A 49105-nucleotide genomic window follows, 5' to 3' on the forward strand; every position below is an offset into this window, starting at 1 on the left:
GGCCGCGAACAGCTTGGCGAACAGCCGGAACTGGGGCTCGGAAAGTTTGGAACTTTTGACGTACCGGTTCACAAGTCTTTTCATAGCATTAGCGACCTTTCAGACGCTCGTGCTAGTCGAGACCCTTGTATAAATTTGTCAGGCGAAACCTTCGCAGGTTCCGAGCCGTCCCAAAACTGATGGAAAGTAATGGGGGGTTCTCGGGGGGAAAGTCATTTCCCCCCGAGCGGGAGTGTGAGGGCAGCGCCCTCACCCTTGCGCGCTTCCCCCATCCTGCCACCATACCCGGCATGCTGCGCCGCACCTTCCTCCTCACCCTCGCCGCCACGCCGGCCCTGGCTTTCGACAAGCCCATCCGGCTGATCGTGCCTTTTGCCCCGGGCGGATCGCAGGATGTGCTGGGGCGGTTGCTCGCCCAGGCGGCCGCGCCTTCGCTTGGCCAGCAGGTGGTGGCGGAAAACCGCGCCGGGGCGGGCGGCGTGCTGGGGGCCGAGGCGGTGGCGCGCGCGGCGCCGGACGGCAGCACCCTGTTGCTGGCCACGGCGGGGCAGTTGACCATCGCCCAGGCCATCGGGCGGCGCCTGCCTTATGACCCGATCGGCAGTTTCACGCCCATTCTGCATCTGTCGGACAGCCCGGTGGCGCTGCTGGCCGCCCCCGACATGCCGGTGAACGACATCGCCGGGCTGCTGCGCCTGGCGCGGGAGGCACGGGAGCCGCTGCCCTATGCCTCCACCGGCATCGGCACCAACACGCATCTGATCATGGAGGATCTGAAGGCCCGCGCCGGGCTGAATGTGGAACACGTGCCCTATCGGGGGGCGGCGGCGGCCTTCAACGACCTGGCGGCGGGGCGCATCCGGCTGATGTTCGTCTCGGTGCCGTCCGTGCTCACCTCCAACGCGGCGCAGTTCAAGGTGCTGGGTGTCACCTCGCGCAGGCGCTTTCCGGCCTTGCCCGACACCCCCACCCTGATCGAGGGCGGCGTGCCGGATTTCGAGGCGAGCATCTGGACCGGCCTCGCGGGGCCGGCCGGCATGGCGCCCGCGGTGGTGGCGCAGATCGCGGAGGCCTTCACGGCCGCCTTGCGCTCCGAGCTGTTCCAGGCCCGGGTGGACAGCTTGGGGGTGACAGTGAATGGCGCGGATGGCGCGGCCTTCGGCGCCATGCTGCGGGATGATCTGGCGCGCTGGACCCAGGTCGCGCGGCCGCTGAACATCCAGCTCGACTGATGAGCCTGTCCGCCCCCGTCTTCCGCCTGCCGCCCGGCGGCGAGTTCCTGCTGCTGCCGCCCACGCTGCAGCCGCATGCCTATGCCAATGTGGACCGCATGTTCGCCACGCGCACCATCCGGCGCGGGGCCACGGTCACGCCCCTGCCGCGCGGACCGGCGCTGTCGCCGGGTTACGCGCATGGCGGCGTGGGCGAATACATGGACCGCGCCTGTGTCGCCGGGCTGCTGGTGCTGCGCCAGGGGCAGGTGGTGATGGAGCACTACGCGCTGGGCCTGCGGGAGGATGTGCGCTGGTCGTCGATGTCCATGGTGAAGTCGCTGACCTCCACCCTGGTCGGCGCCGCGATCAAGGATGGGCATATCGGCGGCCTGGCGGACAAGGTTTCCGATTACGTGCCGGGGGTGCGGGGCTCGGCCTATGACCGGGTCTCGGTGCGGGACCTGATTACCATGTCCTCGGGCGTGGGCTGGAGCGAGGACTACACCGACCGTTCCTCCCATGTGAACCAGTACAGCCGCTGCCTGGGCGAGAAGCGGGCAGGGGGCGTGCTGGAGATTTTGCGCGGGCTGCCCGCCGAGCACGCGCCAGGCAGCTTCTTCCACTACAACACCGGCGACACCTTCCTGCTCGGCTGCCTGCTGACGGCGGCGACCGGCGAAACCCTGGCGAGCTACATGAGCCGCAAGGTGTGGGAGCCCCTGGGGATGGAGCAGGACGGCTTCTACACGCTGGAATCCGAGGGTGGGCAAGAGATCGGCGGCAGCCGGGCCGGGGCCACGCTGCGCGATTACGGGCGGTTCGGGCAGTTCATCCTGCGCGGCGGCGACGGCATCCTGCCCGAGGGCTGGGTGGAGGAAGCCGCCACCCCCCATTTCGCGCTGGAGCCGGGCCAGAGCAGCTATGGCGCCACCGGCTATGGCTACAGCTGGTGGATCGACGCCGACGGGGCGATGGTGGCGGTGGGCTTCGCCGGGCAGTCGCTGTACATCAACCGGGCGCGGGGGGTGGTGATCGTCACCCTCTCCGCCCAGCCGCAGCCGCCCTTTGCCGCCGCCTATGGCCGGGATTTCCGGGCGGAGCGGCAGGGGTTCCAGGCGGCCTTGATGGCTGCGCTGCCGTAACGTCCTCCGGCTGGCGGTGGTAAGGGCGCGGGGCGGTTCAGGGCGTGGGGACGCCCGCTGCGTTGAGGCGCCGCACCACCGCCGCCCCGGTCGCCCGCGTGCCCAGCCTGCCGCCCACATCCACCGTGGCCTCGCCTGCCCGCACGGCGCCCTCCACCGCGGCCTCGATCGCGCGGGCCGCGGACGCGAAGGCCTCGCTGTCCAGGCGCTGGGCGTGCCAGTCCAGCAGCTGCGCGGCAGACAGGATCAGCGAGAAGGGGTTGGCCCGGTCCTGCCCCGCGATGTCCGGCGCCGAGCCATGGGCCGCCTGGGCCATGGCGTGCTCCACCCCCGCATTCACCGAACCGCCGAGCCCGATGCTGCCCGACAGCTCCGCCGTCAGGTCCGACAGGATGTCGCCGAACATGTTGGTGGTAACGATCACGTCGAACTTTCCCGGCGCGCGCACCAGATGCGCGGCCATCGCGTCCACGATGTATTCGTCCAGCGTCACGGCGGGGAATTCGGCGGCGGCCTTGCGGCATTCCTCCAGGAACATCCCGTCGCCGATCTTCAGGACATTGGCCTTGTGCACCGCATGCACGCGCCCCCGCCGGGTGGCCGCCAGCCGGAAGGCCGCGCGCGCGATCCGCGCGCAGCAGTCCCGCGTGATCCGCCGCAGGGAGACACAGACATCCGGCGTCACCAGCATCTCGCTGCCGCCCGATTCCATGTTGCGGTCGGCGTAGAAGCCCTCCGTGTTCTCGCGCACCACCACCAGGTCGAAGGGCTCCACCGCCGGGTGCGGCACGCCCGGATAGGTGCGGGCCGGCCGCACATTGGCGAACAGGTCGAGCTTCTTGCGGAAGAACATGGAGGGGTTGATGCCGCCCTTGCTCTCATCCGTGTAGTCGAAGGTGGACATGGGGCCGAGCACCAGCCCATCGGCCGCCCGCACCTTCTCCAGCAGGTCCGGCCGCACGGTGATGCCGTGGCGGCGCAGACTCTCATGCCCGGCGATGTCGTGCTCCAGCCGCAGGCCCAGGCCGAAACGCTCCGATACCGCCTCCAGCACCGCCACGGTGGCGGCGGTGATCTCAGGGCCGATGCCGTCGCCGGGCAGGATGATCAGATGCATGGCGTTGCGGTTCATGGCGGTCCCTCGCTTGTTCTGGGGAGGGATCATAGGGGCCGAGGCGCCTTCTCCAAGGGGAGGGCGGACTGGGGAAGGCTCTGCCTTCCCCAGACCCCATCCGCTGGGGAGATAAGATCTCCCCAGGCCCCTGCGAGCAGTTTGGGGGCGGCACTAATGTTATGTATTTGATATTATTATATAAATTTATCAGCGAAACCTTCGCAGATTCCTAACCGCCCCCAAACTCCCAAAAAGTAATGGGGGGTTCTCGGGGGGGAAGTCATTTCCCCCCGAGCGGGGGCCGGGGGCGGCGCCCCCGCCTCACCCCGTCGCCAGCCCCAGCCGCCTGACCCGCTGTTCCTCGAAATCCGCCGTGCGCAGGATGAAGGTGCGGTAGTCATCGCTGTTCAGGTATTCCAGCGGCATATCCAGCCGTTCCAGCGTGGCCACATGGGCCGGGTCGTTCAGCGCGGTGCGGAAGCCGTCATGCAGGGCGCGCACGATGGCCGGTTCCATCCCCAGCGGCCCCACCAGCCCATAGGGCGAGGTGACCACCATGTCCGGGTATCCCAGCTCGATCAGCGTCGGCACGTTGGGCAGTTTGGGGGAGCGCGTGCGCGGCCACACATTCAGCGCGCGCAGCTGCCCGTCCACGATCATCTGCAACATGCTGGAGCCGGTGGCGGCGGCGTCGATATGCCCGCCCAGCATGGCGGGGATGGATTCCGCCTCTCCCCGGAAGGGCACATGCAGGAACTGCACGTTTTCCTTCTCGGCCAGTTCCACCATGGTCAGGTGCGGGGTGCCGTTGGCGCCGGTGTTGCCCATGCGCAAATCGCCCGGGCGGCGGCGGGCATCGGCCACCAGGTCCGCCCATGTGCGATAGGGGCTGTCGGCCCGCACGGTGACCATGAACAGATAGCCCGTCAGGTGGATGACAGGCGTGAAATCCGTGCGCGGGTTGAAGGCCATGCGCTGCATGAAGGGCAGGCGGATGGCGGGCAGGGCGAATTGCGCCAGCGTGTAGCCGTCGGGCCGCGCGCCGCGCATGTTGGTGGCCGGCAGGGTGCCGCCGGCGCCGGGGCGGTTCTCGATGATCACGGGCTGGCCGAAGGCGCGGGAAGCGGCCTCGGCGACGCTGCGCATCTGCACGTCGGTGGCGCCGCCCGCGGGGAAGCTGATCTGGATGGTGATGGGGCGGTTCGGGAAGGACTGGGCGGCGGCAAGGCCTGGGGCCAGGCTGGGCAAGGCGAGAGAAGCCAGCGCGAGCCGGCGGCGGTTGATGAGCATGGCTGTTTCCCTATGAATCTCTTTATGGTTGAGGCTTTCCCGGCAGCCCCACAGATGCAAGCGAATTCGGGAAGAACGAGCATGGCGATCGGCTTCGATGCACCGAACCCGGTGTTGCGCATCTTCGACGAGGCGAAGGCGCGGGAGTTCTACATCGGCTACCTGGGCTTCCAGGTGGATTGGGAGCACCGTTTCGAACCCACCCTGCCGCTGTACAAGCATATCGCGCAACGGGCTGCTGCTGGATCTCAGCGGCCATCATGGCGATGGCAGCCCGGGCATCGTGATCTTCCTGCCCATGCATGGTTAACGAAGCGCGGCTACCATCCCCTGCGCCGCGGCATCGTGGCGCAGGATTGGGGGAAGGAGATGACCATCACCGACCCCTTCGGCAACCGGATCAGGTTTTGCGAGCGGGATGCGCATGCTGTTGCATGAAGGCTGACGGGGAGTGGCGCGCCAAGCCGGTGGGGCGGCATGATGTGTTTTGTGCATAAAGTCCGACCTCCAACGCGACGGATGGTCAGCCAGGCGCAAGTGCTGCGGTGCATGTGCGGGCTTATAGCCAAATGAGGGCCGGGCATGCGGTGCAAGTGGCTTCCCATGTCCGGGCGGCGCCTCCGACCGCCGGTTATATGACGAACCCGCAGACGCAACCGGCGACTGTGGCTGATTTTGTGCGTAGGAGACGTTTGGAGATACAGGCCGCCATCAGAAACAATAATTGCGAGCTTCAACGGATCAGGGATTGGGCTGTTTGTAGATATTTTCTTAACATATCAGATTTGCGCCGATCATGTTGGGCGAGCGCCTCGGAGAGGTTTGCCCAATGTGATCGTGGTGGATGTATTCCTCCACTAATCATCGGGAGGTAACATGATGTTGGGAAATAATTCTAGAGCGCCCTTCGAGGTCATGGTCACGCGGCAGTTGGATGTGGACGGCGAGCCGCTCTTCCTGATTGAGATCGGCAAACCCTATGCTGAAGCCGATGGCACATGGTTCTGTCCCTATCGCATCCAGGGGCCGACGACGTCCTTCGTCAACCGAGATGCCGGCGTCGATGGCATGCAGGCTCTTCTCAACGTGCTCTATGTGCTGAGCGCCAAAGCCGAGACATCTGTCGAAAACCAGGAAGGCCGCCTGACCTGGGGCGGGCAGAGCGAACATTTTGGCTTCCCGTCTCACGAGGCGGACCCTGAGTTAAGGGAAGCGCGTCGTCGGCAGGGCCGCTGAGCCAGGCATCGTCATCTTTCCACCCCTGCGGGCCTGGCCGAATTTCATGCCGAGTTAACGCATCGCAGCTACCTGTCCCTGCGCCCCGGCATCGTGGCGCAGGATTGGGGAAAGGAGATGACCATCACCGGCCCCGAGACGCGCTGTATGCAGCGGATGGGGGGTGTGGACGGCATGCAGGCGCTACTCAACGTCCTTTATGTGTTGAGAACGGAAACCGAGGTTGCCATCGAGAACAAGGAAGGCCGCCTGACCTGGTGCGAACAGCGCGAGCATTTCGGCTTCCCGTCTCACGACGCCGACCCCACTTTGCGGGAGGTTCGGCGGCTGCAAGGGCGCTGACCCGCTTCACAGCGTGCGGGCGATGATCTCCTTCATCACCTCGCTGGACCCGCCATAGATCCGGCCCACCCGCGCATCCGCCCAGGCGCGGCCGATCTCGTATTCCGCCATGTAGCCATAGCCGCCATGGATCTGCAGGAAGGCATCCAGCAGCCGGTTCTGCATCTCCGTGCCCAGCAGCTTGGCCGCGGCCGCTTCCTCGGCCGAAAGCTCGCCGCGCATGTGCCGGCCCAGGCAATCGTCGAGGTAGACGCGGTACATGCCGATCTCGGCCTTCGCCGAGGCCAGGGTGAAGCGGTGGGTCTGGAAATCGAACACGGCCTGGCCGAACACCTGGCGCTCCCGCGCATAGGCGATGGTCTTCTCCAGCATCGTCTCCATGCTGGTGGCGGCGCGGATGGCGATGATCAGGCGTTCCTGCGGCAGCTGGTGCATCAGCTGGTAGAAGCCGCGATTCTCCACCCCCAGCAGATTGTCCAGCGGCACGCGCACATCCTCGAAGAACAGCTCCGAGGTGTCCTGCGCGTGCATCCCGATCTTTTCCAGGTTGCGGCCCTTGGTGAAGCCCGGCGTGCCTTCCTCCACCGCGATCAGGGAGATGCCGCGCCGCCCCGCCTCCGGGTCGGTCTTGCACACCACGATGACGATGCCGCAATTCTGCCCGCTGGAGATGAAGGTCTTCTGCCCATTGATCACCCAGTGGTCGCCGTCGCGCCTGGCCGAGGTGCGGACCGCCTTCAGGTCGCTGCCCATGCCGGGCTCGGTCATGGCGATGGCGGTGATCATCTCGCCGCTGGCCATCTTCGGCAGCCACTCGCGCTTCCTCGCCTCGGAGGCATAGGTGCTGAAATAGGGCACCACGATATCGGAATGCAGCTGGAACGCGACGCCCGAGGCGTTCACCCGGGCCAGCTCCTCCAGCACCACGGCGGCGTGGCCGAAATCGCCCCCGGCGCCGCCATATTCCTCGGGCAGCATGGTGCACAGCAGGCCCTGTTCGCCCGCCTTGCGCCACACCTCGCGCGGGACCAGCCCCACCCGTTCCCATTCGCGGTGGTGGGGCGCGATCTCCCGCTCCACGAAGCGGCGCACCTGGGTGCGGAACATCTCATGCTCGGCGGTCAGGACCGTGCGCTGGCGCGGGATCGGGGTGGGGGTGTCCATGGGGCGTCATCCTTCCAGAAGCGGCGTTGTCGCTGGAGCGGCTCATCCCCGGCCTGATGGATCGCGGGCGATCCGTCAGGCCGGGGGCTGCTCCAGAAGTTCCGCGATCTCCGTCGCGGTGAAACCGGATTCCTCCAGGATCGCCCGGCTGTCCTCGCCGCGCAGCCGGGCGGGCGCGCCCGGGGAGGAGGGGGTGGCCGAGAAGCGTGGCGCGGGCGCGGGCTGGGTGATGCCCTCGCGCTCGAAGAAGGTGCCGCGCGCCTGGTTGTGCGGGTGGGTGGGCGCTTCCTCCATCGTCAGCACCGGGGCCACGCAGGCGTCGCTGCCGTCGAAGATCGCGGCCCAGGCGTCGCGCGTGCGCGTCAGGAAGACGGCGGCGAAGCGGGCGTGCAGGGCGGGCCACAATTCGGGCTTCAGCCGGTCGGCGAACTCGCCCTCCGGCAGTTCCAGCCGGCGGAGGAATTCGGCGAAGAATTGCGGCTCCAGCGGGCCCACGGCCAGGAAGCCGCCGCAGCCGCAGCGATAGACGCCGTAATAGGGCGCCCCGCCATCCAGCATGTTACCCCCGCGCGGGGCGGACCAGCGGCCCGTGCCCTTCATGCCATAGATCGGGGCCATCAGCTGGGCCGCGCCGTCGCTCATGGCGGCGTCGATCACCTGGCCCTGGCCGGTGCGCGCCGCGTGCAGCATGGCCGCCATCAGCCCCATGGCCAGCAGCATGCCGCCGCCGCCGAAATCGCCCACCAGGTTCAGCGGCGGCACCGGCTGGTCCTTGGTGCCGATCGCGTCCAGCGCGCCGGTGATGGCGATGTAGTTGATGTCATGCCCCGCCAGCGGCGCCAGCGGGCCGGTCTGGCCCCAGCCGGTCATGCGGCCATAGGCCAGGCGCGGGTTGCGGGCCAGGCACACATCGGGGCCGAGGCCCAGGCGCTCCATCACCCCCGGCCGGAAACCCTCGATCAGCGCGTCCGCCCGTTCGACCAGGCGCAGCACGGCGCGGGTGGCGGCGGGGTGCTTCAGGTCCAGCGCGATGGAGCGGCGGCCGCGGCCCATCACATCGCGCCGTGAGCCGGGCGGGCCCTCGCGGCGTTCCACGCGCCACACCTCGGCCCCCATGTCCGCGAGCAGCATGGCGCAGAAGGGGCCGGGCCCGATGCCCGCCATTTCAATGACCCGCAGGCCCTGGAGTGGACCCATACCGCTTCCCCCGCATGTTTCGTTGGGGGAAGCCTAACCCTGGGGGGCGGGTTCGTCCATGCGGAAAGCGGCTTTTGTTTCGACAGGCGAAACGTAGCGCCGGGCCGGGTCCCCCACGAAATCATGCGCGCCGACATGGGTCAGCCGCCCCGCGGTATCCAGCCACAGCTTGCCGCCGATCGCGCGCCAGCGCCGGCAGAAGGTGAAATCCTCGCTGAGATAGGTGCCGGTGGCGGGGTCGATCACGCAGTCGAACAGGGCATGGCAGGGGCTGCCATCGGGCATGGCCGGGGTGGCGGCGCCGATATGCTCGTAGCGGGTCTCGGGATAGGCCTGGATCATGCGCTCGACCATGTCCCGCCGGGCGAGCATGAAGCCGGTGCCGGCATAGGTGCCGGTGACGAAATCGCCGCAGCGCTCGGCCTCCGCCCCCGTGCAGGCCTGGCCGACATAGAGCAGGGAGGCGCTGTCCGGTGCCTCGCCGAGGGCCATGCGGGCCTGGGTGGCGGCATCCCAGCTGCGGACCTTCAGCGGGTAGATGCCGGCCACCAGCTCCTTCCCGGCGGCCAGCATGCGGGCCAGCTGGTCGGGTTCGAACAGGATGTCGGAATCGGCGAACAGGATGTGCGTGGCCCCCGGCGTGGCCAGGAAGCGCGCCAGCAGCGTGTTGCGGCTGCGGGTGATCAGGCTGTCATGGCCCAGCATTTCCAGCGTGAAGGTCACGGCCTGGCCCAGCGGGCTGCAGATCAGCTTCAGGATGGAGAGCATGTAGCCCTGGTGCACCATCGCCCCGAAACAGGGGGTGGCGATGACCACATAGGGTCGCGGTGGTTGCGTCATTCTGACGCCCTTCTGCTGTGTCGGGCGGCAGTGATGGGGCGGGGGTGGTTAACCGGCCGCTAGCGGCCCAGCAGGATGCGCGCGCCGAGCCCCAGGAACAGCCCGCCCATGGCGCCCTCCAGCCAGCGCGCGGCCCGGCCCTGGCGCAGCCGGGCGGTCAGCCGCCCCGCCCCATGCAGCAGCAGCGCGAAGAAGGGCAGCGACATCAGCGGCAGCATCGGGCCCAGGATCAGCATCTGCACCCAGGCGGGCGCGCGGCCGGGGGCCACGAATTGCGGCAGGATGGCCAGGAAGAACAGTCCCACCTTGGGGTTGAGCAGGTTGGTCAGGAAGCCCTGCCGGAAGGCGCCGGCCATGCCGCCGGGCCCGGCCGGGCGCGGCGCGATGCCCTGCTGGCCGCGCCATGCCGCCCGCAGCGCCTGCGCGCCCAGCCAGAACAGGTACAGCGCGCCCGCCCAGCGCAGCGCCTGGAACAGCAGGGGATTGGCCGCCAGCAGCGCCGCCACGCCCAGCGCGGCCATGCCGACATGGCAGGTGGCCCCGGCCATGATGCCGGCGGTGGCGGCCCAGCCGCGCCGTGCCCCGCCCGCCATCGCCTGGCCCAGCGCGAAGGCCATGTCCGGCCCGGGGGTGACGATCAGCACCAGGCAGGCGGCCACCCAGGCCAGGAGGAGATGGGGATCGACGGGCATGGCCCGCAAAGTGCCAGCCCGTGCCCGTGGCGGGCCAATGCGAAAATCTGCGGTGCCGCATCAATGCCGCTGATGCCAGGCCGGAGTGTATTTACCTGATGTTTGATGTTTGCCCCGAATGTGCCCGCATATGTGCCTGCGCATGGGGCGCGCACATCCGAGGCAACCAGGACTTTCCGCAGCATGAGCAGCGACACCGAGCAGGACAAGCGCCTCGCGGCATTCCGGATCACGGCGGAGGATCTGCGCCTGCTGCGCGGCCTGGCCCCCTTCGCGCGGGACCGCCTGCCGGCGCTGCTGGTGGAACTGCACCGCGAATTCGCCCATTGGCCCGAAATCCAGAACGCGCTGGCCCGGCCCGAAGTGCACCGGGCCCGGGTGTCCCACTGGTGCCGGGTGGTCTCGGGCGATGTCGGGCCGGGCTTTCTCGAATCGGCCGATACCCTGGCCTCGCTGTTCTATGCCCATGGGGTGCCGGGCTATGCGGTGGCGATCTGCCACGCCAGCGTGATGCACGGCATCCTGGCCGATCTGGGGCTGGAGGATGCCGGCGCGGGCCGCGGCTGGCTGGGCGGCGCGCGCCGGCGCCAGGATGCGGCCATCCGCGCCGCCCTGAACAAGGGCGCCTGGTTCGACCTGGAACTGCTGCTGGAAACCTATGCCGCCGCCGAGCGGGCCAGCCGCGCCAGCGCCCTGACCGGCATGGCCGAGGCCATCGAGCGCGAGGCGGGCGACGCGATGGAGCAGGTGAGCACCCTGACCAGCGGGATGTCCGGCACGGCGCAGGCCATGTCCGCCACCGCCGCCCGCACCGGCCATGACGCCGACCAGGCCGCCGCCGCCGCCCTCCAGACCCGCGAGACGGCCGAGAGCATGGCCCGCGCCGCCGAGGCACTGACCCTGTCCATCAACGGCATCGTGCGGCAGGTGGGCGATTCCTCGGCCTGCGCCCAAAGGGCGGTGGTGGCCGGGCAGGGCGCGCGCGGCAGCATCGAGGCGATGTCCCGCCAGGCGGAGGAGATCGGCAAGGTGGCCGACCTGATCGCCGACATCGCGGCGCGGACCAACCTGCTGGCCCTGAACGCCACCATCGAGGCCGCCCGCGCGGGCGAGGCCGGCAAGGGCTTCGCCGTCGTCGCCAGCGAGGTGAAGCAGCTGGCCACCCAGACCGCGCATTCCACCGCCGCCATCGCCCGCCAGATCGCCGCCGTGCGCCAGGCCACCGCCAATGCCGCCGAGGAGGTGGGCCAGATGGTCGGCCTGATCGGGGAGATCGACGCCACGATCGCCGCCGTGGCCGGCGCGGTGCAGGAGCAGGGCCACGCCACCGCCGCCATCGGCCGCAGCGTGCTGGACACCGCCGGCGCCGCCACCCGCATGACCGCGCTGACCGAGGATGTACGCGCCGCCGCCGGTGAGGCCGACGCGCAATCGGGCGAGGTGCACCGCACGGCGGGCGTGCTGGAAGGGGCGGTGCGGAAGCTGCGCCAGACCGTGATCCGGGTGGTGCGGACCTCCACCCAGGAGGTGGACCGGCGCCGGGACGAACGGGTGGATTGCGACCTGCCGGCGGAACTCGACATGGGCCGGGGGATGCGCGGGGTGCGGGTGCTGAACCTGTCGGTCAGCGGGGCGCTGGTGGCGGGGGTGGAATCCGTCGCGCGGGATCAGGCGGGGCAGCTGCTGCTGGCGGGCATGCGCATCCCCGTGGCCGGCGTGACGATGCGCGATGGCCATGCCGTGCTGCGGCTGATGCTGGAGGATGGGCAGGTGCAGCAGGTGCTGGGCCTGATGCGGCAGGCGAAGGCGCGTGCCCGCAAGGCCGCGTAGCAGCCCTGAACACCAGGAGAAGAAGAAAGGATGGTGACCCCTACGGGACTCGAACCCGTGTTTGAGCCGTGAGAGGGCTCCGTCCTAGACCGCTAGACGAAGGGGCCAGCGCGAGCGGGGTATTATGATGCCCGCGCCGGATGCGCAAGCGGGGGGTGCGCATCTTCTTTGTGGGCAAGCCGCTTTCCCCGCCGGCAGGCCTCGGAACAGTAGCGCACCGCCTCCCAGTCCCGCGCCCACTTCCGGCGCCAGGCGAAGGGCCGGGCGCAGGCGGCGCAGATCTTCTCCGGCAGGTTCGGCTTGCGGTGCGCCATCAGCGCGTGGGCACCGCGCCCGACCGGACCTCACCCACCCGCCGGCCGGTCGCGGGGTCCAGCAGCCACACGCGGCTGCCCTCGGGGCCTTCCAGCCACAGGGCCAGCCGCCCTTCCACCCCAGCCATGCCCATGATGCGGTTGCCCGCGGGGATTTCCGCTGTCACATCAGCGGTGGCGGTGGCCCCGCCCATCCGCTTCGCCAGCAGCACCACCAGCGTCACGGTGCCGCCCACCAGCAGCACGCCCATCACCACCACCAGAGCATAGAGCGCCCGCATTGGCCGAAACCCCCACCATCCATGATATCGAGGCCCGGCCGGAACATGCCGGGCAGCGCGTGGACCGTTTCCTCGCGGACGCCATAGGTTCTCTGTCGCGCTCCCGCGTCAAGTCGCTGATGGAAACCGGCTGGGCCAGCCGGGACGGCCTGCCCCTGACGGAGCCCGCGGAGGCCGTGCGCCCCGGCAGCCGCTACCAGCTGAAGGTGCCGCCGCCGATTCCCGCCCGGCCCGAGGCCCAGGAGATCCCGCTGGAAATCCTGTTCGAGGATCGCCATCTGATTGTGGTGAACAAACCCGCCGGGCTGGTGGTGCATCCCGCCCCGGGCAACGCGGACGGCACGCTGGTGAACGCGCTTCTTGCCCATGCCGGGGAGGAGCTGTCGGGAATCGGCGGCGAGGCGCGCCCGGGCATCGTGCACCGGCTGGACAAGGACACCTCCGGCGTCATGGTCGTGGCCAAGACGGAGCGCGCGCACCATGTGCTGTCCGAGGCCTTCGCCACCCGCGACCTGTCGCGGGAATACCTGGCGCTGTGCTGGGGCCTGCCGGCGCCGGCCGAGGGCGATATCGAGGGCGCGATCGGCCGCCACCCGACCGACCGCAAGCGCATGGCCGTGGTCACCAAGGGCGGCAAGCACGCGCTGACGCATTACCGCACCGAGCGCGCCTTCGGCACCGGGGCCGCGCTGCTGCGCCTCAAGCTGGCCACCGGGCGCACGCACCAGATTCGCGTGCACCTGGCGCACATCAACCACCCGGTGGTGGGGGACCCTGTCTATCTGCGGCGCATCCCCGCCGCGGCCTCCAGCCTGCCCAAGGCCACGCGCGATGCGCTGCTGGCCTTTCCCCGCCAGGCGCTACACGCGGCCACGCTGGGATTCCGCCATCCGGTGACCGGAGAGGCGCTGGCCTTCAGCGCGAAACTCCCGGAAGACATGCAAATGTTACTGGACGGTATCGTAGTGTAATACGACCTTTCCGGTCGGTTTTCCTTGCAACCCGGAGGCGGTTCGGGTATTGGAACATCACGGCAACCAGCCCGGGTGCCGCATGGAACCCAAGGTCAGTACCTCGCCACTCCGTGACAGTGGCAGGCGACCGGGTGGGCCCGGGAAGGAAGTGCTGAGACCGCCGGAACACCCTCCGCCGTCACGGGGAGGATGCCCGGCAAACAGAAGGAAGGTCGACTATGGCTTCCCTTGCTATTCCGATGGCCCCTGAGGGCAACCTGTCGCGCTACCTTCAGGAGATCCGCAAGTTCCCGATGCTTCAGCCGGAGGAAGAATTCCGGCTGGCCAAGAACTGGCGCGAAGGTGGCGACGAACAGGCCGCCCATCGCCTCGTGACCTCACACCTGCGCCTCGTGGCCAAGATCGCCATGGGCTACCGGGGCTATGGCCTGCCGGTGGGTGAGCTGATCAGCGAAGGCAACGTCGGCATGATGCAGGCGGTGAAGCGGTTCGATCCGGACCGTGGCTTCCGCCTAGCCACATACGCCATGTGGTGGATCCGCGCGGCCATTCAAGAATACATCCTGCACAGCTGGTCGCTGGTGAAGATGGGCACGACCGCCGCGCAGAAGAAGCTGTTCTTCAATCTGCGCCGGCTGAAGGGCCAGATGGCCGCGCTGGAGGAAGGCGATCTGCAGCCGGAGGTGGTCGAGAAGATCGCCACCACCCTGCAGGTGCCCGAGGCCGACGTGATCAGCATGAACCGCCGCCTCTCGGCGCCGGACAACAGCCTGAACGCCCCCGTCCGCGCCGATAGCGAGGGCGAGTGGCAGGACTGGCTGGTGGACGACAGCGAGAGCCAGGAGGAGGAGCTGGCCGAGCGGGAGGACATGTCCAACCGCAAGCAGCTGCTGGCCACCGCGCTGAAGACCCTGAACGAGCGCGAGCGCCACATCCTGATCGAACGCCGCCTGAAGGATGAGCCGACGACGCTGGAAGACCTCTCGCAGCAGTACAACATCAGCCGCGAGCGGGTGCGCCAGATCGAGGTCCGTGCCTTCGAGAAGCTGCAGAAGAGCATGAAGCAGGAAGTGGACGAGCAGCGCCTGGCGCTCGCCTGAGGACCGGAGGCGGGGGGGAGACCCCTCGCCTCGATGCTATTGGCGCCGTTCCATCCAGGCCCAGGCCGCGAGGCCGGGCAGGAACAGCACCACATCCCGGAACCGCCGCGCCAGGCCCAGCGCGGCGCCGGCTGCGGGCGGCAGGCCCGCCAGCATGGCCAGCCCTACGAATCCGGCCTCCTGAATCCCCAGCGCCCCGGGCACCAGGAAGGCGGCCGAGGACAGCGCCTGGATCAGCGCCTCGATCATCACCGCGTCCGACCAGGAGATGGGGGTGCCGAGCGCCCAGCCGGCCACCCAGATCTCCAGCGCGCCGGCCAGCCAGGCCATGAACTGCCAGGCCGTGCACAGTACCGCCGCACGCGGGCGGCGCCACAGCCGGCGCATGTAGGTGTCCAGCCGCCGGGTGCTCTCGGCCAGCCCCGCCAGCCGGTCCTTGGCCATGTTGTTCAGCACGGCGATGGCGCGGCTGAGCCAGTTGGCGCGCATCACCATGATGGTGCTGGCGGCCAGCACCACCCCCACCACCACGCCCAGCGCGATGGCGGGCCAGCCCAGCACCGCCCCGCCCGCCGAGAGCAGCCCGATGCCCAGCAGCGAGAACAGCAGCTGCGAAATCAGCGACAGCGCCAGATCGGCCATCATGCCGCCGGCGGCCGCCGGGGCCTTCACGCCCCAGCGCCGCAGCAGGCGGAAACACACGATCTCACCGCCCACCCGGCCCACGGGCAGCAGGTTGTTCACGCTCTCACGGATCCAGACCTGCAGCGTCATGGCGGGCAGGGAGGGGCGGCTGTTGCCGGGCATCAGCATGGCCCAGGCCTGGGCATTCACCACCATAGCTGGGATATGCGCCAGCGCCACCAGGAACAGCGACGCCCCGGCGCCGAGCAACAGGGTGGAGACCTCAGCCAGATCCTGTTGCCACACCACCCAGACGGCGAAGCCGAGCCCCGCCACCGCCGCCAGCAAGCCGATGCGGTTCATGCGGCCAGCATCGACCTGTAGCCGCCGCGCGGCGTGCCCGCCATGGCCGCGATCACGCGCGGGTCGGTCAACGCCGCCAGCTCCGCCCGGTAGCGATAGCCGGGGGCGCCGCCCGGCACATCGTCGCGGGTGGCGGGGTGGAAATACAGCTCCGTCACGCCGCCCTTGATGCGGGGCAGGGCGGAGAGCAGGCGCTCGGCCGTGAAGGCGCCGGACCAGTGCAGGCCCACCACCCGGTCGGCGGCGCGCAGGCCCAGGCGCGTGGCCCCCTTGCGCAGGCGCTCGCACCAGGCATGGGTGATGCCGTTGGACCAGTGCACGTGCCCGCCCACCGTGGCCGGTTCCTCATCCGGCAGCCGGATGCAGGGGATTTCCTCGGCCACCGCCACCTCCATCAGCACGGCGGCGATGGCGGGGTGCAGGTGGTAGTGCTTGTGGCTGTTGATGTGGTCGGGCGTCAGCCCCGTGCCGCGGAAGCGGGCCATCTGGGCCTCGACCTCCGCCCGCAGCTCCGCCCGCGCCGCCCTGGACAGCGCCAGCGTCAGCCCGAGCCGCGCCATGTCGTCCCGGAAGCGGCCATTGGGCTGGGTCAGTGACGGGATATGGCTGGCCGGCAGCACCGGGACGCCGTCGGTCAGCACCACATGCAGGCCCACGGCCAGATGCGGGTTGCGGCGGGCGAGGCGCACCGCTTCCTCATGCGCGGGGGCGCCGACCATCAGGGAGGCCGCGGTCAGCACGCCCTCAGTGTGGGCCTGCTCGATGGCCTCGTTCACCGAGGCGTCGAGGCCGAGATCGTCGGCGTTGACGATGAACCTGCGGGCCATCCCACCCCCCATACAACAACGGCCCGATGCTCAGCATCGGGCCGGGAGCGCAAAGCGCGACCGCGCCCAGAGCAGCCGTTATGCCCGGCGCCACGGTGGCGGCGCGCAAGCCAAGCGGCCGGATGGCCGCGCCGGCGCCTGAGGCGGAAAACTAAGCCGCCTTGGCGGCCACCTTGCGTTCCTTCAGGAAGCGGAAGAACTCCACGCCCTCACGCAGGCGGCGGACCAGCATCTGGCGGTCGCGCACCATCTCACCGCAGATCGAGGCGATCTTGGGCACCCGGAAGTAGAAGCGCCGGTAGAATTCCTCGACCGAGGCGAAGATTTCCTCATGCGACAGATGCGGGTAGTGCAGCGGGGCGATCTGCACGCCATGGGCGTCCACATATTCGGTGTGGGCGGTGTCCAGCCAGCCTTCGCGCGCCGCCTGGTCCCACAGATAGGTGCCGGGATAGGGCGCCGCGAGGCTCACCTGGATGGTGTGCGGGTTGGTCTCGATCGCGAACTTGATCGTTTCCTGGATGGTTTCCTTCGTCTCGCCGGGCAGGCCGACGATGAAGGTGCCATGGATGGCGATGCCCAGCGTGTGGCAGTCCTTGGTGAACTGCCGGGCCACGTCCACCCGCATGCCCTTCTTGATGTTGTGCAGGATCTGCTGGTTGCCGCTCTCATAGCCCACGAGCAGCAGGCGCAGGCCGTTCTCGCGCATCACCTTCAGGCTGGCATAGGGCACATTGGCCTTGGCGTTGCAGGACCAGGTGACGCCCAGCTTGCCCAGCTCCTTCGCGATGGCCTCGGCGCGCGGCAGGTCGTCGGTGAAGGTGTCGTCGTCGAAGAACAGCTCCTTCATCTCCGGGAAGTTCTGCAGGATGTACTTCACTTCCGCGATCACGTGCTCGACCGAGCGCGTGCGGTAGCGATGCCCGCCCACCGTCTGCGGCCACAGGCAGAAGGTGCAACGGCTCTTGCAGCCACGGCCGGTGTAGAAGCTGACATAGGGGTGCTTCAGGTAGCCGATGAAGTACTTCTTGTAGTCCAGGTCCCGCTTGTAGACCTCGGACACGAAGGGCAGGCTGTCCATGTCCTCCAGCATCTCGCGGTCGTCGTTGTGGACGATCACGCCTTCGCTGTTGCGGAAGGACAGGCCCTTGATGGTCGAAAGGTCATGCCCCTCGGCCACATCCTTGATGGTGAAGTCGAAATCGTTGCGGGCCACCCAGTCGATCACCGGCGCGTCGCGCAGGGATTCGTCCGGCTGCACGGCCACCTTGGCGCCGATCAGGCCGATCATCAGCTTCGGGTTGGCCTGCTTCAGCGCCTCCGCCACCTTCACGTCCGACGCGAAGGAGGGGGTGGAGGTGTGCATCACGCACAGGTCGTAATCCTTGGCCATGGGCAGGATGTCCGCCATGGTCTGGCCATGCGGGGGCGCGTCGACCAGCTTGCTGCCCGGCACCAGGGCGGCGGGTTGCGCCAGCCAGGTGGGGAACCAGAAGCTCTTGATCTCCCGCCGCGCCTGATAGCGCGCGCCGGCGCCGCCATCGAACCCGTCAAAGGTGGGGGCCTGGAGGAAGAGGGTGCGCATCATCCGCGTACTGTGCCTTCATGAAACCGGGGTGGGGTGTGGGCGAAGCCGGCAAGAAGCTCAAGTGGCTTCTTCGCAATCCTCTTCAACCCAGGCCCGTTCAACCAGGGTTCATACGCCCATCCGCGCCAATACGGAAGCGCCGCCCGCCCCATGCCACCCGGCCCGGCCACAATCCGGCGATCCAGACCAGAAAGGACAGCGCATCGCGCAACGGCACCCAGGCCGGGCGGGGCGCCAGGCCTAGCGCGCGGTCGATCCGCGCCGTGGCCGCCAGCCGTGCCGCCAGCACAACCCCGAAGGCCCCGGCGATCCAGGGGTTGGAAGGCGCCAGGATCAGCCCCAGCGTGGCCCAGGGCAGCGGGTGGGTCAGCCCCAGCCCCAGATAACCCCAGGGGTTCAGCAGCCGCACCGTGCGGGCCCAGCGCAGCTCGTGCCGCCACAGCCCGCGCGGCCCCGCCTCATGCATCACATGCGCGGGCAATTCCGGCGAAACGACCACTTGCAGGCCCAGCGCCCGCACGGCGGCGCCCAGCGCGTGGTCGTCCGCCAGCAGGTCCAGGAAGGCCTCGAATCCGCCCAAGCCTGCCAGCGTCTCGGCGCGCAGGGCCATGGTGGCGCCATAGCAGCCATGCGCCTGGCCCAGGGATTCACCGAGCGCCGCGCTCGGCAGGAAATGCCAGTCCACCTGCAAGGCCGTGAGGCGCGAGAAGAACCCCGGGTCCGCCGCCACCCCCCGGTACAGGCAGGTGACGAGCCCCACCGCCGGGTCGGCCAGCGGCGCCGTCACCGCCGTCAGCCAGCGGGGAGAGACGCGCATATCCGCATCCACCACCGCCAGGACGGGGTGGGCCGCGTCGCGGGCCAGATGCACCAGCTGCGACACCTTCCGATTCGCCCCCAGCACCGCGCCCCCCAGGTTCAGCCGGGCGGGCGGGCAGAAGCGGCGGGCGACGGGCACGGCGGCGTCGGCCGGGTCGGCCACGGCCAGCAGCAATTCGTGCGGGGCCGCGTGGTCCTGGCGCAGATGGCTCGCGAGATTGTCATCCAGCCCCGGTTCCGCCCCATAGAGCGGTTTCAGCACGGAGGCCGGCAGGGCAGGGCCCGCGGGCGGGCGGGTGGCCGTCAGCCGGGCCACGGCGCGGGCGGCCAGCAGCCCCTGCGCCGCCGCCGCCAGCCCCAGCACCACAAACAGAATGGCCGCCGCTGTCAGCATCGCCGATCCGCTCTATATATCCACGCCATGCGCGCCCGCCTCTCCATGCCGATGCTGCTTCTGCTCGCTGCCTGCGGGCCCACGCAAGTGGGGCGAGGCGGGGTGGAGGTGCCCACCGCCGCCTCTCAATACGCCGGCGCGAACGATCCGGGCGACCCGCTGGAGCGGGTGAACCGCCACCTGTATGACATCAACACCGAGTTGGACGAGAGCATCTTCCGCCCGATCGCCGAGACCTATCGCGGCGTGGTGCCCGAATACGGGCGCACCCGCATCCGGCTGTTCCTGCAGAATCTCGGTGAGCCGGTGATCTTCGCCAACAACCTGCTGCAGCTGCGTTTCGACGCGGCGGGCACCACGCTGGGCCGCTTCGCGATGAACACCACCCTGGGCGGGGTGGGGCTGTTCGACGTGGCCACCGACCAGGGGCTGCGCCGCCAGACCGGGGATTTCGGCCAGACCATGGCCAGCTACGGCATGCCGGGCGGGCCCTATCTGATGCTGCCGATCCTGGGGCCGAGCAACATGCGCGACGCGATCGGCGATGGCGTGGACGGTTTCGGCAACCCGCTGCAACTGGCGATCGGTCCCTATCTGACGGCCTATACCCTGCGCACGCTGAACATCACGCGCGGGGCGATCGGCGGTGTCGATCTGCGCGCGGAGAATCTGGAAACCCTGGATGTGCTGCGCGCCGACAGCCTGGACGCCTATGCCCGGCTGCGCAGCGTGGTGCGCCAGCGGCGCGACGCGGACATCATGGAGGCCAACCCCCAGGCCGCCCGCGCGGTGGCCGGCGGCGGCACCCATGCGGTGCTGGACGACCCCGCCGCAGGCCCCACCGTGCTGGACGACCCCGGGGCGACCGGGCCCAGCGCCGTTTCCGTGCTGGATGACCCGGGCACGGCCAGCGGCGCGGAGCTCACCACGGCAACTGCCACCGGCCGCGCCCCGGCCCTGGCGCTGCCCCGGCCCCGGGTGGCGGTGGAATGGGCCAGCCAGGCCCTGCGCCAGGCGGACCTGAACACCCCGGGCGAGGCCGCCGGAGAGCCGCTGCCCCAGCCCGCTCGGGTGGACGGGCAATGGGCCGGCGAGGTGCTGCGGGGCGCCCGCACCCCGTAAGCCGCAATATTTAACGCGGCCAAGCCATTGCGCCGGGCCGCGCCCCACGCGAGAACTCGGCGCCCATGCAGATCTCCGCCTTCATCGCGCATCTGGCCTTCGCCGCGTGCCTCGCCCTGGTTTCGGCCCTGGGCGTGGCGCTGATGATCCGGTTCCCCATCCTGGACCACCCGGACGCCCGCAAGGCCCATAAGCGCCCCACCCCCAAGGGCGGCGGCGTGGGGGTGGTGCTGGCCTTCATGCTCGGCATGGCCGCGCTGTATGGCCTGGCCGATTTCGCCCGCCTGGCGGAGCCGCAATTCCGTGGCGTCATCCTGGCGGCCTTCGCCATGGCGCTGGTGGCACTGGCCGATGACGTGAAGGATTTCCGCTTCCTGGTGAAGCTGTCGGCGCAGTTCCTGGCGGCGCTGGTGGCCGTGGCCTCGGGCCTCGTGCTCACGCGGCTCGCCCTGCCGGTGGTGGGGGTGGTGGAGCTGGGCTGGCTCGGCGTGCCGATCACCCTGTTCTGGATCCTGGGCTGCACCAATGCCGTGAATTTCATGGATGGCTCGGACGCGCTGGTGGCCAGCGTGATGTTCCTGGCCAGCGCCACCCTGTGCGGCGTGGCGCTCAGTGAGGGCGCGTGGTTCGTCTATGCCGCCAGCCTGTTCCTGGCCGCGGGTTTCCTGGGCTTCCTGCCCTTCAACCTGCCGCCCGCGCGCATCTTCATGGGCGATGTGGGCAGCCAGTTCGCGGGCTTCGTGATGGCGGTGCTGGCGGTCGCGGCCTCTCGCTTCGACGCCCAGCAGGTCAGCGTGCTGATCGTGCCGCTGCTGATCTTCTCGCTGTTGTTCGATGCGGTGTTCACGCTGGTGCGCCGCGCACTGGCGGGGCGGCCCGTCAGCCGGCCGCACCGCACGCATCTGTACCAGATGGCGGTGCGCAGCGGCGTCAGCCCCGCGCGGGTGGCGGCGCTGCATGCGGGCTTCACCCTGTTCCATGCCGCGCTGGTGGCGCTGTTCTTCCAGCTCGGCCCCAGCCAGAAGCCGCTGGTGCTGCTGCCGGCCCTGGCCGTGCAACTGGCCTGGGCGCTGTGGGTGCTGGGCCGGATGCGCCGCGCGGGGCTAACCTTTCAAGAGCATCAGTAGCAGCACGAACATCAGGATCGCCGCGCCCTGGAACAGGATGCGGTACTGCATCAGCCGGTTCGAGCGATGCGGGTCCGGCGAGCCCCGCGCCATCTGGAACAGCCCCATCACCAGGGCCACCACCGTGGCGGCCATCGCCAGCGGGATCAGATAGGTCAGCAGCGTGATCATGATTATGCGGCCATCCCGGCACAGGCTTTCCAGATGATTTCGGGGGTGGCCGGCATGTCCACCGCCATGCCGCCCAGGGCGTGCACCAGCGCGTTGACCATGGCGGGCGGGCTGCCCACGGCGCCGGCCTCACCCGCGCCCTTCACCCCCATCGGGTTGGTGGTGCAGGGGATTTCCATCAGCTCCACCGCGATATCCGGCAGGTCCGAGGCACGGGGCAGGGCGTAGTCCATGAAGCTGGCCGAGAGCAGCTGGCCCGATTCCGGGTCATAGGCCGTGCGCTCCAGCACCGCCTGACCGATGCCCTGGGCCACGCCGCCATGCACCTGGCCGCGCACGATCAGCGGGTTCAGCGCATGGCCCACATCATCCACCACCACATAGCGCGGGATGGTGACCAGGCCGGTCTCGGGGTCCAGCTCCACCTCCGCCACATGGCAGCCGTTGGGGAAGGTGTGCGCGGGGATGTCGGCCACCTCGGCCGCGTCCAGCAGGGTGGCGGGCTCGCCCCTGGCCGCGCGCTCGCGCTGGGTGCGGGCCAGTTCCAGGATCTGGATGCCCTTGTCGGTGCCGGCCACGGTGAAGCTGCCGCGCTCGAACTCGATATCGGCGATGGCGGCTTCCAGCACCTCGCTGGCGGCCTGCTTGCCCTTTTCCACCACCGACGCGGTGGTGGCCAGGATCGCCGTGCCCTCCGAGTACAGGCTGCGGGCGCCGCCGGTGCCGCCGCCGGTCGGCACCTCATCGGTGTCGCCCTGGCGGATGCGGATTTTCTCGATCGGGATGCCCAGCTCATGGCTGGTCAGCATGGCATAGGCGGTCTCATGCCCCTGGCCGGTGGATTGCGTGCCCACCCAGACCTCGGCGAAGCCATCCGGGGTGAAGCGCACCTCGGCCCGTTCGGTCGGCGCGCCGCCGGTGGCTTCCAGGTAATAGGCGAGGCCGATGCCGCGCTTCCGGCCTTGCGCGGCCGAGGCCGCCTGCCGCGCCGGGAAGCCCGCCCAGTCGGATTTCGCCAGCGCCGCGTCGAGGACGAAGGCGAAGTCGCCGCTGTCGTATGTCTGGCCGATGGCGGTGGTATAGGGCATGGCCGCCGGCGGCACGATGTTGCGCCGGCGCAGGTCGATACGGTCGATCCCCAGCTCATGCGCCGCGGTGTCGATCAGGCGCTCGACCAGATAGTTGCTCTCGGGCCGGCCCGCGCCGCGATAGGCATCGACAGGCACGGTGTTGGTCAGCACGCCGATGACATTGGCGTAGATGGCCTGGAAATCATAGATGCTGGCCAGCACCTTGGTGCCCGCCCCGGTCGGGATGAAGGGCGCGAAGGTGGACAGGTAGGCGCCCATCCCCGCCACGTTGCGGGTGCGCAGCGCCAGGAACTTGCCGTTCGCGTCCAGCGCCAGCTCGCCCAGCGTGATGTTGTCGCGGCCGTGCGTGTCCGACAGGAAGGCCTCGCTGCGCTCGCTCGTCCATTTCACCGGCCGGCCCACCAGGCGGGCGGCATAGGCGCACAGAGCGTATTCGGCATACAGGTACAGTTTCATGCCGAAGCCGCCGCCCACATCGGGGGTGACCACGCGGATCTGCTTGGGGTCCACCTTCAGCACCACATTGGCCAGCAGGTCCCGCACCAGCCAGGAGCCCTGGGTGGTGCAGTGCAAGGTGAACTTGCCGGTCGCCGCGTCGTATTCGGCGCCGCAGGCCCGGCCTTCCATGCTGTTCACGATGATGCGGTTGTTCACCACCGTCAGCTTCGTCACATGGGCGGCACTGGCGAACAGGGCATCCGCCTTGGCCTTGTCGCCCGCTTCCCAGTCGAAGCAGATGTTGTTCGGCACATCGGGCCACACCAGCGGCTGGCCGGGCTCGGTGGCCGTCGCCAGGTCGGTGACGGAGGGCAGGCCCTCATACTCGATCTCGACCGCCTCGGCCGCGTCGCGGGCGGCCTTGGGGGTTTCGGCGACGATGAACACCACCGGGTCGCCCACATGGCGCACGGTGTCGGTGGCCAGCGGCAGGCGCGGCGTGTTCGCGCGCGGGGAGCCATCGCGGTTCTTCAGGGGCACGGCGCAGGGCACCTCGCCCACGCCATCGGCCACCAGGTCGGCGCCGGTGATCACGGCCAGCACACCGGGCATGGCCTTCGCGGCGGCGGTATCCAGGGAAGCGATGCGCGCATGGGCATGCGGGCTGCGCAGCACATGGCCGAAGCTCTGGCCGGGCAGGGCGATGTCATCGGTGTAGCGGCCGCCGCCGATCAGCAGGCGGGGGTCCTCCACCCGACGGAGGGGTTGGCTCAGGCCGAATTTCGCCATCTTCGTTCTCCCTGTCTCGGTCTGTGCAGAGAATGGGGGGTCTTCCCGGTTTCGGAAAGGGTGGGATGCGGCGGCCCGCTCAATCGGCCCCCGCTTCATCGGCCCCCGCTTCATCGGCCAGGACGCAGCGGTCGCGCCCCGCCGCCTTGGCGGCGTACAGCGCCCGGTCGGCCCGCGCGACCAGCTCATCCGGGGCCTCGCCCATATCCGAGGCGCTCGCCACGCCGAAGCTGGCCGTCACCGGCCTCTCCGTGCCGCCCAGATCGAAGGGGGACTCCGCCACGGCCCGGCGGAAACGCTCGGCGATGGCCGGCAGTTCCTCCCGCCGGGTCGCGTCGATCAGCAGCAGGAATTCCTCGCCGCCATAGCGGCCGAGATAGTCGTTCGGTCGCAGCAGCGCACCGACGCGCCGGGTGAACTCGCACAGCGCCCGGTCGCCCGCGGCATGGCCCAGCGTGTCGTTGATAGCCTTGAAATGGTCGATGTCGGCCATGATCAGCCCCAGCGGCTGGCCGCTGGCGGCATGGGCCTGCAGATGCCGCTCCAGCGTCAGCATGAAGGCGCGGCGGTTCAGCACGCCGGTCAGCGGATCCCGGCTCGCTTCCTCCTGCAACTGCTCGGCCTGCTGCTGCAGGTAGCGGTTCTTGTCCACCAGCTCCTGGAACAGGCGGCTTTTGTTGATCAGCACCGAGACCTGGTCCGCGATCTGCAGGAAGGTGGCCTGGTGGATGTCCTGATAGGTGTTGCGCTCGCGGCTGGTGAAGAACAGCACCCCGGTCGGCTGGCCATCCACGAACAGCGGGCAGGTCAGGCTGGAGCGCCCGCCCTCGGCCACGATGCGCGCGGTGGCGTTGGAGCCCGGGTGCTCGGCCAGATAGGCTTCCAGATCGTTCAGGATGCGCGGCTGCCCGGTGCGGAACACCTGTTGCAGGCTGCTGCCCGCCATGCGCTGGGAATAGCCCTTGTTGATCCGCATCGGCCCCATCAGGGAATGGGACCAATAGGAGGTCAGGCGCGCGCCATCGGCCGTGAGGAAGGCGCAGCCGATGCGGTCATAGGGGATGATGCCGGCGAAGCCGCGGAAAATGCTCTCCAGCACGTCCTCGACGAGGATTTCCTGTCCCGCGCTGTGAACGATCCGGGACAGGCGCCGCAGCTCGTTCTCCCGCCGGGTGATCGCCTCCGACAGCAGTTGCAGCTCACGGCCGAGCCGCGCGAGCGGGTCCTCGCCCTCGATGGCGGGAGGGGCGGCGGACCTGCCTTCGCGCAGGTCCCGGATCCAGGCCGCATAGGCATCCAGCCGCGCATGGAGCTGTGTAGGTTCGTCCTGTCCCATGGGCCACTCAATGCCGCCTGGCCGGGGCGAAGACAATGCGCCCCGGCAAACTGCCCGCTCAAAGATCGGTGTCGGCCGGCATCGCTCCGGCGGCATCAGTCCGGGCGGAGGTAGCCCATGGCCGCATCCCGCCCCCGTGCCGCCGGGGCCCGTTCGCCGGCCGGCCCATGCCCGCCGCCGCCCGGCGTCGCCATCATCACCGTGTCGCCGGCGTTCAGCACGTATTGCCGCTTGGGGTCCACGCGCTGGCCGTTGATCTCCAGCACGCCGGGCGCGCCCGCCTCGCCGCCCTCGATGCCGAAAGCCGGGAAGATGGTGCGCTCCGCCAGGAAGGAGACGGCGATGGGGGTGGTGGAGCGGCTTTCCAGCAGCACCTCCTGCCCCAGCCCGCCGCGGTGCCGGCCCGGCCCGCCGCTGCCCGGCCGCAGCCGCTTGTGATGGAAGCGCAGCGGCGCGCTCTGCTCGCTGATCTCGATCGGCGTGGAGGAGACGTTGGACGGCCAGGACAGGCAGGAGATGCCATCGCCGCGCACATTCGCGCCCATCCCGCCATTGTAGAAGAACATGTTGGCGTATGGCTTGCCGTCCGCGTTCACGCCGGATTGGTTCATGCCCCACATCGGCGACCCGCAGGCGGCCATCACGCGCTCAGGCACGATCTGGCCCAGGCAGCCGAAGACCAGCATGGGCAGGTAATGCCCGATCAGCATGCGCGACCCGCCGGAGGCCGGGAACACCGGGTTCACGATGCAGCCATCGGGCGCGACGACACTGATGGGCCGCCAGGCGCCCTCATTGTTGGGCAAATTGGGGCTGGTGCAGACCTTCACCCCATACATCGTCATGGCATAGGTGTAGCAGAGCGCGCAGTTGATCGCCCGGTCCACCTGGGCGTCGGTGCCGGTGTAGTCGGCGCTGATGCTGTCGCCCGCGATGGTCAGGGCCAGCTTGATGGTGATGGGCTTGTCCAGCAGGCCGTCGGTCTGCAGCTCGCTGCGGTAGGTGCCGTCGGGCAGGGCGCGGATGGCGTTGCGCATGGCCGCCTCGCAGCGGTCGTGGATGACCGTCGCCAGCTCCGTCAGATCCTCCAGCCCGGCCTGCTCCATCAGGATGCCGAGCCGTTCCTCCATCATGTCCAGCGCCACCACCTGCGCCCAGAGGTCGCCCATGGTCTGTTCCGGCGTGCGGACATTCTGGCGGATGATGGCGACCAGCGTGGCATCGGCCTCGCCCGCGCGCAGCAACTTCATGGGCGGGATCTGCAGGCCTTCCTCGAACACCTCGCGCGGTTCGGGGCTGCGGATCTTGCCGCCGATGTCGGGCGCATGCGCCGTGCTGGCGGAAAACGCCACCACCCGGCCGTTGCGGAAGATCGGCTTGGCCACCGTGATGTCGGGCAGATGCCCGGTGCCCAGCCACAGATCGTTGGTGATCAGCACATCGCCCGGCGACAGGCTCTCCAGCGGGAAGAACCGCAGGAAATGCTTCACCGTGGTGGGCAGGGTGCCGATGAAGGAGGGGATGCTCTCCGTCGCCTGCACCAGCGATTGCCCGGCGGCGTCGGTGACGACGCAGGAGAAATCGTAGCTTTCCCGCACCAGGGTGGAGAAGCTGGTGCGCACCAGCGCCGCCGCGGCCTCATCCACCAGGGAAATCAGGCGGCGCCAGAGCAGTTCCAGCTCCACCGCGTCGAATGTCTTGGTCATGGCTCAGGCCTTCCGTTCGGCCAGGATGGAGCCCTCGGGCAGCACGCGGATGCTGGCGCCGGGGCCGACGATGAAGGTGCTCTCGTTTTCCTCGAACACCGCGGGGCCTTCGAGGGTGCTGCCGGGCGGCAGCGCGTAGCGGTCATAGACGGGGGTGTCGAACACGCCGCCATGGCTCGGGAAATGCACCGGGCGGCGGCCCTTCAGCGCCACGGCGCCGGCGGCCCCCTTCAGCAGCAGCGTGCCGCCCGCACCCGGCATGGGCGCCAGCAGGGACAGCCGCAGCGTGACCATCTGCGCGCGCGCGCCGGGCGGGGTGCGGCCGAACAACTGCTTGTAGGCGGCCTCGAAGGCCGCGAGCACGCCCGCTTCCTCCAGCGCGTGCGGCAGGGCCACCGTGATCTCGGAGCCTTGGCCCTGATAGCGCATGTCGGCCAGCCAGCGGACGCTGGCGCGGGACAGGTCGGCGCCGGTATCGGCCACCACCGCCCGGGCCTCGGCCTCCAGTCCCGCGAACAGGCCGGTGACCGTGGCCCAATCCACCTGCTTCAGCGGCACCGTATAGGAGGCGGTGCGGTCCACCCGCGCGGGGGCCATCAGCATGCCGATGGTGCTGCCCACACCCGCCCCCGGCGGGCAGACCACCTGCCCGATGCCGAGCTTTTCCGCCACGTTCCAGGCATGCACCGGGGCGGCGCCGCCGGTGGCCAGCAGGGCGTAGTCCTGCGGCACCCGGCCGCGCTCCGCGATCGCGACGCGGGCCGCGCCGGCCATATTCTCGTTCACCACGTCATGGATGCCATGGGCGCCGCGCGCCGCGTCCAGCCCCAGCGACCCCGCCAGCCCGCCGAGCGCCGCGTTGGCCGCCCCCGCGTCGATGGTCATGGCCCCGCCCAGGAAGAAATCGCCGTTGAGGTAGCCCAGCGCCAGGTCGCTGTCGGTCACGGTGGGTTCCGTGCCGCCGCGCCCGTAGCAGACGGGGCCCGGCTGCGCGCCCGCGCTGTCCGGGCCCACATGCAGCGTGCCGAGATCCGATTTGCGCGCGATGGACCCGCCGCCCGCGCCGATCTCGATCAATTCCACCGTCGCGATCTGCACCGGCAGGCCGGAGCCGCGCAGGAAGCGCTTGGCGCGCGCCGCCTCGAAGCCCCAGGCCACCAGGGGCTCGCCATCATCGACCAGCGCCAGCTTGGCGGTGGTGCCGCCCATGTCGAAGGCCAGCACCCGGTCGAGCCCCGCATGCCGCCCGAACCAGGCCCCCGCCAGCGCGCCCGCCGCCGGGCCGCTTTCCAGCAGTTGCACGGGCGCGCGCTTGGCCTCGCTGACATGGGTCAGCCCGCCATTGGACAGCATCATGAACATGCGGCCCGGAATGCCGGCCCCGGCCAGCGCCGCCTCCATCCGGTCCAGATAGGTTTCCGCGATGGGGCGGACATAGGCGTTGGCGACGGTGGTCACCATGCGCGGATATTCCCGCACCTCCGGCGCGATGTCGCAGGACAGGGAGAGGGAGAGTTGCGGGAAACGCTGCGCGATGGCCTCGGCCGCCAGGCGCTCATGCACCGGGTTGGCGTAGGAATGCAGGAAGCAGATGCCCAGGCTGGTCACGCCCTGGGCCGCCAGCTTCGCCACCTCCTCCAGCATCGCGGGGATGTCGAGCGGGGTTTCGACGGAGCCGTCCGGGGCCAGGCGCTCGATGGCCTCGGCGCGCCAGGGGCGGGGCACCAGGGGGGCGGGCATTTCCAGGAACAGGTCGTAGAGCTCGTATTTCCGCTCCCGCGCGATCTCCAGCACATCGGCGAAGCCGCGGGTGGTCAGCAGGCCGGTGGCGGCACCCTTGCGCTCGATCAGCGCGTTGGTGAACAGGGTGGTGGCATGCACCACCCGCCCGATCCGGCCGGGCGCGACCCCCGCCTTTTTCAACAGCCCCGCCACACCCGTCATGGCGCCGCGCGCCGGGTCGTCGGGGGTGGTGCTTTCCTTCCAGATCACGGCGCGGCCATCGGCGTGGTCCAGCAGCACCAGGTCGGTGAAGGTGCCGCCGATGTCGATGCCGAGCGACAAGGTATGGGTCGTCATGGAGTGTCCTGTTCAGTCGCCGCGGATGTTGGCGGCGCGGATCACGCCGCGCCATTTCAGGCGGTCGGCGCGGATGCGGTTCTCGAAGGCGGCGCCGTATTCCGGCAGGGGCTCCAGCCCCCGGCGCAGCAGCGCCTCCCGCGTCGTGGGCTCGGCCACGATGGCGGCGAACATGGCGCCCAGCCCCTCGCGGATGGCGGGCGGCAGGGCGGCGGGGCCGGCCAGGCCGAACCAGTTGTTGATCTCCATCTGCGGGAAGCGCGCGGCGATGGGGGGCGCGCCGGGCAGCATCGGGGTCTCGGCGGCGGCGGTCACACCCAGCGCCTTCAGCCGGCCATCGGCCACCTGGCTCGCCACCTCGGCCACATTGGCCACCATGATGTCCACCCGGCCCGCCGAAACGTCGAGCGTGGCCGGCGCGCCGCCGCGATAGGGGATGTGGGTCATCTCCACCCCCGTGATCTGCGCGAACAGCGCGGCCCCCAGATGGTTGGTGGACCCGTTGCCGGAGGACGCGTAGGTGGCCGCCCCCGCCTTCTCCCGCGCATAGGCGATCAGCCCGTCGAGGTCGTTGAACGGCGCGTCGGGGCGGGCCACCAGGGCCATGGGCGTGCCGGCGAGGGCGGCGACGGGGATGATCTCGCGTTCCAGGTCCAGCGGCATGGGCACGCCCGGGATCTCGGGCAGCACGGACATCATGCCCATGATGGCGCTGCATAAGGTGGTGCCGTCGGGGGCCGCGCGGGCGGCGCCTTGGGCGGCCAGGAAGCCATAGGCGCCGCTGCGCACCTCCGGGATCACCTGGAGGTTGCGCAGGCGCTGCGCCGCCTCACCCACCACGCGCACCAGCACATCGACGGCGCCGCCGGGCGGATAGCCGACCAAGATGCGGATGGGCTGGCTGGGCTGCCAGGGCTGGGCCAAGGCGGAGGTGGCCAAGGTGGGAGCCGCGAAGGCCCCCAGGGCCAGTCGCAGCGCCGTGCGGCGCCGCGTGGGATGATGCGCTTCGGTCATGTCTTACCCTTTGAGCTGTCGCCATGCGAAGCGGCTGCGCATCCCGTCCCCCGCGGGTTTTCCCGCGGGACATTGGCCTTTCGGCGGCTGGAATTCTTCCCGTCCCGGCTTGCCGCGTCCATCGAGACTGTCTCATGCTGTCATTCCATCTTGGAATGAACTTTGATGCCCGCGCGCCGCCAGCTGCCGCCCATCCAGATGCTCCAGGCCTTCGAGGTGACGGCGCGCCACCTGTCCGTCACCCGCGCGGCGGAGGAATTGTCGCTGACCCAATCGGCCGTCAGCCGCCAGATCGCGGGGCTGGAGGCGCTGCTGGACCTGCGGCTGTTCCAGCGCCAGCGGCAGCGCCTGGCGCTGACCCCGGCGGGGGCCGCCTATGCGCCGGTGGTGCGGGTCACGCTTGGCCGGCTGCATGCGGCCACCGAGGAATTGCTGGCCCATCGCGGGGCGGGGGGCACGCTGAACCTCGCTGTCTCACCCACTTTCGGCACGCGCTGGCTGATGCCGCGCATGCCCCGCTTCGCCGCGCGCCACCGCCAGGTGGTGGTGAACATCCGCAACTTCACCACCCGCCTGACACCGCTGGATTTCGCTGCCGAGGAGGTGGATGCCGCCATCTGGCTCAGCACTGGGCTGGGGGAGGACCCGGGCGTGATCCGCCACAGGCTGGTGCCGGAGGAGCGCCTGCCGGTCTGCGCCCCCGCCCTGGCGGCCACCCTGCGCGAACCCGCCGACCTGGCCCGCTGCACCCTGCTGCAGCTCAGCATGCGCCCGCGCGCCTGGACGGAATGGCTGGAGGCCATGGGCGTGCACGGCGTGGATGGCCGCCGGGGCCCGCAGCACCAGCACATGCCCCTGCTGGCGGAGGCGGCGGCCGCGGGGCTCGGCGTGGCCCTGCTGCCGCGCTTCATGCTGGAGGCTGAGCTGGCCCAGGGCCGGCTGGTGGCGCCCTTCGGCCAGGGCTTCACCGGGGCGGACCACTACGTGCTGGGCTATCCCGAGGGCAATGAGGCCAAGCCCGCGCTCCGCGCCTTCCGGGACTGGCTGCTGGGGGAGGGGGGCTGACCGGCCCCCCGCCACCCTTACCGCGCGGCCTCGGCCGCCTGGCCCCTGGTGCGCCACAGCGAGTACAGGATGCCGCCCAGGATCAACGCCAGCGTGACGCCCAGCGAGATGGCCGGGTTCACCTTGCCCACCGCGCTATTCCAGAAGATTTTCGCGCCGATGAACACCAGCACCAGCGCCAGCGCGTATTTCAGATAGGCGAAGCGGTGCACCAGCGCGGCCAGGGCGAAATACAGCGCCCGCAGGCCCAGGATCGCCATGATATTGGCGGTGAACACCACGAAGCTGTCCGTGGTCAGCGCGAAGATGGCCGGCACGCTGTCCACCGCGAAGACCAGATCCGCGATGTTGATCACCACCAGCGCCAGGAACAGCGGCGTGGCCCAGAGCAGCCGGCGCCCCGTGGCATCGGGCAGGCGCACGAACATCTTCTGGCCGTGCAACTCATCCGTCACCCGCATGTGCCGGCGCAGGAAGCGCACCAGCGGGTTCTTCGAGACATCGCTCTCGCCCTCCGGCAGCACCAGCATCTTGATGCCGGTGGCGATCAGGAAGGCGCCGAAGAAGTAGAGCAGCCAGTCATATTCGCGCACCAGCGCGGCGCCCACGCCAATCATCAGCCCGCGCAGCACGATCACGGCCAGGATGCCATAGACCAGCGCCCGGTATTGCAGGCGCCGGGGGATGGCGAAGAAGCCGAAGATCAGGCTGATGACGAAGACATTGTCGATCGACAGCGCCTTCTCGATGAAGAAGCCGGTGAACCAGGTGACACCGGCATGGGTGCCGTCCTCGGTGGGCAGGTGGCCGGCGCCGTGCGCCCACCACACCCCCATGCCGAACAGGATGGAGACGCTGAAATAGAAGGCGGAGAGCCAGAGGCTCTCGGCCACGCCCATCTCCCGCTCGCGCCGGTTCAGCACGCCGAGGTCGAAGGCCAGCAGCATGGCGACGATGGCCAGGAAGCCGGCCCACATCCACAGGGGCTTGCCCAGCCATTCCAGAAGCAGAAAGGTCAAAACTCGGGTCCTCTCGACAATCGCCGCCGTACAGAACATCTGCCGGGAGGGAGTGCTCCACGGCGGCAGGTTGCTCTGTCCGACATCGCGGTCACCCATCGAGGGGTGCCGCCAGAGGGGCCCGGACGGGGTGGAAATGCCGAAAACATGAACTGGTTGCAACGAAAATCGGGCGCCCGATGCGGATTTCATCGCCCTGCCGCCGCCTGGGGCTGGTGTTGGGGGTGGCGGCACACTAGGTTCAGTCAGTCTCCCCGGGCGACCTTGCCCTGGGTCTCATCCGAATTTTTGGGGTTACGCCATGGGTTCCTTTAGCATCTGGCACTGGCTCATTGTTCTCGTTGTGGTGCTGCTGCTGTTCGGCAGCAACAAGATCAGTGGCCTGATGGGCGACCTGGCGAAGGGCATCAAATCCTTCAAGCAGAACATCAAGGAGGAGGAAGGCGACGCCTCCGCCGTGGCGACGTCCGCGCCGCCGGCCCAACCGGCCGGCAGCATCCCGGCCCCGCAGCCGGGCGCGGCCACCGCCACCACGGCGCAGCCCGCCTCCAACCCCAGCCACCCCGCCTGATCCATGGCGGGTGGGGAGATCCCGCCCGCCATCGCCACCGCCATCATCGAAGCCGGGCGCCGGATGGACGCCCGCGGCTGGGTGCCGGCCACGGCGGGGAATTTCTCCGTCCGGCTCGGCCCCGGCCGCATCGCCATCACGCGCTCCGGCTTCCACAAGGGGCTGCTGACGCCCGATGCGCTGATGGTGGTCGATGAGGCGGGCGTGGCCGAGGACGCATCCCTGCGCCCCTCGGCCGAGACCGGGCTGCATTGCGGCATCTACCGGCGCTTCCCCCAGGCGGGGGCGGCGCTGCATGGCCATTCCGTGCCGGTCACCGTGCTGTCCCGCCGGGTCGGCGGGGCGATCACGCTGTCGGGCTATGAGCTGCTGAAGGCCTTTCCGGGCCTGGCCACGCATGAGGCCAGCATCAGCCTGCCGGTGCTGGACAACGACCAAGATATCCCCCGCCTGCAATCGCGGGTGGAGGCGCTGTGGGACCAGGGCGCGACCCATATCCCCGGTTATCTGATCCGCGGTCATGGCGTATATGTCTGGGGCCGCGACATGCCCGAGGCGCTGCTCCGCCTCGAGGCTCTGGAATTCATGCTCGCCTGCGAGCTGGAAGCGAGGAAACTGTGAGCCTGCTGACCGTGCGTGACGCCGCCACCGGCGCCCTGGAACTGCGCGTGGCCGAGACCGCCGCGATCGCTCAGGCCCTGCGGCCGCTCGGCGTGCGCTTCGAGCGCTGGCCCGCCAAGGACATCCCGGCCGAGGCCAGCGCCGAACAGGTGCTGGAAGCCTATCGCCCCGAGCTGGACGCCTTCCTGGGCGAGACCGGCGCCGGCAGCGCCGACGTGATCAAGCTGGACCCCAGCCACCCCCAGGCCGCCGCGATGCGCGCGAAATTCCTGAACGAGCACACCCACAGCGAGGATGAGGTCCGCTTCTTCCACGCCGGCTCGGGCAATTTCATCCTGCACGTGAACGGCAAGATCTATGACGCCTTCTGCACGGCGGGCGACCTGATCAGCGTGCCGGCCAACACCCTGCACTGGTTCGACGCCGGCGAGGCGCCGAGCTTCACCGCCGTGCGGGTGTTCACCGACACCTCCGGCTGGGTGCCGCATTTCACCGAGAGCGGCATCTCCGAGCGTTTCCCCGCCATCACCGCCTGACGGCCGGCGCCCTTCCTTTTTCCCGGAGCACCAAGCATGACCACCAGGCCCCAGCTGGTGCTGACGGATATCGAGGGCACGACAACCGCGATTTCCTTCGTGCACCGCACGCTGTTCCCCTTCGCCGCCGAGGCGCTGGAGGGGTTCTTGGCGTCGCACACGCGCGACGTGGCGCCGATCCTGGCAGAGATCCAGGCCATGGAACCCGGCCGCCCGCCGCTGGAGACCTTGCGCGCCTGGATGGCGGCCGATGCCAAGGTGACGCCGCTGAAGACCCTGCAGGGGCTGATCTGGCGCCAGGGCTATGAGGATGGGCGCCTCAAGGGCCATCTGTGGCCCGATGTGGCGCCCGAACTGCGCCGCTGGCATGCCGGTGGGGTGGGGCTGGCCGTCTATTCCTCGGGCTCCGAGGAGGCGCAGCGGCTGATCTTCGGCCATTCCGTGGCCGGCGACCTGGTGCCGCTGTTCCGTGACTTCTTCGACACCCGCATGGGCGCCAAGCGCGTGGCCGCGAGCTATGCCGCCATCGCCGTCGCGCTGGCGCTGGCGCCGGGCGATATCCTGTTCCTGTCCGACATCGGCGCGGAGCTGGATGCGGCCCGGGCCTCCGGCCTGCGCACCTGCCAGCTCGTCCGGCCCGAGGACGGCACGCTGCCTGTCCCGGACCATCCGCGGGCGCGTGATTTCGCTGACGTGACAAGCCTGTTCGGTTTGCCATCCGCCGGGTGACAGCGCCCCCCGGCCCGGTCTAGAAACCCGCACCCGCCCTCGGGAGCAGCCATCATGATCAATGTGTATACCGTCCAAAACGGGCAGATGCTGCTGCGCGAAGGCGTGCAGGAGCCCGAGGCCCTGCGCGGCGCGGTCTGGATCGACCTGCTGAATCCCAGCTCCGCCGAGGAACGCGCGGTGCAGGACGCGCTGCGCATCGAGGTGCCGACGCGCGAGGAGATGCAGGAGATCGAAAGCTCCTCCCGCCTGTACAAGGAGGGCGAGGACCTGTTTCTGACCGCCAGCTTCCTGTACGGGATGGAGGCGGGGGAGTTCGGCTCCACCGCCATCACCTATGTGCTGACGGGCGCGACCCTGGTGACCGTGCGCTACGCCACGCCCAAGGCCTTTCCGATGTTCGCCGCCCGCTGCCAGAAGGCGCCCGCCCTGCTGGCCAGCCCCGACGCGGTGATGCTGCACCTGTTCGAGCAGATCGTGGACCGGCTGGCCGATATCCTGGAGCGCCTGGGCCTCGACATGGACCGCGCTTCCTCCGAGGCGTTCCGCGCGGCCCGCAAGGGCATGAAGGCCAACCAGCGCGACGACACGCTGAAGACCACGCTGGTCACGCTCGGCCAGGTGGGTGAGGTGACGACGCGCGCCTCGGAAACCCTGCTCGGCCTGTCGCGCATCCTGACCTTCGTGGGCGCGGAGAAGGGGACGGCGATCCGCAAGGAGAACCAGTCCACCATCAAGACCCTGGTGCGGGACGTGCGCTCCCTGGTGGAGCACGCGAACTTCCTGAACAACCGGGCGAATTTCCTGCTCGACGCGGTGCTGGGCATCATCAATGTCGAGCAGAACAGCATCATCAAGACCTTCACCGTGGTGTCGGTGGCGCTGATGCCGCCCACGCTGATCGCCAGCATCTATGGCATGAACTTCCAGCACATGCCGGAGCTGGAATGGCAGGTGGGCTATCCGCTGGCGATCGTGCTGATGATCGCCACCGCGGTGCTGCCGGTGCTGTATTTCAAGCGCAAGGGCTGGCTGTAGGGGTTTGAGGCGGGTCAAGGCCCGCCGGCCCGCCTGGGCCTAGCCTCTCCCGCTCAGGAGGGGCCGCGCATGACCCGCATCACCATCATCCAGGGCCACCCGGACCCCGTGGGCGGGCATCTGCTCCACGCCCTGGCCGGTGCCTATGCCATGGCCGCCCAGGCCGCAGGGCATGAGGTGCGGGTGCTGGAGGTCGCGCGCCTGCGCGTGCCGCCCCTGCTGACCGCCGAGGATTTCGCCTCGGAGGCCATCGCCCCCGACATCCGCGCCGCGCAGGAGAGCTTGGCCTGGGCGCAGCACTGGGTGGTGTTCTATCCCCTGTGGCTGGGCTGCATGCCGGCGGGGCTGAAGGCGTTCTGGGAACAGGCGCTGCGCCCGGGCTTCGTGCGGGAGGGCGGGCAGGACATCACCACCGGCCGGCTGCGCCTGAAGGGCCGCACGGCCCATGTGGTGGTCAGCATGGGCATGCCGGGCTTCATCTATCGCTGGTTCTATGGCGCGCCGGGGGTGAAGGCGCTGGAACGCAACATCCTGGGCTTCATCGGCGTGAAGCCCCGGCGGCGGACCATCATCGGCGGCGTGGGGCAGATGACGGCCGAACGGGCCAAGGCCTGGCTGGCGCGGATGGAGGCGGCGGGCAGGGCGGCTGGTTAACCCCCCAGCTCCTCCTTCAGCATTTCCAGCCGCAGCCATTCCTCCTCGGCCTCGGCCAGCGCCTGCTGGCGCTGCGCCAGGGCGTCGCTGCGCTGCTGGAAGCCCTTGGGGTCGCGGGCATACAGGCCGGGGTCGGCCAGCCATTTCTCCAGCACCGCGATCTCCTGGGACAGCTTCTCCATCTGGCCGGGCAGGCTGGCCAGGGCGTGCTGGTCCTTGAAGGACATTTTCCGCGCCTGGGCGGGGGCCGCCTCGGCACGGGGTTCGGCGGCGGGCCTGGGCCTGGCGGCGGGGGCCACGGCGCGGGCGGCCACGCCTTCTCCGCGCTGGTTCAGCATGTCGGAATAGCCGCCGGCATATTCCTGCCAGCGGCCGTCCCCCTCGCTCATGATCACGCTGGTGCAGACGCGGTCCAGGAAATCGCGGTCATGGCTGACCAGCAGCACCGTGCCGGCGTAATCCGCCAGCAGGTCCTGCAGCAGGTCCAGCGTCTCCAGGTCCAGGTCGTTGGTGGGCTCGTCCAGCACCAGCAGGTTGCTGGGCATGGCGAGCGCCCGGGCCAGCAGCAGCCGCCCGCGCTCCCCGCCCGAAAGCTTGCCGACCGGCGTGCGCGCCTGCTGCGGCTGGAACAGGAAATCCTGCATGTAGCCCATGACGTGGCGCGGCTGGCCCGCCACCCACACCTGGTCGCCGCGCCCGTCGGTCAGCGTGTCGGCCAGGCTGCGGTTGGGGTCCAGGCTGCCGCGCATCTGCTCCAGCGTCGCCATTTCCAGATTGGTGCCGAGCTTCACCGTGCCGCTGTCGGGTGCCAGCGCCCCGGTCAGGATGTTCAGCAGCGTGGTCTTGCCCGCGCCGTTGGCGCCCACGATGCCCACCCGGTCGCCCTTGATGATGCGGGTGGAGAAATCGCGCACCACCGTGCGGTCGCCCCAGGCCTTGCTGACATCCTCGGCCGAGATCACCAGCGTGCCGGAGCCCTGCGCCTCGGCCGCCTGCATGGTCGCGGTGCCGGTGGGGCGCACGCGGGTGCGCCGGGCCTCGCGCAGCGCCGCCAGCTCCGCCACGCGGCGCACGTTGCGCTTGCGCCGGGCGGTCACGCCATAGCGCATCCAGTGTTCCTCGCGGACGATCTGGCGGTCCAGCTTGTGGGCCTCGCGCTCCTCCTCCTCCAGCACCTGTTCGCGCCAGGCCTCGAATTCGCCGAAGCCGCGGTCCATCCGGCGGGTCACGCCGCGGTCCAGCCACAGCGTCGCCTTGGACAGGCGCGACAGGAAGCGCCGGTCATGGCTGATCAGCACCAGCGCGCCGCGCATGGCCGACAGCTCGCCCTCCAGCCACTCGATCGCCGGCAGGTCCAGGTGGTTGGTCGGCTCGTCCAGCAGCAGGATGTCGGGCGAGGGCGCCAGCGCGCGGGCCAGCGCCGCCCGGCGGGTCTCCCCGCCCGAGAGGTTGCCTGGCTGCTCCTCCCCGGTCAGGCCCAGCCCCTCCAGCAGGTTGCGGGCGCGATAGGGCTCGTCGGAGGGGCCGAGGCCCGACATCACGTAATCCAGCACCGTGGCATGGCCCGCCAGGTCGGGTTCCTGCGGCAGGTAGCGCAGGGTGGCGCCGGGCTGCAGGAAGCGCGTGCCGGATTCGGCCTGCAACTCCCCGGCCGCGATGCGCAGCAGCGTGGATTTGCCGCTGCCGTTGCGCCCCACCAGCGCCAGTCGCTCCCCGGGCGAGACCGACAGCCCCGCCCCGTTCAGCAGCGGCGCGCCGCCCAGGGTGAAGCTGATATTGTCGAGGATGAGAAGCGGAGGTGCGGCCATGGGGCGCGGATGGGGCCCCGGGCGCGCCGCGTCAAGCCGGGCGTTTGCGCAGCAGGTAGCGGTGGCGGCCTTCCAGCACCAGCTCGCCCTTCTGGTTGTGCACGGTGCTGGCCAGCCCCACCACGCCGGTGGTGCGGTTGGGCGACAGTTCATCCACCGTCAGGCAGGGATACAGCGTGTCCTGCGCGAAGACCGGGGCCAGGAAACGGCTGGATTGCTCCAGGAAGGCCTTCAGCGAATCCTCGACCAGATGCGGGAAGATGCCGGCCCCCGCCGCCGTCTGGATCGCCACCTGATAGCCATGGGCCAGCAGACCCGGCATGCCGTGGCGGCGGCAATATTCCACATCGTAATGCACCGGATGGTTGTCGCCGGAGGCCGCCTGGAAGGCCAGGAAGATCGCCTCCGTCATCGTGCGGCTGGGCAGGGGGAAGCGCTCGCCCAGGGCGAAATCCTCGAACCAGCGCTGCTCCGCCACCATGCGGTGGGTGGCGGGGTCGAAAGCGGTCATGGGCTGTTTCCTCATCTTTTGAGGGCAGGTTATTCTGCGGCCATGTCCAAGACCACCCGCGCCACCCAGGCGCTGGCGCAGGCCGGCGTCGCCTTCACCCTGCGCCCCTACGACTACGACCCCGGCTCCGAGCGCGTGGGCCTGCAGGCCGCCGAGGCGCTGGGCGAGAACCCGCGCCGCGTGCTGAAAACCCTGATGGTGGAGGTGGACGGCAAGCCGGGCTGCGTCGTCATCCCCTCCGACCAGGAACTGTCGATGAAGCGCGTCGCCGCGGCCTTCGGGGGCAAGTCGGCGCAGATGATGAAGCCGCCCGTGGCCGAACGGCTCACCGGCTATCATGTCGGCGGCATCAGCCCCTTCGGACAGAAAAAGCAGGTGCCGACCGCTGTCGAGGAAACCGCCATGGGCTTCGGGCAGGTGCTGATCAACGGCGGGCAGCGCGGGCTGCTGCTGGAATTGGCGCCAGGGGATGCGGTGAAAGTGACCAAGGCGGTGACGGCGGCGCTGGTGGCGTGAGGGGGCTCCGCCCCCCCTGAACCCCCCGGCAAGGGGCGCCGCCCCTTGCATCCCCGCAAAGGGTTGTAGCAACCCTTTGGACCCATGGATTGGTGCCTTACCTTGGCAGGTACGGCGCCATTTTCATTATAAAGTTCAATGAGAAAGACCCTGGCAGGACCAGCGCCAAACGGATGGGGTGCAGGGGCCTTTCGGCTCCTGCCGGGGGTCCAGGGGGCGGCGCCCCCTGGCTGCGCCCTTCCGGCTCAAGCCGCCGTCAAAAAGCTTTCCGCCAGCCCCTGGAACATCGGCAGCCCGTCTTCTCCGCCCACCAGCGGGTCCACGCAGTTCTCGGGGTGCGGCATCATGCCCATCACCCGCAGGTTGGGCGACAGGATGCCGGCGATGGCGTTGATGCTGCCGTTGCGGTTGGCGCCGCTGTAGCGCAGGGAGACGAGGCGTTCGCCTTCCAGCCGGGCCAGGGTTTCGGCGTCGCAGAAGTAGTTGCCGTCGCCGTGCGCCATGGTCGCCTTGAATTCCTGGCCCTGCTGGTAGCCGCGCGTATAGACGGTGTCGGCGCGTTCCACCCGCATGGTGCAGTCCATCGCCAGGAAGCGCAGGGAGGCGTTCTTCAGCAGCGCGCCCGGCAGCAGCCCGGCCTCGCACAGCATCTGGAAGCCGTTGCACACGCCCAGCACATGCCCGCCGCGGGCGGCGAAGGCCTTCACCTCGGCCATCAGCGGGCTTTGGGCGGCCATGGCGCCGCAGCGCAGGTAGTCGCCGTAGGAGAATCCGCCGGGCAGCACCACCAGGTCCAGCCCCTGGGGCAGGGCGGTGTCGCGGTGCCACAGCATGGCGGGCTTGCGGCCCGTCACGCGCTCCAGCGCGATCGCCATGTCGCGCTCGCGGTTGGTGCCAGGGAAGACGATGATGGCGGCCTTCATGGGTTACTCCTCGATCGCATGCATGGGGGCGCGGCCAGCGTCGCGGCTGGGCAGCATATGGCGGAACAGGGCCTGCCGCGCACGGATTTCCTCGCGGCTGGGCTTTTCGACGAGCACGTCGCGGTCAGGCTGCATGGCGGCATGGCCCATCAGGCCAGAGAGCACGAGCACCGGAACCGCCAGCATGCAGGCCAGGAACAGGGTGCGGGGCGGCAGTACGCAGCGCCAGGCCGTTGGCAGCAGCCAGCGCACCAGCCCCATCAACGGCAGCGCCAGCAGCGCGAGCCCCGCCAGCAGCGCCGCCAGCACCAGGGCCGGCATCACCGGGAAATACATCAGCGCCGCAGAGATCCCCATGACGCAACCTCCTGCCGCGGGCGGGGCTGGCGGATCGGTCCCGCATGATCATGCCCCCGCCTTCATGCCCCCGCCTTCACGAAAGCCAGATCCGCAGCCATTGCAGCCCGCCCAGCACCAGCATGGTGACGAGCGCCGCGATGGCTGCGGCGGTGACCCAGCGGTCGATCACGCGCTTCTGGCGCGCGGCGAACCCCCGGGCTGGCGTGGGGCCTTTCCGCCTCTCCCGCCAGGACAGGCCCATGGCGGTGAAGAAGGTGAGCCCCAGCATCATGAAAAGCGATAACTTTACCACCGCGTTACCACGGGGCGCGCGAAGGTAGCCATGCACCGCCGGCATACCGCGAAGGGCAGGCCGGCGGACAGGTTCAAATCGCCTCGACCGTGAAGCTCTCGATCACGGTATTGGCCAGCAGCTTGCGGGCCATCTCCTCGCCGGCGGCCTTGGCGGCCGCCGCGTCGGTTTCCGCGACATCCAGGATGATGACCTTGCCGGCCCGCACATCCTCGACACCCGCGAAGCCCAGGCCGCCCAGCGCCTGCTGGATGGCCTTGCCCTGCGGGTCCAGCACGCCGTTCTTCGGCATGACGGTCACGCGCAGTTTCATTGCATCGTCTCCGGGCCCTTCATGTCGCGGATGCCGGCCTCGGGCAGGATGCCGAGGCGGCGCGCCACTTCCTGATAGGCTTCCTCGACCTTGCCCAGGTCGCGGCGGAAGCGGTCCTTGTCCATCTTCTCGCCGGTCTTGGCATCCCACAGGCGGCAATTGTCCGGGCTGATCTCATCGGCCAGCACCAGGCGCATCTCGTCGTTTTCCCAGATGCGGCCGAACTCGATCTTGAAGTCCACCAGCACGATGCCGACGCCCAGCAGCAGCCCGCACAGGAAATCGTTGATGCGCAGGGTCATCTGCACGATCTCGTCGATGTCCTGGGTGGTGGCCCAGCCGAAGGCGGTGATGTGCTCCTCGCTCACCATCGGGTCCTGCAGGCCATCGTTCTTGTAGTAATACTCGATGATGGAGCGCGGCAGGCGGGTGCCTTCCTGGATGCCCAGGCGCGTGGACAGGCTGCCGGCGGCGACATTGCGCACGACGACTTCCAGCGGAATGATCTCCACCTCTCGCACCAGCTGCTCGCGCATGTTCAGGCGGCGGATGAAGTGAGTGGGGATGCCGATCTCCGCCAGGCGCGTCATCAGGTATTCGCTGATGCGGTTGTTGAGCACGCCCTTGCCGGTGATCGTGCCCTTCTTCTGCGCGTTGAAGGCGGTGGCGTCGTCCTTGAAATACTGGACGATCGTGCCGGGCTCGGGCCCCTCAAAGAGGATCTTGGCCTTGCCCTCATAGATCTGACGCCTGCGTGCCATGGCGGAATTCCTTGAGTGCGGGGGCGGTATAGCAGCGGGTTCAGCCGAGGGCCACAGCCCCGAACCCCGTTCGGCGCGGCCAAACGGCCGAGAAATGCCATTCCTGCCATGCGCCCAGCGCGAGAATCGAGGAGCAGACGGTGCCGAACCCCCCTTCCGGGGGCAGAAGCAGCTGTTCGGCGCGCCCGCCCAGGGAATCGGCCAGCCGCTCGAGCCACTCCGCCCAGTCCTCGGGCGAATCCGGCGCACGTGCCGCGCGCCACAGCGGCAGGTGCCGCCGGATTCGGGGGCTGTGCATGTCGTTGGGCGGATGGGCGGTGACCATGGACAGGCCCGGGGGCAGGGGGGCGGGCTCGGCATGGCCCTCGCCCAGCCCGGCCAGGAACACCCCGCCCCAGGCATCGGCCAGCACCATGTTGAAGGGGCGCCATTCGGCGGCGTCCAGCCCGGCCACGATCGCCGCGGCTTCGTGCGCGGTGCGCCCGGCCAGGGCCAGCAGCGGCAATTCCCCGCGGGAGCGCTTGCCGGGCGCCGGGCCCAGGCTGCCCGCGCGGTTCAGCACGCTGGCCACCACGCCATGGCGGTTGATGGCCATCCAGCTGCCGCCCGCCGTCAGATCCCGCCCGCCGGTGATGCCGGGGTGGCCTGGCCAATGGGCGGCGGGGGCCGCCCAGGCCCGGTCCAGGCGTTCATCGCGGTTGGCGGCCAGCATGACCGGCCAGGGATGGCCCGGCCGGTGCAGCAGGATCACGGTACACATGCCGGGAGTTATGCCCCCGGCAAGGGCTGGCGGCTACCAGCGCCGCCAGTGATGGTGGTGCGGCCGCCACGCCCAGGGGGGCGGGCCCACATACACCCGCCGCGGCGGCGGGATGTACACCGGCGGCGGCACATAGACCGGGCGCGGCGCGTAATAGACCGGAGGCGGCGGCGGCGGCGCGTAATAGGCCGGCGGGGCATAGCCGCCGGGCTTGTCGTAATACTGCGCCGAAGCCTCCGAGGGGGAGAGCGCGATACCGGCGCCGAGAACCAGCGCCGGAACCGCCAGAAGCCTGAACATGGACCGCATGGCTGGTTCCTCCTTGCGTATAACCGGCAATATGGTCCCGGGTTGCGGCGGAATCAGGGCATCATTCAGCCGAAAACGCGGGAGAAGATGGTCTCCACATTCACGAAGTCGCGGGCCGGGTCCATCACCTTGTCCAGGGTCGCGGCGTCGATGCGGGCTGCCACATCCGGGCTGGCCAGCAGGTTGTCGCGGAACTTCCTTGCATCGGCGCGGCCGAGCTTGGTCCAGGTTTCCATCGCGGCCTTCTGCACGGCGGCGTAGGATTCCTCACGCGACAGCCCCGCCTGGGTCAGCGCCAGCAGCACCTTCTGGCTGTGCACCACCCCGCCCAGGGATTCGAGGTTCTCGGTCATGCGCTCGGCATAGATGGTCAGCTTGTCCATCATGCCCGCCAGCCGCATCAGCGCGAAATCCAGCGCGATGGTGGCATCCGGCCCGATCACCCGCTCCACCGAGGAATGGCTGATGTCGCGCTCATGCCACAGCGCCACATTCTCCAGCGCGGGGCCGGCATAGCCGCGCACCAGGCGGGCGATGCCGGTGATGTTCTCGCTCAGCACCGGGTTGCGCTTATGCGGCATGGCCGAGCTGCCCTTCTGCCCGGCATGGAAGAACTCCTCCGCCTCCCGCACCTCGGAGCGCTGCAGGTGGCGCACTTCCACCGCCAGCCGTTCCACGCTGGAAGCCACGACGGCCAGCGCCGAGAAATAGGCGGCGTGCCGGTCGCGCGGGATCACCTGGGTGGAGACGGGCTCCACCGTCAGCCCCAGCTTCTCGGCCACGAAGGCCTCCACGCGCGGATCGGTGGAGGCGAAGGTGCCCACGGGGCCCGAGATGGCGCAGGTCGCCACCTCCGCCCGGGCGGCCACCAGGCGCGCGCGGTTGCGCACGAACTCGGCGTAATGCCCGGCCAGCTTCAGGCCGAAGGTGGTGGGCTCGGCATGGATGCCGTGGCTGCGGCCGATGGTGGGGGTGTATTTGTGCTCGATCGCGCGCTTCTTCAGCGCGGCCAGCACGGCGTCCACATCGGCGATCAGCAGGTCCGCCGCGCGCACCATCTGCACTGCCAGCGCCGTATCCAGCACGTCCGAGCTGGTCATGCCCTGGTGCATGAAGCGGGAGGAGGGGCCGATGCCCTGGCCCATCCAGGTGAGGAAGGCGATGACGTCATGGCGCGTCACGCGCTCGATGGCGTCGATCTCCTCGACCGCGGCGGCGTCGATGGAGGCGGCGCGCGGGCCGCCCTTCTCGCGGATCTCGCGGGCGGCTTCCTCGGGGATGGTGCCGAACTTCGCCATCGCCTCGGCGGCCAGTGCCTCGATCTCGAACCAGATACGGAAGCGTTCCTCGGGGGACCAGATGGCGGCCATCTCGGGGCGGGTATAGCGCGGAACCATGCGGCCTCCTGCAATTTCCGGGGGTATTCGGCCTCCCTTTGGCCCCGCCGGGCCACAATGTCCAGAGCATGCGCGAATTCGGCGGCAACCAGTCGCTTTAAGCTTGCCGGAATGTGGCTGAATGTTTAAGTGCGGCCCGATAATCTCATGAGGTCAAAGGGTTCCGGATGATGCCTGATTGGGCAATTCCGCTGTTGCAGGTGTTGATGATCGACATCGTGCTGGCGGGTGACAACGCGATCGTCGTGGGCATGGCCGCTGCCGGCCTGCCGAGCGATCAGCGCAGAAAAGCCATCCTGCTGGGTATCGGTGCCGCCACTGTCATGCGCATCGGTTTCGCGGCCATCACCACCCAGCTTCTGGCCATCGTGGGCCTGACACTGGCCGGCGGCGTGCTGCTGCTGTGGGTCTGCTGGAAGATGTTCCGCGAATTGCGGCACAGCCAGGCCGAGCAGGCCGAGGCGCTGCATAACGGCGAAGCGGCCGACGCGCCCCGCAAGACATTGGGCCAGGCGGTCATCCAGATCCTGGTGGCCGATGTCTCCATGTCGCTGGACAATGTGCTGGCGGTGGCCGGTGCCGCCAAGGAACATCCCTATGTGCTGGTGTTCGGCCTGGCGATCTCGGTGGTGCTGATGGGCGTGGCCGCGACCTTCATCGCGCGGCTGCTGAACAACCATCGCTGGATCGCCTGGGTGGGCCTGCTGATCATCCTGTACGTGGCCGGCGCCATGGTCTGGGACGGCACGCATGAGGTGGCGGAGCGCGTTCCCGGCTCCTACGCCTTCCTGTTGCTGCCGCTGGGCTATCTGGCGCTGCCGGGTGTTTTCCCGGCCTGGCTCTGGGCGGGTGCCACGGTGGTGCAGATCCTGGTGATCGCCACGGTCTGCACCCTGGTGGTGGACAGCGTGCAGAAGGCGCTGCGCCGGCACTGAGGCCGCTTCCGCCCCGGCGTCAGGCACGCCGGGGCACATTGCGGGTCTCGTTTCCTCGGCTTAAGACATGGGCCCGGGCGTGCATCGCGCACGCCCGCGACCTTTTTTGCCGGGGAGAATATTGGGCTCATGGATCTCGCGACTTTCGCAGCCAGCTGGGACTGGGGTGTTCTGGGTAAGATCCTGGGCGCGAACATCATCCTCTCCGGCGACAACGCGGTTCTGATCGCCCTGGCGGCCGCCGGCCTGCCGGCCGCGCAGCGCAGCCGCGCCATCATGATCGGCATGGTGCTGGCTGTGGTGCTGCGCATCGTGCTCAGCCTGGCCGCCGCCTTCCTGCTGGAAATCCCGGGCATCATGCTGCTGGGCGGCCTGGTGCTGCTGTGGATCGCCTATGGTTTCTACAAGGAAACCCGCAGCAAGAACGAGGGCACCGAGGTGGACGAGGACGGCGACGGCGTGCCCGACGTCAAGACCATGGGCACCGCGCTGCGCCAGATCGTGATCGCCGACCTTTCCATGTCGCTGGACAATGTGCTGGCCGTGGCGGGTGCGGCGGGCAACAACATGCCCATGCTGATCATCGGCCTGGTCATCTCCATCCTGCTCATGGGTGTCGCGGCCTCCGTGATCGCCAAGCTGCTGGAGCGCTACTCCTGGATCGCCTATGTCGGCGTGGCCCTGATCCTGTGGATCGGCGTCGAGATGGTCTGGCATGACCTGCACCACTTCATCAACTTCGGCGGTGCCACCACCAGCATGATCGTGCCGGTGGAACAGGCCGGGACTCGCCTGGGCTGATGCGGCGCCTGGCCACATTCTCGCTGCTGCTGGGCCTGGCGGCCTGCGCGGTGCCGGAGGAAACCCCTCCGGAGACCGCGGCGGCCCCCGCCACGCGCCGCACGCCCCAGGAACTGGCCGCGCGCCTGCCGGAACGGCTGGAGCAGTTCCAGCGCGGCAACCCGGCCCAACTGCCGGGTGGCCAGGGGGTGGAATACCCCTACGCCACACCCGGCCGGCGGATCGCGGGCCAGGTGCAGCTGCGGGCCGTCACCGGCCCGGTGGGCACGGAGGCGCTGGATTCCGAGCTGCGCGCCATGGCGGCCGAGGCCACCGCCGGCCCGCAGCACCGCCGCCTGCGTGAGCGCGGGCGCGAAAGCGTGGCGGGGCTGAACTGCATCACGCTGGAAGGCAATTTCGGCCGCATGCCGGTGGACAGCCTGGCCTGTGCCGGGGCGTTCGGCGGGAAGGTGCTGCGCCTGCGCCTGACCATGGCGCGCCGCGAAGGCCGGATGGATGAGGCCAAGCGCTTCGCCGAGGGGATCGCGGCGGCGCTGCGGTAGTTGGCTACATCAGATTGATATAGCGCGCGGCCTCCGCCCCGGGTTCGCCCCGGTCGAAGGCCGCCGCTTTCGCCACGATGGCCTTGTCGGCCTCGGTCATGCGCCGTTCCTCGCGCAGATGCTCGGTCCAGCTGCCGGTCACCCACAATTCGACGAAGCGTTCCGGGTGGGCCACGTTCTCATACAGGCGCCACAGCGTGGCCCCCGCGCGCATCCGCACCCGCCGCACTTCCTCCATATGCGACAGGAAGGCCATGCGGTCGGCGGGCGTGATGGAGTAGCGCACGGTTTCCAGCACCCGGCCCTGATCGGCGTGCAGCAGGTCCCGCAGCTCGGCGGCGGCGGGTTCGGGGCGGATGTGGCGCGCGGTGTGCTCGGGGCGCGTGTCGGAGCTTTCGGCATCCAGCCCATGATGGCGCACCAGCAGGGCGGAGCCCGCGCCCAGCACCGCGAACAGGCACAGCGCGCCCGGCACGCCCATATGGCTGCCGAGCCAGCCCGCGCAGACCGAGCCCGCCGCCATCGCCCCGAAGAAGCTCATCTGATAAATGCCGAGCGCCCGCGCCCGCACCCAGTTGGGCGCGGCGAGGGAGGCCGCGGCCTGCAGCGTGCTGGCCCCGGCCAGCCAGCACATGCCGTAGACGAAGATGCCCAGCGCCGCCGCCGGCCAGCCGAGCCCGAGCGGCGCCGCCAGCCCCAGCAGCGCCATGGCGCCCGAGGAGATGACGGAGGCGCGCAGCACGATCGCCCCCCGCCCGTAGCGGGCGCGGAAGCGCGGCATGATGAAGCCCGCGAACACCGCCCCGGCCCCCATGCAGCCCAGCATCAGGCCGAAGGCCTCGGCGCCCAGCCCCAGCTCCTGGCGGACCAGCAGCGGCATCAACCCCCAGACCGCCGCGCCGAACAGGAAGAACACCATGGCGCGCAGGATCGCGGCCTTCACGGCCGGGGTGGCGGAGACGAAGCGCATGCCCACCCGGATGGCGGAGAAGAAGCTTTCGGGCGGCAGGGCGGGGCGGGGGGCCGTGCGCTTCCAGAACAGCAGCGCGACCGCCAGGGCGGTTATACACAGCGCGTTGAGCGCGAAGGCGGTGCCCACGCCGAAGCTGGCCACGATCAGCCCGCCCACGGCCGGGCCCAGCGCGCGGGCGATGTTGAAGTTGATCCCGTTCAGCGCGATGGCGCCCACCAGATCCTCACGCGGGACCAGCTCCGGCGTGGTGGCGGCCCAGCCGGGGAAGCTCATGGCCATGCCGCAGCCCAGCAGGAAGGTGAAGCCCAGCAGCGACCAGGCGCCGAGCCCGCCCGAGAGTTCGGTGACGACCAGCAGCACGGCGGCGGCGAACAGCCAGATCTGGGTCAGCAGCAGATAGGCCCGGCGCTCCATGATGTCGGCCAGCGCGCCGGAGGGCAGGGCGAGCAGGAAGACCGGCAGCATGGAGGCGGCCTGCACCATGGAGACCATGGCGGGCGAGGGCGCGAGCGAGGTCATCAGCCAGCCGGCGGCGGTGTTCTGGATCCAGAGGCCGATGTTGGAGGCGAGGCTGGCGCACCAGAGCAGCCTGAAGGCCGGGTGGCGAAGCGGAGCGAAGGCGCTGGGTGCGGGCATGGCGCCCATATAACGTGAGGTTGCGGCTTTGGTGTGACCGCAAACGCAGGGCTGCCCCGCCCCGGCGTGCCTGCGGCACGAAGCCAAGGCGGCGGACGCCGCCGCCCGGCGTTTGAGGGCACAAAAAGACTCCAAGGCCGCGAATGCGGCCCGCCGGCAGTCCGGCGAAGCCAAGCGGCCGGAGGGCCGCGCCCGGCGTCTGAGGGCACAAAAAACAGCTGATGTCCGCAGCCGCTTCCAGCGGCTGCGGACATCAGCGCCTGATCAGCACGTAGTTCACGGTCAGGTCCACTTCCACCCCGTTCGGGTCCGCGCCGGGGGGGAAGGCCGGCAGGCGCGCGCCGATGAAGGGGCGGGTGGTGCCGGTGTTCAGGGAAGGCGAGACGGAGGGCATCAGCATCCGCACCTGGCGCACCGTGCCGTCCGGGTTGGCGGTGATGCGCACGCGCACGGTGCCGCTTTCGCCCAGCTGGGCGGCCTCCTGCGGGTAATGCAGGTTCTGGTCCAGCCAGCGGCGGAAGGCGCCGGACCAGTCCGGGCCCACATTCGCGCCGCGCACCTGGACCTGGCTGTTGGGGGTGGTGCGGCCCTCGAAATGGCGCGGGTCCACCGACAGGTCGAGCGGCGCGCGCGGCCCGAGCGGCCGGCCCGGCGTGGGGCGTGGCTGGGAGAGGTTGAAGCCCTCCGGCAGGAACACGCCCGGCAGGCTGGTGCGCGGCTGCGCCGGGCGCGGCTGGGGGCGGGGCTGCGGCGTGCGCTCGGCCACGCGCGGGGGCGGCGGCGGAATGGGCGGCGTGGGCAGCGCCTGGTCGGGCAC

The 49105-nt window shown here is 69.6% G+C and carries 52 protein-coding genes, 1 tRNA gene and 1 pseudogene; 22 read left to right on the top strand and 32 right to left on the bottom strand.

Annotated features, from left to right (window positions below; all coding sequences use genetic code 11):
* The 3 genes from GT007_RS22505 to GT007_RS16105 all read left to right on the top strand — a co-directional run.
* Nucleotides 1-180 (top strand): hypothetical protein (locus GT007_RS22505; RefSeq protein WP_236571696.1); only part of this gene is annotated, 180 nt, incomplete at its 5' end.
* A gap of 110 nt (nucleotides 181-290) precedes the next feature.
* Nucleotides 291-1232, top strand: a complete 942-nt coding sequence (locus tag GT007_RS16100) for a Bug family tripartite tricarboxylate transporter substrate binding protein (protein ID WP_160122654.1) — start codon at nucleotides 291-293, stop codon at nucleotides 1230-1232.
* Nucleotides 1232-2356: a serine hydrolase domain-containing protein gene (locus tag GT007_RS16105; RefSeq protein WP_160122655.1), complete on the top strand. Its 1125-nt coding sequence runs from the start codon at nucleotides 1232-1234 to the stop codon at nucleotides 2354-2356. The genes GT007_RS16100 and GT007_RS16105 overlap by 1 nt, the downstream gene beginning before the upstream one ends.
* 37 nt (nucleotides 2357-2393) lie before the next feature.
* On the opposite strand, the gene GT007_RS16110 is transcribed toward GT007_RS16105, so the two are convergent.
* Both GT007_RS16110 and GT007_RS16115 read right to left on the bottom strand, forming a co-directional pair.
* The gene (locus tag GT007_RS16110; RefSeq protein ID WP_236571697.1) at nucleotides 2394-3488 is read right to left on the bottom strand and encodes an isocitrate/isopropylmalate dehydrogenase family protein; all 1095 of its coding nucleotides are present in this window, start codon (nucleotides 3486-3488) and stop codon (nucleotides 2394-2396) included.
* A 303-nt stretch (nucleotides 3489-3791) separates the two neighbouring features.
* Nucleotides 3792-4760: a Bug family tripartite tricarboxylate transporter substrate binding protein gene (locus tag GT007_RS16115; protein WP_160122656.1), complete on the bottom strand. Its 969-nt coding sequence runs from the start codon at nucleotides 4758-4760 to the stop codon at nucleotides 3792-3794.
* Nucleotides 4761-4841: 81 nt separating this feature from the next.
* On the opposite strand from GT007_RS16115, the pseudogene GT007_RS16120 reads away from it, so the two are divergent.
* The 3 genes and pseudogenes from GT007_RS16120 (at nucleotide 4842) to GT007_RS16130 (ending at nucleotide 6338) form a co-directional block, all read left to right on the top strand.
* Nucleotides 4842-5198: pseudogene (locus GT007_RS16120) on the top strand (glyoxalase superfamily protein).
* A 477-nt stretch (nucleotides 5199-5675) separates the two neighbouring features.
* On the top strand, nucleotides 5676-5996 hold the full coding sequence (locus GT007_RS16125) for a DUF6968 family protein (protein WP_160122657.1): 321 nt from the start codon (nucleotides 5676-5678) through the stop codon (nucleotides 5994-5996).
* A gap of 93 nt (nucleotides 5997-6089) precedes the next feature.
* A complete protein-coding gene (locus tag GT007_RS16130) occupies nucleotides 6090-6338 on the top strand; it encodes a DUF6968 family protein (RefSeq protein WP_408015556.1) in 249 nt (82 codons plus the stop codon).
* Between the two features lie 6 nt (nucleotides 6339-6344).
* Here GT007_RS16130 and GT007_RS16135 read toward each other — a convergent pair whose 3' ends face one another.
* The 4 genes from GT007_RS16135 to GT007_RS16150 all read right to left on the bottom strand — a co-directional run bounded on the left by GT007_RS16135 (nucleotide 6345) and on the right by GT007_RS16150 (nucleotide 10231).
* Entirely contained in the window at nucleotides 6345-7502 is a 1158-nt protein-coding gene (locus GT007_RS16135) for an acyl-CoA dehydrogenase family protein (protein WP_201451951.1), read from the bottom strand.
* A 75-nt stretch (nucleotides 7503-7577) separates the two neighbouring features.
* A complete protein-coding gene (locus GT007_RS16140) occupies nucleotides 7578-8699 on the bottom strand; it encodes a CaiB/BaiF CoA transferase family protein (RefSeq protein ID WP_160122659.1) in 1122 nt (373 codons plus the stop codon).
* Nucleotides 8700-8732: 33 nt separating this feature from the next.
* Nucleotides 8733-9539: a hypothetical protein gene (locus GT007_RS16145; RefSeq protein WP_160122660.1), complete on the bottom strand. Its 807-nt coding sequence runs from the start codon at nucleotides 9537-9539 to the stop codon at nucleotides 8733-8735.
* A gap of 59 nt (nucleotides 9540-9598) precedes the next feature.
* Nucleotides 9599-10231, bottom strand: coding sequence for a LysE family translocator (locus GT007_RS16150; protein ID WP_160122661.1), 633 nt, complete (start codon nucleotides 10229-10231; stop codon nucleotides 9599-9601).
* 183 nt (nucleotides 10232-10414) lie between these two features.
* Between GT007_RS16150 and GT007_RS22900 the strand changes: the two genes are divergently transcribed.
* Nucleotides 10415-12061, top strand: coding sequence for a methyl-accepting chemotaxis protein (locus tag GT007_RS22900; protein WP_160122662.1), 1647 nt, complete (start codon nucleotides 10415-10417; stop codon nucleotides 12059-12061).
* Between the two features lie 31 nt (nucleotides 12062-12092).
* On the opposite strand, the gene GT007_RS16160 is transcribed toward GT007_RS22900, so the two are convergent.
* The 3 genes from GT007_RS16160 to GT007_RS16170 form a co-directional block, all read right to left on the bottom strand.
* Nucleotides 12093-12168 (bottom strand) — tRNA-Glu (locus tag GT007_RS16160).
* 15 nt (nucleotides 12169-12183) lie between these two features.
* Entirely contained in the window at nucleotides 12184-12375 is a 192-nt protein-coding gene (locus GT007_RS16165; RefSeq protein ID WP_160122663.1) for a DUF2256 domain-containing protein, read from the bottom strand.
* Nucleotides 12375-12656, bottom strand: coding sequence for a DUF6476 family protein (locus GT007_RS16170; protein WP_201451952.1), 282 nt, complete (start codon nucleotides 12654-12656; stop codon nucleotides 12375-12377). Before GT007_RS16170 ends, GT007_RS16165 begins: the two co-directional genes overlap by 1 nt.
* Here GT007_RS16170 and GT007_RS16175 point away from each other — a divergent pair.
* Together GT007_RS16175 and rpoH are read left to right on the top strand one after the other, a co-directional pair.
* The gene (locus tag GT007_RS16175) at nucleotides 12656-13627 is read left to right on the top strand and encodes an RluA family pseudouridine synthase (RefSeq protein ID WP_236571699.1); all 972 of its coding nucleotides are present in this window, start codon (nucleotides 12656-12658) and stop codon (nucleotides 13625-13627) included. The genes GT007_RS16170 and GT007_RS16175 overlap by 1 nt on opposite strands.
* Nucleotides 13628-13869: 242 nt before the next feature.
* On the top strand, nucleotides 13870-14730 hold the full coding sequence (gene rpoH / locus GT007_RS16180; RefSeq protein ID WP_160122664.1) for an RNA polymerase sigma factor RpoH: 861 nt from the start codon (nucleotides 13870-13872) through the stop codon (nucleotides 14728-14730).
* A gap of 36 nt (nucleotides 14731-14766) precedes the next feature.
* Here rpoH and GT007_RS16185 read toward each other — a convergent pair whose 3' ends face one another.
* The 4 genes from GT007_RS16185 to hpnI form a co-directional block, all read right to left on the bottom strand.
* Entirely contained in the window at nucleotides 14767-15717 is a 951-nt protein-coding gene (locus GT007_RS16185; protein WP_160122665.1) for a lysylphosphatidylglycerol synthase domain-containing protein, read from the bottom strand.
* Nucleotides 15714-16544, bottom strand: a complete 831-nt coding sequence (hpnK, locus tag GT007_RS16190; protein ID WP_160122666.1) for a hopanoid biosynthesis-associated protein HpnK — start codon at nucleotides 16542-16544, stop codon at nucleotides 15714-15716. The genes GT007_RS16185 and hpnK overlap by 4 nt, the downstream gene beginning before the upstream one ends.
* Before the next feature lie 151 nt (nucleotides 16545-16695).
* Nucleotides 16696-18132, bottom strand: a complete 1437-nt coding sequence (hpnJ, locus tag GT007_RS16195) for a hopanoid biosynthesis associated radical SAM protein HpnJ (RefSeq protein WP_201451953.1) — start codon at nucleotides 18130-18132, stop codon at nucleotides 16696-16698.
* Nucleotides 18133-18229: 97 nt separating this feature from the next.
* On the bottom strand, nucleotides 18230-19345 hold the full coding sequence (gene hpnI / locus GT007_RS16200) for a bacteriohopanetetrol glucosamine biosynthesis glycosyltransferase HpnI (RefSeq protein ID WP_160122667.1): 1116 nt from the start codon (nucleotides 19343-19345) through the stop codon (nucleotides 18230-18232).
* 45 nt (nucleotides 19346-19390) lie between these two features.
* On the opposite strand from hpnI, the gene GT007_RS22830 reads away from it, so the two are divergent.
* The gene (locus GT007_RS22830; protein ID WP_160122668.1) at nucleotides 19391-20467 is read left to right on the top strand and encodes an MlaA family lipoprotein; all 1077 of its coding nucleotides are present in this window, start codon (nucleotides 19391-19393) and stop codon (nucleotides 20465-20467) included.
* A gap of 65 nt (nucleotides 20468-20532) precedes the next feature.
* Entirely contained in the window at nucleotides 20533-21594 is a 1062-nt protein-coding gene (locus tag GT007_RS16210) for a glycosyltransferase family 4 protein (RefSeq protein WP_160122669.1), read from the top strand.
* Here GT007_RS16210 and GT007_RS16215 read toward each other — a convergent pair.
* The 6 genes from GT007_RS16215 to GT007_RS16240 form a co-directional block, all read right to left on the bottom strand.
* Complete coding sequence (locus GT007_RS16215) at nucleotides 21571-21765, bottom strand: twin transmembrane helix small protein (RefSeq protein ID WP_160122670.1); 195 nt, start codon at nucleotides 21763-21765, stop codon at nucleotides 21571-21573. The genes GT007_RS16210 and GT007_RS16215 overlap by 24 nt on opposite strands.
* Nucleotides 21766-21767: 2 nt before the next feature.
* Complete coding sequence (locus tag GT007_RS16220; RefSeq protein WP_160122671.1) at nucleotides 21768-24083, bottom strand: xanthine dehydrogenase family protein molybdopterin-binding subunit; 2316 nt, start codon at nucleotides 24081-24083, stop codon at nucleotides 21768-21770.
* Nucleotides 24084-24162: 79 nt separating this feature from the next.
* Nucleotides 24163-25419, bottom strand: a complete 1257-nt coding sequence (locus GT007_RS16225) for a sensor domain-containing diguanylate cyclase (RefSeq protein ID WP_160122672.1) — start codon at nucleotides 25417-25419, stop codon at nucleotides 24163-24165.
* A 95-nt stretch (nucleotides 25420-25514) separates the two neighbouring features.
* Nucleotides 25515-27125 (bottom strand): hydantoinase B/oxoprolinase family protein, encoded by a 1611-nt coding sequence (locus GT007_RS16230; RefSeq protein WP_160122673.1) that lies wholly within the window; start codon nucleotides 27123-27125, stop codon nucleotides 25515-25517.
* 3 nt (nucleotides 27126-27128) lie between these two features.
* Nucleotides 27129-29204, bottom strand: coding sequence for a hydantoinase/oxoprolinase family protein (locus GT007_RS16235; RefSeq protein WP_160122674.1), 2076 nt, complete (start codon nucleotides 29202-29204; stop codon nucleotides 27129-27131).
* Between the two features lie 12 nt (nucleotides 29205-29216).
* On the bottom strand, nucleotides 29217-30218 hold the full coding sequence (locus GT007_RS16240) for a Bug family tripartite tricarboxylate transporter substrate binding protein (RefSeq protein WP_160122675.1): 1002 nt from the start codon (nucleotides 30216-30218) through the stop codon (nucleotides 29217-29219).
* Nucleotides 30219-30383: 165 nt separating this feature from the next.
* On the opposite strand from GT007_RS16240, the gene GT007_RS16245 reads away from it, so the two are divergent.
* A complete protein-coding gene (locus GT007_RS16245; RefSeq protein ID WP_160122676.1) occupies nucleotides 30384-31283 on the top strand; it encodes a LysR substrate-binding domain-containing protein in 900 nt (299 codons plus the stop codon).
* Between the two features lie 17 nt (nucleotides 31284-31300).
* On the opposite strand, the gene GT007_RS16250 is transcribed toward GT007_RS16245, so the two are convergent.
* Nucleotides 31301-32302 carry a TerC family protein gene (locus GT007_RS16250; RefSeq protein ID WP_328798952.1) on the bottom strand — a complete coding sequence of 334 codons (1002 nt, stop codon included), beginning with the start codon at nucleotides 32300-32302 and terminating at the stop codon, nucleotides 31301-31303.
* A gap of 301 nt (nucleotides 32303-32603) precedes the next feature.
* On the opposite strand from GT007_RS16250, the gene GT007_RS16255 reads away from it, so the two are divergent.
* The 6 genes from GT007_RS16255 to GT007_RS16280 all read left to right on the top strand — a co-directional run bounded on the left by GT007_RS16255 (nucleotide 32604) and on the right by GT007_RS16280 (nucleotide 36451).
* Complete coding sequence (locus tag GT007_RS16255) at nucleotides 32604-32873, top strand: twin-arginine translocase TatA/TatE family subunit (protein WP_160122677.1); 270 nt, start codon at nucleotides 32604-32606, stop codon at nucleotides 32871-32873.
* Nucleotides 32874-32876: 3 nt separating this feature from the next.
* Complete coding sequence (locus tag GT007_RS16260) at nucleotides 32877-33494, top strand: methylthioribulose 1-phosphate dehydratase (RefSeq protein ID WP_160122678.1); 618 nt, start codon at nucleotides 32877-32879, stop codon at nucleotides 33492-33494.
* Entirely contained in the window at nucleotides 33491-34030 is a 540-nt protein-coding gene (locus tag GT007_RS16265; protein ID WP_160122679.1) for a 1,2-dihydroxy-3-keto-5-methylthiopentene dioxygenase, read from the top strand. Before GT007_RS16260 ends, GT007_RS16265 begins: the two co-directional genes overlap by 4 nt.
* Nucleotides 34031-34066: 36 nt before the next feature.
* On the top strand, nucleotides 34067-34759 hold the full coding sequence (gene mtnC, locus GT007_RS16270) for an acireductone synthase (RefSeq protein ID WP_160122680.1): 693 nt from the start codon (nucleotides 34067-34069) through the stop codon (nucleotides 34757-34759).
* A gap of 54 nt (nucleotides 34760-34813) precedes the next feature.
* Nucleotides 34814-35797, top strand: coding sequence for a magnesium transporter CorA family protein (locus GT007_RS16275; protein WP_160122681.1), 984 nt, complete (start codon nucleotides 34814-34816; stop codon nucleotides 35795-35797).
* Nucleotides 35798-35866: 69 nt separating this feature from the next.
* Nucleotides 35867-36451 carry an NAD(P)H-dependent oxidoreductase gene (locus tag GT007_RS16280; protein ID WP_160122682.1) on the top strand — a complete coding sequence of 195 codons (585 nt, stop codon included), beginning with the start codon at nucleotides 35867-35869 and terminating at the stop codon, nucleotides 36449-36451.
* Here the strand turns inward: GT007_RS16280 and GT007_RS16285 are convergent.
* Nucleotides 36448-38259, bottom strand: coding sequence for an ABC-F family ATP-binding cassette domain-containing protein (locus tag GT007_RS16285; protein WP_160122683.1), 1812 nt, complete (start codon nucleotides 38257-38259; stop codon nucleotides 36448-36450). The genes GT007_RS16280 and GT007_RS16285 overlap by 4 nt on opposite strands.
* 31 nt (nucleotides 38260-38290) lie before the next feature.
* Nucleotides 38291-38770: a MaoC family dehydratase gene (locus GT007_RS16290; protein WP_160122684.1), complete on the bottom strand. Its 480-nt coding sequence runs from the start codon at nucleotides 38768-38770 to the stop codon at nucleotides 38291-38293.
* A 42-nt stretch (nucleotides 38771-38812) separates the two neighbouring features.
* Between GT007_RS16290 and ybaK the strand changes: the two genes are divergently transcribed.
* Nucleotides 38813-39286 carry a Cys-tRNA(Pro) deacylase gene (gene ybaK / locus GT007_RS16295; RefSeq protein WP_160122685.1) on the top strand — a complete coding sequence of 158 codons (474 nt, stop codon included), beginning with the start codon at nucleotides 38813-38815 and terminating at the stop codon, nucleotides 39284-39286.
* A 245-nt stretch (nucleotides 39287-39531) separates the two neighbouring features.
* Here ybaK and purQ read toward each other — a convergent pair whose 3' ends face one another.
* The 8 genes from purQ to purB form a co-directional block, all read right to left on the bottom strand.
* Nucleotides 39532-40209 carry a phosphoribosylformylglycinamidine synthase subunit PurQ gene (gene purQ, locus GT007_RS16300; RefSeq protein WP_160122686.1) on the bottom strand — a complete coding sequence of 226 codons (678 nt, stop codon included), beginning with the start codon at nucleotides 40207-40209 and terminating at the stop codon, nucleotides 39532-39534.
* Between the two features lie 3 nt (nucleotides 40210-40212).
* Nucleotides 40213-40566 carry a hypothetical protein gene (locus GT007_RS16305; protein ID WP_160122687.1) on the bottom strand — a complete coding sequence of 118 codons (354 nt, stop codon included), beginning with the start codon at nucleotides 40564-40566 and terminating at the stop codon, nucleotides 40213-40215.
* Between the two features lie 76 nt (nucleotides 40567-40642).
* The gene (locus GT007_RS16310; RefSeq protein ID WP_236571700.1) at nucleotides 40643-40840 is read right to left on the bottom strand and encodes a hypothetical protein; all 198 of its coding nucleotides are present in this window, start codon (nucleotides 40838-40840) and stop codon (nucleotides 40643-40645) included.
* A 94-nt stretch (nucleotides 40841-40934) separates the two neighbouring features.
* Nucleotides 40935-41174: a phosphoribosylformylglycinamidine synthase subunit PurS gene (gene purS / locus GT007_RS16315; protein WP_160122689.1), complete on the bottom strand. Its 240-nt coding sequence runs from the start codon at nucleotides 41172-41174 to the stop codon at nucleotides 40935-40937.
* Entirely contained in the window at nucleotides 41171-41935 is a 765-nt protein-coding gene (purC, locus tag GT007_RS16320) for a phosphoribosylaminoimidazolesuccinocarboxamide synthase (protein ID WP_160122691.1), read from the bottom strand. The genes purS and purC overlap by 4 nt, the downstream gene beginning before the upstream one ends.
* Before the next feature lie 40 nt (nucleotides 41936-41975).
* Nucleotides 41976-42695, bottom strand: coding sequence for an NRDE family protein (locus tag GT007_RS16325; protein ID WP_160122693.1), 720 nt, complete (start codon nucleotides 42693-42695; stop codon nucleotides 41976-41978).
* 33 nt (nucleotides 42696-42728) lie between these two features.
* Nucleotides 42729-43004, bottom strand: a complete 276-nt coding sequence (locus GT007_RS16330; protein ID WP_160122695.1) for a hypothetical protein — start codon at nucleotides 43002-43004, stop codon at nucleotides 42729-42731.
* A gap of 65 nt (nucleotides 43005-43069) precedes the next feature.
* The gene (gene purB, locus GT007_RS16335; protein ID WP_160122697.1) at nucleotides 43070-44401 is read right to left on the bottom strand and encodes an adenylosuccinate lyase; all 1332 of its coding nucleotides are present in this window, start codon (nucleotides 44399-44401) and stop codon (nucleotides 43070-43072) included.
* A gap of 167 nt (nucleotides 44402-44568) precedes the next feature.
* On the opposite strand from purB, the gene GT007_RS16340 reads away from it, so the two are divergent.
* From GT007_RS16340 to GT007_RS16350, 3 genes are all read left to right on the top strand, one after another.
* Nucleotides 44569-45336 carry a TerC family protein gene (locus GT007_RS16340; protein ID WP_408015557.1) on the top strand — a complete coding sequence of 256 codons (768 nt, stop codon included), beginning with the start codon at nucleotides 44569-44571 and terminating at the stop codon, nucleotides 45334-45336.
* A 129-nt stretch (nucleotides 45337-45465) separates the two neighbouring features.
* Nucleotides 45466-46137 (top strand): YjbE family putative metal transport protein, encoded by a 672-nt coding sequence (locus tag GT007_RS16345; RefSeq protein ID WP_160122701.1) that lies wholly within the window; start codon nucleotides 45466-45468, stop codon nucleotides 46135-46137.
* The gene (locus tag GT007_RS16350) at nucleotides 46137-46679 is read left to right on the top strand and encodes a hypothetical protein (protein WP_160122703.1); all 543 of its coding nucleotides are present in this window, start codon (nucleotides 46137-46139) and stop codon (nucleotides 46677-46679) included. The genes GT007_RS16345 and GT007_RS16350 overlap by 1 nt, the downstream gene beginning before the upstream one ends.
* Before the next feature lie 4 nt (nucleotides 46680-46683).
* Here the strand turns inward: GT007_RS16350 and GT007_RS16355 are convergent, their stop codons facing one another.
* Both GT007_RS16355 and GT007_RS16360 read right to left on the bottom strand, forming a co-directional pair.
* Nucleotides 46684-48288, bottom strand: coding sequence for an MFS transporter (locus tag GT007_RS16355; RefSeq protein WP_236571701.1), 1605 nt, complete (start codon nucleotides 48286-48288; stop codon nucleotides 46684-46686).
* Nucleotides 48289-48541: 253 nt separating this feature from the next.
* The coding region (locus GT007_RS16360) for an energy transducer TonB (protein ID WP_160122707.1) at nucleotides 48542-49105 on the bottom strand (564 nt) is incomplete at its 5' end.

Source organism: Rhodovarius lipocyclicus (assembly GCF_009900765.1).
GTDB classification, from domain to species: Bacteria; Pseudomonadota; Alphaproteobacteria; order Acetobacterales; family Acetobacteraceae; genus Rhodovarius; species Rhodovarius lipocyclicus.

What these genes read in the sequence shown, in the direction of transcription:
- GT007_RS16355 (WP_236571701.1), bottom strand. Translation starts at nt 48,288, where the DNA reads ATGCCCGCACCCAGCGCCTTCGCTCCGCTTCGCCACCCGGCCTTCAGG.
- GT007_RS16310 (WP_236571700.1), bottom strand. Translation starts at nt 40,840, where the DNA reads ATGATGCTGGGGCTCACCTTCTTCACCGCCATGGGCCTGTCCTGGCGG.
- GT007_RS16330 (WP_160122695.1), bottom strand. Translation starts at nt 43,004, where the DNA reads ATGCGGTCCATGTTCAGGCTTCTGGCGGTTCCGGCGCTGGTTCTCGGC.
- GT007_RS16245 (WP_160122676.1), top strand. Translation starts at nt 30,384, where the DNA reads ATGCCCGCGCGCCGCCAGCTGCCGCCCATCCAGATGCTCCAGGCCTTC.
- GT007_RS16305 (WP_160122687.1), bottom strand. Translation starts at nt 40,566, where the DNA reads ATGGGGATCTCTGCGGCGCTGATGTATTTCCCGGTGATGCCGGCCCTG.
- GT007_RS16115 (WP_160122656.1), bottom strand. Translation starts at nt 4,760, where the DNA reads ATGCTCATCAACCGCCGCCGGCTCGCGCTGGCTTCTCTCGCCTTGCCC.
- GT007_RS16185 (WP_160122665.1), bottom strand. Translation starts at nt 15,717, where the DNA reads ATGAACCGCATCGGCTTGCTGGCGGCGGTGGCGGGGCTCGGCTTCGCC.
- purB (WP_160122697.1), bottom strand. Translation starts at nt 44,401, where the DNA reads ATGGTTCCGCGCTATACCCGCCCCGAGATGGCCGCCATCTGGTCCCCC.
- GT007_RS16290 (WP_160122684.1), bottom strand. Translation starts at nt 38,770, where the DNA reads ATGACCGCTTTCGACCCCGCCACCCACCGCATGGTGGCGGAGCAGCGC.
- GT007_RS16135 (WP_201451951.1), bottom strand. Translation starts at nt 7,502, where the DNA reads ATGGACACCCCCACCCCGATCCCGCGCCAGCGCACGGTCCTGACCGCC.
- GT007_RS16255 (WP_160122677.1), top strand. Translation starts at nt 32,604, where the DNA reads ATGGGTTCCTTTAGCATCTGGCACTGGCTCATTGTTCTCGTTGTGGTG.
- GT007_RS16125 (WP_160122657.1), top strand. Translation starts at nt 5,676, where the DNA reads ATGGTCACGCGGCAGTTGGATGTGGACGGCGAGCCGCTCTTCCTGATT.
- GT007_RS16100 (WP_160122654.1), top strand. Translation starts at nt 291, where the DNA reads ATGCTGCGCCGCACCTTCCTCCTCACCCTCGCCGCCACGCCGGCCCTG.
- GT007_RS16220 (WP_160122671.1), bottom strand. Translation starts at nt 24,083, where the DNA reads ATGGCGAAATTCGGCCTGAGCCAACCCCTCCGTCGGGTGGAGGACCCC.
- GT007_RS16340 (WP_408015557.1), top strand. Translation starts at nt 44,569, where the DNA reads ATGATGCCTGATTGGGCAATTCCGCTGTTGCAGGTGTTGATGATCGAC.
- GT007_RS16150 (WP_160122661.1), bottom strand. Translation starts at nt 10,231, where the DNA reads ATGCCCGTCGATCCCCATCTCCTCCTGGCCTGGGTGGCCGCCTGCCTG.
- purQ (WP_160122686.1), bottom strand. Translation starts at nt 40,209, where the DNA reads ATGAAGGCCGCCATCATCGTCTTCCCTGGCACCAACCGCGAGCGCGAC.
- hpnJ (WP_201451953.1), bottom strand. Translation starts at nt 18,132, where the DNA reads ATGATGCGCACCCTCTTCCTCCAGGCCCCCACCTTTGACGGGTTCGAT.
- hpnI (WP_160122667.1), bottom strand. Translation starts at nt 19,345, where the DNA reads ATGCTGACAGCGGCGGCCATTCTGTTTGTGGTGCTGGGGCTGGCGGCG.
- GT007_RS16210 (WP_160122669.1), top strand. Translation starts at nt 20,533, where the DNA reads ATGCAGATCTCCGCCTTCATCGCGCATCTGGCCTTCGCCGCGTGCCTC.
- GT007_RS16225 (WP_160122672.1), bottom strand. Translation starts at nt 25,419, where the DNA reads ATGGGACAGGACGAACCTACACAGCTCCATGCGCGGCTGGATGCCTAT.
- GT007_RS22900 (WP_160122662.1), top strand. Translation starts at nt 10,415, where the DNA reads ATGAGCAGCGACACCGAGCAGGACAAGCGCCTCGCGGCATTCCGGATC.
- GT007_RS16325 (WP_160122693.1), bottom strand. Translation starts at nt 42,695, where the DNA reads ATGTGTACCGTGATCCTGCTGCACCGGCCGGGCCATCCCTGGCCGGTC.
- purC (WP_160122691.1), bottom strand. Translation starts at nt 41,935, where the DNA reads ATGGCACGCAGGCGTCAGATCTATGAGGGCAAGGCCAAGATCCTCTTT.
- GT007_RS16145 (WP_160122660.1), bottom strand. Translation starts at nt 9,539, where the DNA reads ATGACGCAACCACCGCGACCCTATGTGGTCATCGCCACCCCCTGTTTC.
- hpnK (WP_160122666.1), bottom strand. Translation starts at nt 16,544, where the DNA reads ATGGCCCGCAGGTTCATCGTCAACGCCGACGATCTCGGCCTCGACGCC.
- mtnC (WP_160122680.1), top strand. Translation starts at nt 34,067, where the DNA reads ATGACCACCAGGCCCCAGCTGGTGCTGACGGATATCGAGGGCACGACA.
- GT007_RS16170 (WP_201451952.1), bottom strand. Translation starts at nt 12,656, where the DNA reads ATGCGGGCGCTCTATGCTCTGGTGGTGGTGATGGGCGTGCTGCTGGTG.
- ybaK (WP_160122685.1), top strand. Translation starts at nt 38,813, where the DNA reads ATGTCCAAGACCACCCGCGCCACCCAGGCGCTGGCGCAGGCCGGCGTC.
- GT007_RS16165 (WP_160122663.1), bottom strand. Translation starts at nt 12,375, where the DNA reads ATGGCGCACCGCAAGCCGAACCTGCCGGAGAAGATCTGCGCCGCCTGC.
- GT007_RS22830 (WP_160122668.1), top strand. Translation starts at nt 19,391, where the DNA reads ATGCCGATGCTGCTTCTGCTCGCTGCCTGCGGGCCCACGCAAGTGGGG.
- GT007_RS16140 (WP_160122659.1), bottom strand. Translation starts at nt 8,699, where the DNA reads ATGGGTCCACTCCAGGGCCTGCGGGTCATTGAAATGGCGGGCATCGGG.
- GT007_RS16280 (WP_160122682.1), top strand. Translation starts at nt 35,867, where the DNA reads ATGACCCGCATCACCATCATCCAGGGCCACCCGGACCCCGTGGGCGGG.
- GT007_RS16105 (WP_160122655.1), top strand. Translation starts at nt 1,232, where the DNA reads ATGAGCCTGTCCGCCCCCGTCTTCCGCCTGCCGCCCGGCGGCGAGTTC.
- purS (WP_160122689.1), bottom strand. Translation starts at nt 41,174, where the DNA reads ATGAAACTGCGCGTGACCGTCATGCCGAAGAACGGCGTGCTGGACCCG.
- GT007_RS16285 (WP_160122683.1), bottom strand. Translation starts at nt 38,259, where the DNA reads ATGGCCGCACCTCCGCTTCTCATCCTCGACAATATCAGCTTCACCCTG.
- GT007_RS16110 (WP_236571697.1), bottom strand. Translation starts at nt 3,488, where the DNA reads ATGAACCGCAACGCCATGCATCTGATCATCCTGCCCGGCGACGGCATC.
- GT007_RS16215 (WP_160122670.1), bottom strand. Translation starts at nt 21,765, where the DNA reads ATGATCACGCTGCTGACCTATCTGATCCCGCTGGCGATGGCCGCCACG.
- GT007_RS16240 (WP_160122675.1), bottom strand. Translation starts at nt 30,218, where the DNA reads ATGACCGAAGCGCATCATCCCACGCGGCGCCGCACGGCGCTGCGACTG.
- rpoH (WP_160122664.1), top strand. Translation starts at nt 13,870, where the DNA reads ATGGCCCCTGAGGGCAACCTGTCGCGCTACCTTCAGGAGATCCGCAAG.
- GT007_RS16345 (WP_160122701.1), top strand. Translation starts at nt 45,466, where the DNA reads ATGGATCTCGCGACTTTCGCAGCCAGCTGGGACTGGGGTGTTCTGGGT.
- GT007_RS16350 (WP_160122703.1), top strand. Translation starts at nt 46,137, where the DNA reads ATGCGGCGCCTGGCCACATTCTCGCTGCTGCTGGGCCTGGCGGCCTGC.
- GT007_RS16260 (WP_160122678.1), top strand. Translation starts at nt 32,877, where the DNA reads ATGGCGGGTGGGGAGATCCCGCCCGCCATCGCCACCGCCATCATCGAA.
- GT007_RS16235 (WP_160122674.1), bottom strand. Translation starts at nt 29,204, where the DNA reads ATGACGACCCATACCTTGTCGCTCGGCATCGACATCGGCGGCACCTTC.
- GT007_RS16230 (WP_160122673.1), bottom strand. Translation starts at nt 27,125, where the DNA reads ATGACCAAGACATTCGACGCGGTGGAGCTGGAACTGCTCTGGCGCCGC.
- GT007_RS16275 (WP_160122681.1), top strand. Translation starts at nt 34,814, where the DNA reads ATGATCAATGTGTATACCGTCCAAAACGGGCAGATGCTGCTGCGCGAA.